Origin of the sequence: Bacillus sp. EKM501B (assembly GCF_011800505.1) — a bacterium.
Classification (GTDB): Bacteria; Bacillota; Bacilli; order Bacillales; family Bacillaceae_G; genus Bacillus_A; species Bacillus_A cereus.
In genome coordinates this window covers 115344-173014 of record NZ_JAALFZ010000007.1, presented here as the reverse complement: position 1 = coordinate 173014, position 57671 = coordinate 115344, and the positions used below count along the sequence as shown (strand labels likewise).

The following is a 57671-nucleotide window of genomic DNA, read 5'->3' as shown; positions in this document are numbered from 1 at the left end:
GAGACTCGGCGCGAGCTCACCTGTTCCTAACCGAATTACATGTGGGTAAAATTCAGCTTGATTAATCTCTTGAATAGCTGGGAGATTCGGATAATGAAGTCCTGTTTCTACATAAGACTGCCAATTAGGCGGGGGTGCGTAAGTTGAAACATTCTCATTATTATTTACAACAATTGTTCCTTTCCTGCCATTCCCTTCAATATATCCCTTCGCAACTAGTTCATCGAAAGCCATTACAATTGTGCTTCGATTCACACCAAATGTATGGGCCAAATCTCTTTGTGAAGGTAATTTCGTTCCAACGGTCCATTCTCCATTAACGATCCTTTCTTTTATATACGTTTCTATTTGTTTATACAGCGGCGTCGCTAGAGACATATCCGGTTTCCAAACGAATCTTTCCATCATATCACCTTATATTCTTTTTGGTTGGTAACCTCCCCAACCATATGGATGGATACAAATTTTCATTTCTTCTATACAATATACACTATCATAATGAATTAAAATAGGAGGTAATATGATGAGTGAAGCAATTATTCATGGTATCATTCTTGCATTTGGACTTATCATTCCATTAGGTGTACAAAATGTTTTTGTCTTTAACCAAGGTGCGAGCCAACCAAACATTTGGAGGGCAGCCCCTGTAGTATTAACTGCCTCTATATGTGATACGTTACTCATATTGATTGCAGTGCAAGGTGTCTCCCTTGTACTCCTTACTTTTTCTTGGCTAACTAACTCATTATATATAATTGGATTTTTCTTTCTCCTATACATGGGCTTTGTTATTTGGAGAAGTAGCCCTTCCAACGATGTAACACAAGAAAAAAGTATGCCCTTAAAAAAGCAAATCCTTTTCGCAGCATCAGTTTCGTTATTAAATCCACATGCTATTTTAGACACAATCGGTGTAATTGGAACAAATTCTATTCAATACATAGGAAGTGAAAAATGGGCTTTCACACTTGCAACTATTATCGTTTCTTGGATTTGGTTTATAAGCTTAGCTTTAGCGGGGAAATTTCTAAAAAGACTAGACTCAACCGGAAAGACAATTTTATTATTAAATAAATTTTCTGGTCTCATCATATGGGGTGTCGCACTTTATATGTTAAAACAAGTTATTTATTCTTAATGAACGAAAGAGAATTGCATGTTACTCAAAACATCATGCAATTCTCTTACAAATTATGAAGTAGGTTCCGGTTTCTGTTTTACCGCCTTTGCATCCTTTGCTGGTTTAATCCAAATGATTGCTATGACAGCACCAATGGCAGCGAAAATACTAGTCAAATAAAACACTTCATGGTCCGCCCCTTTCATGAAAAAAGAATATAAAGGTGGTCCAGCTGCTACACCGATAAATCGCATTGAACTGTAAAATGACGTAACTGTTCCCCTTTGCTCCTTTTCAATTCCTTGTGTAATGAGGGCATCTAAACATGGGAGTGCCATACCAATCCCTATCCCCATAATAACGAGACAAAGAAGTAGTAAATAAATCCCTTTTATAAATAAAGGAATGATGACTGATGCAGCTGCCATTAAAAAACCAATATAGATACACTTCTTCATAACATTTTGATTATCTCCAATTTTTTTACCGGCCATATATGAACTAAGTGACAGTACAAGTAACGGGATAGCAAGCACACACCCTTTCCATATACCATGAATGTCATACTTTGATTCCAGTATAGTCGACAAATAAAAGAGAATTCCGAATAAAATAAGCATAATAATTGCACCTAATGCAAAAATGGCAATTAACCATCTTCCTTTTTCTCGAAACGTAGACAGAATAGATTTTATAAACTCTTTAAGTGGTGGTACTTCTCCTTCTTGTTTCTTTGCCTTTACTAGAACAAGTAATAAAACAATTGATACTACGCATAAAATTGGAATCGCCCAAAATGGTAAGAACCATACAACGGCAGCAAGAGCAGACCCTAAAATAGGGCTCAGCACTTTCCCAAATGTATTGGATGTTTCTATGATTCCTAAACCTGTGCTAACTTGTTTTTCGTCTTTGTATAAATCACCAACACACGGTATAACAACTGGCATTGCACCAGCAGCACCAATACCTTGAATCGCTCTACCAATCAATATCCAATTGTAGGGATTATCAACTTTCCAAGATACCCAACCAGTTATCGCTCCTCCTATAGCTGCAATCAGCAAACTCGGAACCATTACCATCTTTCGTCCCCATCTATCTGATAAATAACCAGCAATCGGTATAAGTAGAATGGCTACGATAGAGTAAATTGTAATAATCATGGATACTTGAAACGATGAAATATGTAATTTCTTTTCAATAGTCGGCAGAATTGGGATGAGCATTGAATTCCCTAATGTCATAACAAGTGGAACTGATGCAAGCGCAATTAAACAACAGTTTTCTTTTTTTAACATGTTGGCTTCGAAACCTTTCATCATATATTTCTTACCATATAATAGCCCCGCTGGAACGTAACTTTTCATTCCACCAGGGCTATTACATCTTTACTACTTCCCATTCACAACAAAAGAAATTGGGGAAATTATAGTATTATTCCTATTCTTTGAATCCAGTTCACAATATATCCATACCAATTAATTGAAAAAAAAAGAAAGGAAGAATCCTTCCTTTCTCCTATAACCTTCTACAATTAGCGAGTATATCCGCCACCAAGTTGTTGTTCTGCCATCGCTACAAGGCGTTTTGTAATTTCACCGCCTACAGAACCGTTTGCACGTGAAGAAGTATCAGCGCCAAGTTGTACACCAAACTCTTGTGCAATTTCATATTTCATTTGATCTAAAGCTGCTTGTGCTCCATGTGATGCTAATTGATTAGAATTACGATTTCTAGCCATTACCAATCACCTCCTTATTTATATATAAATTGTGTTAAATTCAAATTAAAATACATGGAAATTTTTGGTTATTTTTTACCATAAAAAAAGAGCCTCTAAAACGAGACTCTCACATCATTTCACATTACGAAGTTACTACTTCTAATTTTCTATTTATTAATACTTTCATTTCTTCTTTTAATATCTCTTTTGCATTATGTCCAAACCATTCTAAGGAAGCAAAAAGATCCGTACCTCTCACTTCCTGAATAATCTCATCATAATTTACAATACCTTCAAATAACGGAACCATACCAATACGACTTCCTGCTGCAGCATATACATTGTTAGGTTCAAACACATGCAAATAATCCGCTGAAGATATATTCTTAAAATGGTAATGTAGTGTCCACGGCTTTAATCGATGGAAACTGTCTATTGGATCTGCGCCAGACTCCCATATATGAAGAAAATCAAGATTTATTTTTAAATTCGGATGATTTACTTCTTCTAATAGTTCTATAGTAGAAGGCAATGTGTCCGTTAGTGTATTGGGATGTGTTTCTAACAGCACATACATATTGTGCTGAGCAAACACATCACAAATCTTACGTATTCGCTTCACATACTCTTTTCTCTCTTGTTCCGAGAAGTCCTTGCTCCCTTTTTGCCCAGCAAACGTGCGAATTTTATTCGTATTAAACCAATTAGCTAGTACTACAAGTTGTTCACTTTTCTCTATCGTTTTTTCAAAATCTGCTGATAATGATATATCTAAGTAATCACTTATCATCGTAATTTCTAAGTTTTTATCCTTTAGAAAAGTCAATTCTCGTTCTGTCGTTTCGCGTTCTTGTATATACAAATTTTGTGCATGAGTCCCCCACAATTCAATTCCTTCAAAACCGTTTTCATATGCAAATTGAACAATATCAGTAAATGAAATTAATTGATGACGAAATGAAATGGTACATAGCGAATATTTCATAGCATTAAACTCCCCTATCTTAAATTCAGTTAGCTTATTAAAAAGTTGCGACAGACTGATTTGTTTTCATACCTTTCCATGATAGAAACTGTCTCTCTAATTCCTTCTTAATTTGCAGTTCAATCGCATTCATTTCATCCAGTTTTTCAATAATCGATACTAGCATACCTTTATTATTCGTCATTGCCATTTTAATTGCACGATACTGTACATTTGTAAATCCTTGTACAATATCCTCTACCCGATCACACCAATAATCAAATTCTTGCTCCGAATATTGCAACGTTTCACGGAAGTATGCAAAGGCATGCTCATAACTATATTTACGAATTGCAAGTACTGGTATTTGTTTTACTGCTGCTACAAGTCCAGAAAGCGCATATCCTTCTTCCTCATTTGCCATTTTTACAATTAAATTTTTCAGCTCCATAGTCAGTTCATTGTCGTTCTTTTTGAATGTTTCTGTGAAATAACTAGCTACTGTTTCTTGCGTTGGCTCCCCAATTCCTTCTATATCAATGAAATACCCTCCACCAAATGGGTTATCTTGAATAGAGTGAAGTACTTTTTCTCTTTCCATATTTCCTTCCCAACGAAAATCAGGATCTAGCATGAACCACTCTTCTTCTTTCTCTGTTTTTGATATCATTAAATAATGTGGAAACGGTTTTTGATGAAATTTATTTTCCCTCTCTGGTAATAGAGACATATCAACCATTACAATGACATAACGATTTCCCGGCTTGTTTTCTACTAATTCTAAAAACGTTTCTACATTGCTATCTTTATCTTTTGCATGATCATACCATTCGTTTACTTTAATACCGTACAATTTTTCAAACCAAAGTAAATAATGATCATGGTTAATGTTTTCAGAGTGATATGAAATAATTCCGCCTTCTGTTATATCAAAATCTCCATCCCATAGTCCAAAATAAAATGGACGAAAATCAATGTCGCTACGCCTTTTTATAATTTCACAAAAACAACTCACTAAACAGTGCACTTTTATTGAAGTCATACTCTCATCCACTTTCCTAAAGGTTAGTTATTCACATTTACTTCTTGTAACTCCTCCATAAAATCAAGCAAAGATCCTACAGTAAGAAATGCCTTTGGATCTACCTCATCCTCTGGAACGCATAGCTTTATATCCATTTCTATGTATACAATAAGCTGTAACATCATTACCGAATCTATATATAAATCTTGATTTAAGCGCATCGTTTCTTCTAAATGCGTTACATTTTTCAGTTCCATTTTTTCTATCATAATTTTTAACACGGCATTCTTTAACGCTTCCCGTCTCATGTTGTAACCTCTCCCATCTCTAGTAACTTTCTACTTACTTTTCCAGTTTTATTTTTAGGAATTTCATTTACACTTTCAATTTCATGGGGAACTTTATAAGAAGGTAAGTGCTGAATACACCATTCTCTTATTTGTACTGGATCAACATGAGAGATCACTTTCGCTTTAACTATTTCGCCCATGACAGGATGTTTCCCTCGATATACAATTGCCTCTTGAACACCTTCCAATCGAAGCATCGTTTCTTCTACCTCTATAGGAAAGACTTTTAATCCCGAAACATTAATTACATCGTCCATACGCCCCATAAAATGAATGCCACGCTCAGATTTATACCCTAAATCTTTCGTGAAGATTTCCTTATCATTCATTTTCACGACGATTTCTTCCGGTGCATTTTCATCTGAACCTATGCTTATACTCGCATGAGGTAAAGGGTTTCCTAAATCTAAATGGCTCTTCATATCATGACATATACTAATACAACCTGCTTCAGAACAACCGTATTGCTGCATCATATATGTTGTCATTTCTTTTAGTTTATAAAATAGTGCTTCTGGCAAAGGCGATCCTGATGTCATAATTTTATGAAACTGGAACGTTCCTAATGGAAAACTCCCCATAATGTGTAACATAAGTGGTACTGCATATATAATATGTTTCTCTGTATTGCGAACTATATTTAATGCGAATTTAGGATTTTTATTCGTAATGATTACAGGCTGGCTCCCCCTCTTAATTGCTGATAAAGTACCACATATTAGTCCGTATGAATGTGAAACAGGAGCCATAACGATTGGCACTTCATCTACTTCACAGTTTAAAGCTTCATTATAAGCGGTAATTTCCGTATCAACTTCCGTCCATGCTCTACGAATTAGTTTCGGTTCCCCTGTAGTTCCAGAACTATATTGCAATAAAGAAGGCTCTTCTAGTAAAAAGTTCCCTACTTCTAATTTTGTAAAATCGCCATATTCTCCATATAAAATTCCTACACAATTTGCACGCTTTGCCATTTCAATAACTGTTTCTTTTGGTGTATCTTCATGTATAAGTAATACTGATGATTTCTTTTCTTTTAAGAAAAACACAATCGTAATAATATCGAATGGATCTTTCAGACAAAGTGCAAATCTATTTCCTTCTGCTTCTTTAAATTGTTCCATTTCCTCATAAACTTGTAATCTCGATTCAAAATCACTTTTGCTATACTCTTGTTTATTAACGATTAGCATAATTTCCCCCTGTAACAGCTGATTTTTGTTTCATAAGTTGTCTTACTCTATACAATGGATTTGGAACTTCATGAACAAGCGATTCCAGATCCATATATAATCGACGTTTCGTTAATTGTTCAGCATAGAATGTAGGTGCATATAATTGAATATTTTCAAATCTACCTTTCAAATGTGGATATATTCTTAAATGATTTTCAATTTCTTCAACAACCATCATCCAAAAATGTTCTTCTTTCAATCCATATTCATCCGCAAGTACGAATGCTAATTCGCCTAAATTAAACAGGAATAGTGCATCTAACACCATCTCTTGCAAACATTCAATGCGATCCATTTCAAAGAAATCATTCATTTTTCCATTCGCATATGTTTTATGCATTTTAGTAAAGTCGGGACATTTGTCAACCGTTTTCAAATATGGACGATAAAACTCAAGCCCTTCATGAAAATCCTTTAACGCAATACGAACAGGCACCCCTTCTTTATGGACTAGAATCATATTTTGTCCATGTGATTCCAGTGCGATGCCATGCTCTACAACAAGATGTATAACTGGTATTATCGCTTTTTGAATAAGTAATTGTAGCCAATCCTTCATTCCATATTTATTCAACCACGCATCAATAATTGGTGTACCATTTTTCTCTTTAGCGTATAAACCATTAAAAGGAATTGCATCTTCTTGTGCATCTAAATACTTATGAATGCTTTCGCGCCAAATACATCCTAATGAACCATATATAGCTTTTTTATTCGTGTCATACGTTACACTTGAAAACTCACTTAACAAGATTAAACGTGCTTCATCCATTAAATAGGCGTCATTACTTACAACATCATTTAACCAATTTGATATTGCTGGTGCACTCACAACAGAGTATGGTTTCAGCGTACGAAGTGTTGAAGTGTTGAGTAAATTCATCGATAATTTAACGTACGGTTTCTTTGGACTCGTAATATTTCTTAATGTTCTCATTGACTGTTGCGCGCAATAATCGTCCTCAGATGTTCCTAAATAAATAATAAATTTCCCCTGTATATGATCCGCATAATTTGAAATGATGAAATTCACCCACTGCCATGGGTGAACAGGTATAAACACGTACTGTTTTGGATTACATCCCTTATTACGAATTCGTTCCATAAACTCTTCTAATTTACGATCGCCAATCTCCTCTTTTAAAAGGTTGTTATACATCACTTCATTCTCATAACCTACAGTCGCATAATTCTTATGCGCTGCAATCCATATGAGTTTTATTGGCTGCATAAATTCATAACCATATTGAAAATTGTCACGATATTGAAATCCAACACGTGCTTTATAACTAGGATGATATGGATGGCCGTCTATTAAATGGCTTTCAAACTCATCGTAAGATTTTTGAGTATATTCTCTCTTATTATTTCTTTTATATTGTGCAATCGTGTCTTTAAATATTGTTTGTTCTAATTCGTGTATAAAAGAATCTAATTTAGCTTGTTCTACACTAGTAACCCGAAAAACTTCTTCTAGAAATTGCGAGACAGATTGTATTTCTTGCTGTTCATCTTGAACTCTTACTATTAATGAGTCTAACGAAATACGTCCAAATGTCATCCGTTCCCTGCCATAGCATTTGTACGTGACACTTTTGCCTTCTTCATCAAGTCCTTGTATTAGAAAAAGAAGTTGTTCTTCTTTTTCTATGCGAACCGGTGTAATAATCCCCTCATAAATTAACGATTCTACTAATTGACGTAGCACTCTTCTTCGTACTGAAATGTAATCTTCTGATTCGAGCGCCTTCAATACTTTCGTATGATACATGTCCACTCTCATAAAACCCTCCACCTTATGACAAAATACCATTATTTGTATTACGTGAAATTTTAACGTTATTTATGAACGAACAGCCACTTCTCTAACGAGTGGATTATGTACTTGCACATAAATAGCTTGCTCCAATGGATTACTTAACTCATCGACATCGAAAAATCTCGTTAGTAAATTTGCTTTACACGCTAACTTATCTTCGTCCAATAATTCTCTTAAAAATGTAGAAGGTTCCCGGTTATATGGAAGGAATGATTCAAGTACAGACCTTAATTCCGAGAGAAGAATTTCCTCCTTAATTAATCCTGCTGTGCCAAAACCATTAATGAGGCCAAACATATGATTGAAAATTAAGTAGTAACGAAATCTCTCATCCACAATATAGTCGTCATATAAATTTCCAGTACGTTCTCCAATACCAGCTAATTCATTATTAAGCATCTCTTTCATTGAATTACAGAAATAAAATCCTTGATTATCACGGAAATAATATTTGACCGGATAACCATCTTTTAGCTGAACAACGCTATTTTGCTGATGAGCTTCTAATGCAACACCATACTGTAAATACATCCATACCATTGGCTTTAAAGAAATATTCATATATCGTCTAAACCACTCTAAGCTTACTTCTTCACAGCTTTTACTTTCTAAATCTGCTAGGCGATGAATAATATTCGATAACCGCGTACGCTCCCCAGGTATAGCGTCTTGAACTAGCCCAGCAATTAATGTTGCGTCGTTTGCATGTTCACTATAAAAAGGATTCTCACGAATAATCACTTCAAATCCAGATTCTTGTGTTCCATAATTTAATGTAATAAAGGCTGGATCACAAATAAAATCAAATCCTGGAAATCTTTCTCGTACTTCACCAATAGCCGTATTTAACATTTCCTTCCCTTCAAGACCACTCTCAAGTTCTTTCAGTTTATTAATACGCATTGAATTCGTTACTTTCACCGGAAATGAAAACTTAAGCATATACTTCGAATTGGGATGATATAGCGTCCTTAGTGATGATGTTGCCATATAATACTTACCTACAGGACCAATATACTCAAGCAATTCTTGAATTATCCAATCTTGTACGTAAGCTTGATGCAAGAGCCATTCTGCCTGAAGCGGATGAATTGGAATTAATGCATATTGATCTTCCTTACAGTACTTCGCTATAAATTCCTTACTAACCATCTCATCATTACTTAATTCTTCTTTTATAATCGTTGTTGTAGAATCTGATAATAATGATTTTTCATTTACTATACTTTTATGTGCCCGAAAATAATGAAGCTGACATTCCCCTTTTAATTCTGGAGAATACATTGCACTTTTCCAATCCAATATCCCCTGTCTACTCTTTGGTGTAGGATGAGTTAAATGCCCAAATAATAAAGACTGCTCCGCTTCTATAAAAGTTGTATGGAAACCGTATAATGCGGATGTATCTTCTATTCTCTCTTTTGTAAATTCCTCAATATTTTGACAACTGCGGATAACTCGAAGCATAAGTTCCGCAGGATTCGTTCCTTCTCCGTAGTTGATCGACATCTCTTTTATTAAAAACGTAATAACTGTAACGTAATCTGCTGTAATAACGGAATTACTATCTCCAATTTGATAATAAAATTGTTCTCCAAACAAATGGCGATCTGTTGATGATTTATATATAACTTCTCCATACAAAGTAACGTTCTGTGCCGATAGCCGACAACATAAATATGTGGGGACTGTATCTCTATTCAACGTATTACTGAAGATACTTTTCATTCTTTCATCCTCTGTAATCCATTCTCCACTCCCTGTTTCTCTTAAATAACAGTTTAAAAAGCTTTGTAATGTTGCATGTTCTGCGATTTGTTTCGCATGCTGCATGTTGGTCCTCCTCTTTATATTAAAGCTATCGAAATTTTATATAATAAACGATAATTGAATATCGTTATCAATTCTGATTCTAATTGATAATGATATTCAATTCAAGAGTATATTTCGGAATTTTTTATCAAATTAAATTTTTATTTTTTTCTTTCTTTTCTTTAATCTAGTTAAAAGTACACTAGAAAATTTCTTGCTTTCAAACTAATTACCTACTATTTTTTATTAATCCATTTTTTGATGGATTAATAAAAAGGTACACCAAATGAGGTATACCTTTCCCTATGATATGTTTACATAATATTATTATATGTATAAATCTATATAGCTGTTTGTTTTTGTAACAAATTTAAATCTCTCCAACAATACGCTGTTTCTTCTACCCTTACTCTCTCTAAAAATTTCGTATCAATTTTTTCAGGGTTAAATTTTTCATAAAACTTTTTAGAAGGATTATTCGTAACAACCCAAACTAAAAGTGATTGCATATCATTGTTTATACAATCCGATAATAAAGCTTGAAATAACTTTTGTCCTATTTTCATTCCTTGATACTGTTGTAAAAGGTAGATTGCATATAATTCTCCATCACAATTATATGTACCAGTTCTTTCTACTCCCCCATCGATGAATCCAACTATTTCTCCATTTAAATTCTCTGCTACAAATCTAAATTGATGATTACCTTCTTTTTGAAAAATATCTTCCCATTGTTTTTCTCGTTTCTCATATGCTATATTATCTAGAATTTCGTCAGCAAATATCCCTTTATACGCTGTCTTCCAACTATCAACATGCACCTTTGCTATACCTGGTATATCATCCTTTATTGCTCTTCTAATATGTATTCCCATCATTTCTCCCCCCTTATTACTCATCATTATATCAATTTCATTCCTTAAAAATCCAAATAAAAAAGAGTGAATTTGAACTTCACTCTTTTTTATCACAATTATCTACTTTCCACTTCAACTGAAACTACTCGATCAATCTCTTTCAGGGAACTATATAACTCTGTTGTATATAAATCTTCTGGAGCTAAAATAACCATCTCCAGTTGCTGAAATGCTCCACTATCTATATCTTTAATTTTCACGCGTTTCACATGCATGCCTAAATTTTTAATTTGCTTAAATATACCATCTAACTCATGATGCTCTTTAACAGTAATTTTTATAGATAAATCCTTTTGTCTTAATGAATACGGTCCTGCAATTTTCACAAGTTGCGGAAGTACATTAATCGCTAAAATAATTAAAACCATAGCAACTGTCGCTTGTAAATAAAATCCTGCACCAATTGCGATCCCTAAAGCTGAAGCAGCCCACACCATAGAAGCTGTTGTTAATCCAGAAATAACGTCATTACTTCTTCGTAAAATGACACCTGCGCCAAGAAAACCAATTCCACTAACAATTTGAGCGGCCAGTCGCATCGGATCCATATTTGTATGTCCTGGAACAGAATATACATGCACAGATTCAATTGAAACCATCGTAATTAAACAACTTGCTACAGAAATAACCATACTTGTTTTCACACCCAGTGGTTTATTCTTTAGCTGCCTATCTATCCCGATGAATAATCCTAAAAAGAGTGCTAAACCTAATTTGAGTAAAAATTCATATGACATATTCCCATTCTCCTTACTTTACAATGTTTCCCTTAGAATAACTCACTATAACTCTTTTATGATATCAATTCCAGTCTTTTCTATTCATTTAACGTAAAAAACCGAAAAAACATTTATAACGATGTTTCTCCGGCTTTTTATTACACTTTAGATTCTTCTTTATTTCTGATCTTTAATCTTAATTTCTGCATCTTTGTAGAATGCTAATTTACTGTCATTATACTCTTTTGTAAATTTGTTAAACTGCTCTTTCGACTTTTGTGCTTCCACATTTAATTCATTAACAGTTTTAACTTTTTCACCGATTTCTTTTAATTTCGTTTCTTTTACTTTTAATTTTTCATACAGTTCTTTTTCAGTCGCTAACACTTTCGTGTAATTTTCATTCATCTTTTGGAATGCATCATAACGATTCTTATACGACTCTTCTACTGCTTTTGCTTGTTTTTGTAACTTCTTATCTTCAATCTTCTCTATATTACTTTGAACAGATTTCGTTTCCTTCTGTGCTTTTTCTAGCATTTCTTTCTCACTTTTCAATACTTTTTCACGATCATCTACATTTGCAGTAGCTTGCTCTATTTTCTTCACAACTGCTTCATTATGATCTTTACCTTCTTGCAAAATTTGAGCATATAATTCTTGCCCTTGTTTCTCTAACTGCTCTAATTTTTTTGCTTCATCCACTAAAGATTTTTCTTGTGTTGCTGCTGTTTCAAAAGCTGTATATAGATTTTCTTCTGGCTTTTCACCGAAACAACCTGTTAAAAGTCCTACTGATAATGCTCCAACTACTGCTACTTTTCCATACTTCAACGTTCATTCCTCCATTACATACGGTTATCATGCCAGAAGTTCACTGGGAAGTGACTTTCTTCATGATAAGCTTCGAACTCATAACCTTTTTCTTTTAGCCCTTTTAAAATTGCTGGCACAGCAGCAACTGATTGCGGGTGAATATCATGCATTAAAATTACTTCTTGTGGTTTTGTTGCGTTTGTTAATACATTTTGAGCAATTTGTGCTGCAGCTGCATCAACTGGCATTTTATTGTATCTCCAATCTAATGAATCAATTGTCCAATCCCATACTTTAAATCCGCCTTCTACCACTTTATTTCGAAGACCTTCATTTAATCCAGGCATCGAACCATATGGAGGACGTGTTAATTTAGGTGATTTCCCAATAATATTAGCGATTAAACCTTGATCTTCTTTCATCTCATTTACATACTCGCCATTTTTATATAACTTTGCGAAATTATGTGTCATACTATGCATGCCTACATAATGACCCTCAGCATTTTCACGTTTCACTAAATCAGGAAATTCTTTTACATTCGCTCCAATTAAAAAGAACGTCGCCTTCGCATCATGTTGTTTTAGCGTATTTAATAATTCAGCCGTATATTTCCCTGGCCCATCGTCAAATGTAAGATAAGCAACTTTTCTTTCTTTTCCATTAAAACGACTTGGTGCCGTTTTATTCATTTCAACTTTCGGCTGTTCACTTGCAAGCTGCACTACATTTTCTTGTTTCGCAACAGCTTTTGCTGGTGAAGTAATTGATTGAAACATGTAATACCCAATAGCTACTGCGGCAATCGCTATTAAAACGACTACTATTTGTTTAATTTTTAAAGCTTTTTCCATTCTATCGAATTCCTCTCCCTATTAATCTTATATATAAATCGCCCAATATAATTATACATCTATTTATTTTTATTTCACCATATAAATAGATTTTATTTGTATTATAATGGGAGTTTTATCAAAATTGTTGTTCCTATTCCTTCTTTGCTTGTAACACTAAGCGCACCGCCATGAAGCTCTACCATTTTTTTAACGATAGCTAAACCAATACCTGCACCTGCAGCATGATTATTAATTTGGTAAAATGATTGCTCAATATATGGTAAATGTTCTTTAGCAATTCCAATCCCTTCGTCTCTTACCTTAATCACTGCTTGTCCTTCTATTTTAGTCGCTTCAATGTGTATTGTGCTTTTTTCATGTGAATACTTAATTGCATTTTGAACAATATTCAAGAAAACTTGCTTTAGCCTATTTCGATCTCCCATCAATTCAATTCGGTCTATAGTAGTAATAAATTGAATTTCCTTCTCTTCCGATTTAGGAGTTAATTGCCAAATCGTCTCCTCTAGTATATCGTACAATTGCACCTTTTGTTTATATAAATTAAAATGATTTGATTGTAATCTTGAAAAATCTAGCAATTCTTCTACTAAATGAATCAACCTATCTGTCTCACCTGAAATAATGCCCATACCTTGCTTTATTTCTTCTTCTGTTAAATGATCTACTGTTTTTAACGTCTCACTCCAACCTTTAATTCCTGTTAAAGGCGTTCGTATTTCGTGCGAAATAGAAGCAATGAATTCATTTTTCATCTGCTCAGCCTTATCTATTTTATAGGCCATATAATTTAAACTATGTGCCAAGTCACCTAATTCTCCAGGATAATCTTCTTTAATTTTTTGCTTTAATGTGCCTTCTGCAATTTGTGAAGAGGCTTGAATAATGGATTCAATTGGCTCAACAAATGAATTTGCCAAACGTCTACTAATTAAGAAGGCAACTCCTGAAATAACAATACCTACAGAAATAGTAAACGTAATAATTTCAATAATCTTTTTATTTACATTTGTTAAAACAGTCGTGTATTTTAAAACACCAATAGTTTGTCCTTGATGTATAAGTGGGCTTAGCACCTCTAGTTGTTTTTTATTACCTTTCGTAGTAACTTGATTATACATTTCACCTTCTAATAATGATTGTGGAATATTCACTTTACCTTCTACCTTTTCACCACTTGAAGATTGTATAACCGAGCCGTGACGATCAATTAACTGTAATTCTGTTCCTTCTAATTGAAAGCTACTAATTATGTCACCACTATATTCTTGTAATCGAATAAAGTATAGTGAATTGTATTCTGAAAAAAAACGTGTACTCGTTTTCGCATGAGACTCTATATATTGCACAATACCATTATAATAGTATCGATAAATTGAAACTGAAAATACAACTTCAAATAATACAAGCATAAGTGTAATGACCGTCATAAAATATAGAGTCACTTTCCGTTTCATCTTATACTTTCCTTCCACACATATCCTTTTCCCCACACCGTAAGAATAAATTCAGGTTCTGATGGATTACATTCTATTTTTTGACGTAACCGTCTCATATTTACATCTACTACTTTCGTTTCACCTACGTAATTGGTTCCCCAAATCATATTTAAAATTTCATCACGCGAAACTGGCTTTGAAGCCTGATTCATTAAATACTGTAATATCATATACTCTGTAGGTGTTAAATCGACTAATTGTCCATCTTTATACAATCTTTCTTCTATAATATTTAACGAAAATGGACCTGACGTAACAATATTCGTTTTTTCTTCATGTACTTCTATTCTTCTTAATAAAGACTGTATACGTGCAGTTAATACTACTGGACTAAACGGTTTTGCAATATAATCATCTGCCCCTATTCCTAGTCCTTGCACCTTATCTTCATCTTGTACACGTGCGGTTAACATAATAATACCCATTTTTTCATTTTCTTTCCTGATAGCCTTACAAACTTCTAAACCATCAATTCCCGGTAACATAACATCCAGCAGTGCTATATCAACAGTTTGTTCACTCAAAATCTGTAACGCTTCTTCTCCAGTAGTAGCTTCTATTACATAAAATCCAGCACGTTTTAAATTTAAAACAATAAAGCTACGGATTGTTAATTCATCTTCTAAAACTAAAATTTTTGACATAATTCCCACCTCCTACTCTTGTTGATAATCCGCTAGCGGTTTTATATATTCTTTCACTTTTTCAAATTTCGATTGCTTCGGTACTGCATATACGTGAGAAGCTGTTTTAATTGCTGCGCTGTAGCCTTTTATATTGAACCATTCTTTCCGCTTAAAAATATGAACTTCAAGCCATATTTCATTTGTTCTTGTATCCAAAAACTTTTGAGAATTTGATTCTTTTTGCTGATCTGGTATTGTAATTTTCCCTATTAACTCTTTAGGAATTTTCACATAATATCCTTTTTCTATATCTATATATCGTTCTTCAATTGGTTTAATTCCAGATTCACTCCACTGTATGTAACGTTCAAAAAGCGGACTATCGCCATGTGATTTATCCTCCCAACCTTTTGGACGTACAGTACGAACAAATTCAATAATGCCGTCTTCATTAACATCTTTACTTTCTACAACATATTCATTAAATAAATCTTCTTTCCCATCTATAGGTAATACTTCATAATGATCCTGATCAAATTTTGCTACATAAGTTATACCTGAATGAGCGCCAACTCCTGCATCAATTACTACCGCCTTTAGTGATTTAGATATACGACCCATTTGTATTCTTTGAATACTATTTATAAATGGATCGTATGACACTTCAGATAAAGTCTTAAATTGTTCCATGAACTCAACTGTCAGCTTCTCATCTTTTTCAAATGTAACAAGGCTTATATCTTTCAGTCCATTTTCATTTAGATCCTCTATGAATAACTTCGTATAACTTCGATTATATATTTCCTTCATCTCTTCATTTTCTTCCGAAAAAACATACATAACATGTTCTAACGATTCACGATTTACAGAGATTCCGATTAACAACTCTCTCTTCCCGTTCCCTGTAAAATCACCGACTTCAACGATATCTACATCTCCTCCATCAAATTTATGTGTGGACTTTATTCTCCAGCCATTTCCGATTTCTTCATATACGGCTAAATATACGCTATGATCTTCATTCGGCAATTTATAAAATAAGATGGCTTCTTTCTTATTATCTTGTTTAAAATTCATTGACCAAATCATCTGTTTATCTTTGTTAGACATTGGAGTAAGTAAGCGATAATTAACAGGTAAATCTTTATCAATTTGTTCCTTTAATTCATTAATCCATTTTTCATTTGTAGGAGCTTCCATTAGACTTGTTGGAGCCTCAGACATTTTACATCCAGTCAATATAAAGATAATTCCCATCATGCTTAACCATTTCTGCATATGATATCTTTCCTTACCACAAATTTTGAATATGTCCTTTTACTTTTTTACCTATCCATTATACTCATACATATGAGTATAATTTTTCTAAACTAAAAAATCGTTACAGAAAAGTTACAAATACATTCCCATAAAAAAAGATTGGCAAAAGCCAATCTTTTTTTATTATTCGTTTCGGACTGATTTTGGCGTTACACCTAAATGATCATTTAATTTTTTGGAAATGTCTTTTACATTTTTTTCATTTGGAATGTAATAATAAATACCACCGATACGTTTATCTGTACCTTCTATTTGCATTTTTTCCATTTCCAAATTAGATCCTGCCATATTTTTTGTAATGGCCAGCATATCGTCAAATGTTAAGTTCGTTTTCATATTTTTATCAACCGCATCCAGTAAAGAGCCCATTTTGCTAATTGATTGAACAGACATCGCTTTTTTAGCAATTGCTTCTATTACAAGTTGCTGTCTCTGTCCACGCATTGCGTCACTATCAATTTTACGCGTTCTTGCAAGTGCAAGTGCTTGTTCTCCATTTAAATGTTGGTAACCTTTTTCTAAATGGATCATACCAGCTTGGTCTTTACTATCTTGTTCAGTGAAAGTAACTGGTACATCAATATCAATACCACCAATTGAATCGACAATTTGTACGAATGATTCAAAGTTAAACTTCACATAATAATCAACAGGGACATTTAAAAATCTTTCCACCGTATCACGTGTGCTTTCTACGCCACCAAATACGTGAGCATGAGTAATTTTATCTAATTTTTTTCTAGTTGGAATGTAAACACGTGAATCACGTGGAATACTTACTAGCTTAACAGACTTATCATCTTTATTAATTGTTGCTAATAAAAGTGCATCTGTTCGAACTGCTTCGCCATATTGGCTTTTTCTCATTTCACTTCCATCTACACCCATGATTAATATTGAAATATTATCCTTTAAAGGTTCAACTTCTTTATCACGCTTTGATGACTTATCAATTTTTGCATACGCATCATTTACAACAGCTTTTGCTTTATTATATATAAACGAACCATATCCTACTCCTCCAAAAATAAGTAGGAAAAATGGAATTAATATGAACCATTTTATTGACTTTCTTTTAGAACGCTTTTTATTACTTCTCGTATTTTGTTCTAATTCAGAGCTCATACCCATTCGCCTCTCTTTCTCTTTACCAAGTATAATGTAAGTCTATTTATCTTCATATTGAATTTCCTTTCACTAACCTTACAATTTTGTAAGGTTACTACTTAAACCCAATACGTATTCCATTTCACATTATACTCTCGTACTTATTTTTGGCAAGTCACTATTTACCAATTTCAAAAATTTAACACTTCGCAACATACGGATTTACAAATTTATTAACTCTTTCATTTTAAATTAGAATGTCTTTTTCCTAACAAACGATATGAATAAAGAATCCAGCTAATTATAAAATCTCTATGAATACAGTATATTTAACTTTATTATTTCTCAAACGGCGTATACACACTTTTCTTCCCCTGATTATCAATGTAAGCCGACTTTGCTTTTATTTTCGTTTTTTCTACTTCCATGTCTTCATTTGAGAAGTTCACAATGATTTTAATATCTTTTCCATAAGAAACAGATTGTACTAGCTTATCTTCTGACAAATACGCAAAATTCGTCATCTCTTCTTTTACTGCTTTTTCATGAACTTCATTCCAAACTTTTAGATGCTCTGTAATTTCTTTTTTATGCTTATTCCACTCTACTTCATCTAAATGGTACAACGGAGGAACATTATACAATAATTCAGACAGCATTCGATTTCCAACTTCATCTTTTACCTTTAAACTTCCCCATTCCCAATGATGCGTTGTAATAACGGAATCATTGTATACTAATTTATATAATGGTACCGAATATACTGGGTTTAAATATACTTGTTTATATTCTTCTTTCAATGGTACTTGTTTTGCATATTTTTCAGGCACATTTTGATTTGGTGACCAATATCCACCGACATAATACGGACTTGTTTTATTTTTCCGCATATCTTCATCGTCCCATTTAATAACAGGTGTTTCAATTCCGTGTGCAAATGCAATCGTACTACTAGCAAAATCATTTCCGCCTTCAGAACCAACGACCATACCCTTTTCTTGCGCAATGTAGTCCATTCGTTTTAAACGTGCTTTTAAATCTTGCTCTTGCGTCGTTATATGTTTCGCTGAATAGTCATCGTAAATTTCACCTGTCGCATCACAATCAATAAACCATGAATTATATTTAGGACCATTTTGTAATATATCATTCATGCGTTCCTTTACACTAGGCAGCGATAAAGTCGGATTTAACTTGCGACCTCTTCCTAAAAAGCCTTGCACCTTTTCTCCGTTTTTCTTCGTTACAGTAGCCTCTTCGTATAATGACGGGTCATTAAAGGATGCTGTGTTCCAATTTTTATCACTTTTTTCGTGAATGGAATGATACGAATCATACGGACCAACTAAATACCCCATTTCCTTAGCTTTTGTCACGAAATTAGGTTGCATAAATCCTTGTTCCCAGTTCGGCAGACCAATCCACGCTTTTTCTATTCCTGCCTCTTTCATTTCCTTTAATATATCCGTTCCATCTGCATTACCCCATTTACTTACCTCTTCAACCGCATCACCAAGTAGCGACTTTAATAAATGCTTATTTAAGCTATACAATTCTGTATTCGTTAAGTGACCTACACCTTTCTTTAATAGCACACTAGCTTCCTGATTAACGTTTTGAAAAATATCCTCTTTATAAAATTCCTTCATCGATAATACTTCGTTTATATAACGTAAAATAACATTTTTTTGATACTTATCAATGAAATCTTGTTTACTTACTTGATCCAATACATTCAGTTCCCCAGGCTCGGAACTATTCTTTTGAATAAGTTCTTTTATATGACTAAACAGCGGGCTATTTATTTGCTCCCTTAGTTTTGGCCAATTTATATTATTTTCTAATAAACCATTTTGATTCCAAAAATAAAAATGCGCCGCTCCATATAACTTTTCGATTTCTTTATTTTTTCTAGCCTTTTCTTGTAATGTTTTAAATTCACCTTTTCGAACAATATCATCCTTATACAGTTTAGCAATGCTTACCGCATCATTATTTGTCACATATAATTGAAATCCATATGTTTTATTTTTATTTATGCTCGGAAATTCATGTGTAAAATCAAATCCTATTTTCGGATCCGAATGAAATTTCAATTCATTATTAAACATATTCGTTGCAATATATACAATTGAATATTTCGAACCATTTAATGCGAAAAACTTCATAGAAAATGATTCAGCAAATGAATATGCATCATCCTTTAAAAACTTCTTCCAATTCTCATCATTGCTCGGAATTTGCTTACCCTCCCATAACGGAAGTGTATAATTTTCAGCTTCTACTTTCGGCCATGTAAAGCTTTCTGCACCAGTCGATTCCACTTCAATGTTTAAGTGGTCTTTTTTCTTTTCTAATTTTATTTTTACTTTTTGATCTGGATATTCCCACGATGTACGATCCTTTTCTTTTTTTACATTCGATACCTTCATTTTCGGTAGGGGTTGTGATGCCTGTTCCTTTGCCCCCTCATGTTCTACAGTTAATGTGAATGTTTCTGGATTTACATCATAAGTAAAATCTTTATACGTCGCTTTCTTTATTTTAGACTCTTGTACAGCATTACTACCTTTTACGTCACAACCGACTAAAGTCGAAAACGACATAGTTGTAAGAAGACATATCGCTATCATTTTTTTCATCCTCTGCACCTCCACCAATGAATATACAGATGCTTTGTTACAGAAATGTGGCAAAAAATAATAGAGCTAGCATTTTGCTAGCTCTGTTTGGAGTATTAAAAGTTGATATGAACAACTATAATTCGCTTAGAAGATATGTAATACAGTAACTACATTTTTTCTCAACAATTATGAAACTAAACAAATCAAAATTTTAACAAGCATTCTTCAACTGAAAAAATAAGTGTATACAATGTATCCTAAAAGTAGTACTAAAATGATTATTCCTGTACCTTTCCAATTCATACCGCCTGCTATATCAACTGGACTACCCGTTTCCGCTCTATTGAGTCCGTCACGTAAAGAACCCGTAGGATTACTTTTTAATTCACTTTGTCTCATACGCTCTCTTTTTTCTTCTGGTGACTCTTTATTCATTTAATCACCTCCAAAATGAATGCACTCTTTACTTACATTATTCAAAATCAACATTTGTTTTATATTTTTCCGAAAAAACCTAATTTAAAATAGGTTTGCAACGTAAAGAAAGCTAGCCATGCCAGCTTTCTTTACGATCCAATATGCTCTTCCTTATTTACAATAATACCTTTATGGTCGATTTCAAGCTCACATACTTTCATATCTGTAAATACTCTCGCTAATTGCTCAGCGATTTCTTGACGCTTCTCATATGGCGTTAATATAAAAATAGATGGCCCCGCACCACTAAGTGCTGTGCCGTACGCACCAAATTCTTTTGCGCATTTACGAATAGATGGTAATAATGGTACGAGTTCTAAACGATATGGTTCGTGAAAATGGTCTCTCTCCATCATTTCACCTACAACTTCCCACCGCTTTTGACATAATGCAGCTACTAATACGTTACTTATCGCACTAGCTTTAACTGCCTCATGAAACGGAAACATCTTTGGTAATACAGATCGACTTTCATCTGTATTTAATTCTGCATTCGGAATGAGAGAAATTACACCCAATTCCTTGCTCTCAATTCTTACGACGGAAACATCCTTTCCATCAAGTGCTCCAATTACAGTTCCACCTAATATAGAAGCAGCAACATTATCAGGATGTCCTTCAAAATTTGTAGCAATTTGAACTTTTTGATCAGCAGTTAAGTTCAAATTGCCTAGTTGATTCGCAAGCTCTATCCCAGCTACAATCGCTGATGCACTACTTCCTAGCCCTCTCGTTAATGGGATATTACTAGTAACTTCTATTATATGGGGTGATATAGAAGGACATACTTTACATGCCGTGCTAACGATTAAATTTTTATCGTCTGTCGGAATTGATTCTTCAAAGGAATGGATTACTTGCCATTTATCAGCTTTTTCTTTAACCACCACACCTAAATACAATGACAAAGCTATTCCAACTGAATCAAATCCAGGACCAACATTCGCCGTACTAGCAGGGACACGAACGCTAAATGGTATCACGACATAATCACCCCTTTAATATGATCTTTAATTTGTTCTATATCATTTGACACACTTGCGATGTCTAGTTGATTTGAAGAAATAGCGATATCAGGATCCTTCAAACCATTTCCAGTTAATACCGCAACAACTGTTTCTCCCTTTTTGATTTTCCCAGATTGAACATGTTTAATTACGCCGGCTAATGAAGCATTTGATCCTGGTTCAGCGAAAACTCCTTCAGTTTTTGCTAATAACCTATACGCATGTAAAATTTCTTCATCTGATACCATATCTATTTCACCACGAGACTGCTCGGCAGCCTCTACTGCATACGACCAACTTGCTGGGTTACCGATGCGAATCGCTGTTGCAATTGTTTCAGGCTCTTCAATTACATGCCCTTTTACAATTGCAGCTGCTCCTTCCGCTTCAAAGCCATGAATTCTTGGCTTTTTATAACCTTTTTCTTTCTCATATTCACAGAAGCCTTTCCAATACGCTGTAATATTCCCTGCATTCCCAACAGGGATAGCTAGAACATCTGGTGCATTTTGCAATTGGTCACAAATTTCAAACGCTGCTGTTTTTTGCCCTTCAATTCGATAAGGATTTACTGAGTTTACTAACGTAATCGGCTCTTCTGCAGCAATATTTCTTACAGCCTTAAGCGCATCATCGAAATTCCCTTCTATTGAAATAATTTCAGCTCCATAAGCGACCGCTTGCGCTAATTTTCCATGTGCAATCTTTCCTTCTGGTATTACGATAATGCATTTCATCCCAAGACGTGCCGCATATGCTGCAGCTGACGCTGATGTATTACCTGTTGATGCACAAATGATTGCTTCTGAACCTTCTTCTTTCGCCTTAGCAACTGCCATAACCATACCACGATCTTTAAAAGAACCTGTCGGATTCGCTCCTTCGTACTTACCATATAGCTGAATCCCTAATTGTTTTGATATATTTAATAATGGAATAAGTGGTGTGTTTCCTTCCATTAAGCTGACATCAGGTGTATTTTCATTCACCGGTAAATAAGACGCATACTGTTTTAATAGTCCTTTATACATATTGTTTTTCCTCCTCAATAATGTAGTAACTGTTTATTTCACTTGCGACAGCTTCTATCGCTTCTAAAACTCGTTCAAATTGATACTTGGAAGTTCGATGTGTCACAACAACGACTTCTGCCAGTTCACGGTTTAAAGGTAATTGAATAACCTCTTTTAAACTTACAGAATAATTAACGAAACATTCTGTTATTTTTTGTAACATCCCAGGCTCATCTTGTAATGAAATACGTAAGAAATATTTCGAAACTACTTCTTCATCACCTTGTAATTCATAAGGAACTGGTTCTTTTAACGCACTTTTATTTTTCGGAACTTGATTCATATTTTTAACGATTGAAATAATATCACTTACTACAGCAGAACCAGTCGGTAACTTCCCAGCTCCGGGTCCATAAAACATCACTTCTCCTACCGCTTGGCCATGGACATACACCGCATTAAATTCATTATTCACATTTGATAATGGATGCTGGCTCGGTAAAAGCGTCGGTTCTACACTTAAATGAATGGCTGGTCCTTGTTTTTCAGCTTTACCAATTAACTTCATAGTAAATCCTAACTTTTCAGCCATTTGTAAATCTTCTTTTTCGACCTTTCGAATCCCTCTTACTTGCACATCATCTAATGAAACATTCATCGAAAAACCTAAGTTTGCAAGAATTGCTACTTTTCTCGCCGCATCTAGTCCATCTACATCTGCTGTCGGATCCGATTCTGCAAAGCCTAATTTTTGTGCTTCCTGTAAAGCCTCTTCATAAGACCATCCATTTTGACTCATTTTTGTTAACATATAATTTGTTGTACCATTTACAATTCCCATTATTTTTTCAATTTGATCTGATGCTAACCCATCAGTTAGTCCTCTTAACACTGGAATACCGCCCGCTACACTCGCTTCGTAACATAAATCACAATCATTATCGTTCGCCAGTTGAAGAAGCTCTGCACCATATACAGCCATTAAATCTTTATTTGCTGTTACGACATGTTTTTTATTTCGTAAAGCCTTAACAATATGCTGTTTTGCTTCTTCAATTCCGCCCATTACCTCTACTACAATATCAATATTTGAATCATTTAGAACTTCATCTGCATGACTTGTTACTGCAATTCCATCAATACAAACATCGCGTTCTTTTTCCAAATCACGTACAACGACTGTTTTCACTTTCACTTCGTATCCTGTATCAAGTGCGATTTTTTTATAATGTTCTTTCAAAATATGAACAACACCACTTCCGACCGTACCTAAACCTAATACCCCAACATTTATAACGTTATTCATCTTCTAATCTCCTCCTAAAAGTTTAATTGTTACATCTATAAATCACCTTACTCTGCTTTTTTGTCATGCAGGTGGTGGTTATTTCCGTACTTATAAATCGTTTCATATTACCGCACCTCCTTTCAAAGTAAAAAAACACACCCATCCCTAGGAAAGGGACGAATGTGTTTTCGTGGTTCCACCCTTGTTCCAATCTAGACGTATTTCCTCCTAGATTGCTCAAGTTCAGATAACGGCTGATACCGCCAATAATTACTAGATTACTCGTTCACTATTGAAGTTCAAAGGTGGTAAAATCATTTCTCGTGTTAGGAAGCTCACACCCTTGGCTTCCCTCTCTGTAAACCGTAAAAATGATTTCGTGTCCTTATCGTTACTTTTTCGTTCATGTTTATTTGTTAACTCATTATACTCGCATAAAAAACAAAATCAATACTATTTTTTAATTATTTTAAATTTTCAATCTCTTATACCATAAAAAACACACTCATCCCTAGGAAAGGGACGAATGTGTTTTCGTGGTTCCACCCTTGTTCCAATCTAGACGTATCTCCTTCTAGATTGCTCAAGTTCAGATAACGGCTGATACCGCCAATAATTACTAGATTACTCGTTCACTATTGAAGTTCAAAGGTGGTAAAATCATTTCTCGTGTTAGGAAGCTCACACCCTTGGCTTCCCTCTCTGTAAACCGTAAAAATGATTTCGTGTCCTTATCATTACTTTTTCGTTCATGTCTATTTGTTAACTTATTATAGTTATCAAATTTTTAAAAAGCAAGCCTATTTTTACTAACTATTTTCAAAATAATTTTTTATTATATTTCACAATAGCATTATGCAACTGCCACTCAATTTACCTATTTTGTCATTTCTCCAGTTTATAAATCAACGGTTCATATATAAAGTGAAACTTTAATCAGTGAGGATTTTGTTCATCCCCACTGATTATTAGCCTTCACCAATCGGGCTTTTACGGGCAGTTGATCCCCACCTAACTTCTTTGCTTTCGCTGAATTTTGAGGTAGGGGTGTTACTGCCCGTTAATGCGGGATAAATCCCCATTCTAAAACCCGTACATACTCACCTTACAAAATTATATCAATAAAATTTTTAATACAATCTTTTTGTATAACTTTCTTCTAAAGAACGTGCAACATCTTCTTCTGAAGCATTCACTTTCGCATGCTCTAACAACATTTTTGCTGCTGAAGGTAACTCTTTTTTATTTAACCAAGATTCTGGATCCCATATCTTCGAACGAATAAACGCTTTTGCACAATGAATGTAACACTCTTCTATTTCAACAACAATTCCAAGCAACGGATTACGTCCATTCGCCTGCATTTCTTTCAAAATTTCTTCGTCGTTTGTAATATACGCTCGGCCATTTATTCTAAGTGTCTCCCCAAGACCTGGAATAAAAAAGATTAGTCCTACACGTGGATTTGAAATAATATTCAAAATGGAGTCTATACGACGATTTCCTGGCCTTTCTGGAATGATAATTTTATTATTATTGAGTACGTATACAAATCCAGGTGCGTCTCCTCTCGGCGAGGCGTCACACTCCCCCAACTTATTTGCAGTAGATAATACTAGAAAAGGAGATTTAGAAAGGAAATCTACACCATGGTGGTCTAATGATGAAATAACTTTTTTCAATGCTCGCTCACTTGGTTTCCCCAATATTTTCCGTAACTCTTCCTCTGTTGAAATAATCGATTTTATTTCCATACGCTCTATCTCCACTTATAATCGCCTCTTTTTCTTTATTTTCCCAAAATTCAATACGAATATTGTATAATAAAATTTGCAGAAAGGGGAATTAAAATGACAGAGTGGTTAACAATATTTGATTCTGAAAGAAATACACTTGGGAAGAAATTACGCGATGAAGTGCATCGTGACGGTGATTGGCACGAAACATTTCATTGTTGGTTTGTAGAAAAAGATGCTAAAGATATATTCTTATATTTCCAATTACGCTCTAAAAATAAAAAAGAAGCTCCACTTATATGGGATATTACTTCAGCTGGACATATTATGCATGATGAAGATGTACAAATTGGTGGTCTTCGTGAAATCGAAGAAGAATTGGGGCTTTCCTTTCAAACTACTGATTTAGTATACAAAGGAATCTTTAAAATAGATTATGAAATTTCAAATCTTACTGATCGTGAATTTTGTCATATGTATTTTCACAATGTCATCAATCCACTTCCATTCGCACCAGGTGAAGAAGTAGACGATGTGATGAAAGTACATGCAACTTCTTTTCTACAACTATTAAATGGTGAAATTTCATCTTTTACAGCTACTTCTGTTTTGAGCAATAAACCGATAACGATAACTTTTGATGATATTTATCCATATGATCTTGCATACTATGAATTTGTTATAGAGAAAGGAAAAGAATTATTAAAAAATAATAGTTTATAAATAAAATAGGACTCTTAGCATAATATTGCGTAGAGTCCTATTTTTTATTATTGTTCAAGTATCTTTAATTTATTCTCTACTTGTATAAATAAAAGAATAATTAATAACAGCATAACCACCATAATCGCTATTATTGTATGTGGATATCTAAACAGTATACTAATAACACTTCCAATTAACATCATGATGAATCCGTTTTGCTTCATCACTTCTGCACTATACCTGTTACCCGCATCCCATAATTCCTTATTTTTCATAGATCGTTTCGTACGATAACCATATGCCGCATTAATATCGGTCGGTGGATTTTTTTGAAGAACAATTGCCGCAAGTATAAATATAGTACCTATTAAAATACTCATTCCTATGTTTATTAGTGCATACATCAATTATATCCCCTCCTAACTTACACCTTCATTATACGACATGACCCTTTTTTCAAATTTATAACACATTCAATTTCTTTCTTTTGATGTGTGGAACATACTTGGAAGTGTTACAAAACGTGCCCCTTTCGTTTTTAACTGCGGAATGATTTTGTCTAGTGCATCTACAGATCCTTGTAAATGCCCACCTGGTGTTGAATGCTGAAGGATGACACTTCCTGGAAATGAATTCCCTAATACATTATTTGTAATCGTATCAGCGCTTACACCTTTCCAATCAACTGTATCAACACTCCACTGTACAATCATAAAATTTTGCTCTGTTGCCCACTTCAATTGCTCTTCAAGTATTTCACCGTATGGCGGACGTATAAACTTCGGTGCATAACCAGCTAAACGATTTAATATTTCTTCCGTTTTTATTATTTGATTACGATACTCAGCATCATTTACTTTCGCTAAGTTCGGATGACTATACGTATGATTACCAATTACATGCCCTTCATTTGCAATACGCTTTACTACGTTCGGAAATTTTTCTGCGTTTTCACCAAGTAAGAAAAAAGTAGCTTTTACATTATGTTGTTTTAACTTATCTAATATTTTTGGCGTGAATTCTGAATCTGGTCCATCATCAAATGTAAGAGCTACTTCCGCTTTATTATACGGTCCTGAAAATGCGTACGCATATTTTTCAACCCATGAAAATGGTGTCCACGATCCACGATCATCTGCTTTCATTTGTACTTCATAGCTTTGAGGGATATATGCGTATGGCAATGCGCTTATATATTCTCCATAATAAAGTGAGTTATATGGCATATAAGCATACGAAACATCTCGTTCTAGTCCCCATTGATATGGAGTAAACATTTGTGGCGAATAAAAATAATACATGATAAAAAACCTCCCTAAATTTTCATATGTGATTCATCTGCACTTTGTTAGAGAAATTGTTATTCATAAACAAAAATAAGACTGTCCTTAATTAGGACAGTCTTACTGCTTTATATTATTAATAAATTGATGTACTATCTTTTGGCAAAGTTTTCACATGTTTTAAATAGTTCGTTACTTTATCATCATCTTCTTGCGGATATTGATATTCATACGTGTTAGCGACTTCGTTCGCCACTTCCCTAAATAAATCACTCATGACAAAGAATGACTCCCATATGTTTTCATATTCAGCATTAGAAAATGTCCTTTTAAATTGCTCCCACATATCTTCTTCAATATATTGCTCGAAATGCTTTCCAAACTTCCCTGTATTAACTGTAAAGTCTGTTTTCATACCAATATGCCATTCTAGCATTACGATGAACATATCTCGCACTGGTCCTTCAAGCATTCCTTTTGCATAAGAAAGTTCCTCTCTCCATAACCCTTTTGCCACATTTGTACTACACCACCAAAATTCATTACAGCAATCCAAAAACTCTTTTTCTGTAGGCTTTTTTATTAAGTAATCCTTATCGCTTGCTGGCGGGAATCCTTCCATACAATTATCTTTATCAAGAAGCAGTTTACTTAAACTATCTTGTCCAACGAACTTTTTTATTAACTCAACTGGAACTAGCGTTAAATCAATCCGATTCCCATCCATGAACTGCATTAAATATGGAAACTTCCCATCTTCATCTGGTTGAACTAACGACATTTCTTCTGGCATTTGTACTATCATTATTTCTCCAAATCTATGAACCCAATTATGATTAGACGTAAAAGATTGTATATCATTTACAACATACATAATATCATAGTCTTGAAAACAATCTCTTTTCACATTTGGATTTACACGCGATCCATTCATGATAACTGCTCGAATTCTTTCATCCTCTTTTGCTATATTTATAATTACGTCTAACATTTCTTTTTCAGTTCTCATCTACTTATATCCTCCAATTTTTTAATATATAATATAGTGTTATGTATATTGGAGGTCCACGAGCTAATCTCGTTATACACGATACATGTTATAATTTTTGAAACTTCTTTTTCATCCCTTTTTCCTCCTTACATCACTCTTTTACAACTGCCATCCCTTTCAATTTCCCAATGCTTTCTACCATTCACTTTTAATTATACCGAAAATTCTGTCTCGAATACAAAAAATAAAGAAAGGACATCTACCCCTTACAGAATAGATATCCCTTCTTTTAAAGTTAAATTTAATTCCTATGGATTAGTAGACCAAAGCCCAGCAGATTTAATAAATGTACGTTTATTTAATTTCAGCTGCGCTACGATAAATTCTGCAATATCTTCTGCTTGCATTACTTTATCAGGGTTTCCATCAGTTAATCCTAAATCTACAGCCATATCAGTTGCTACTGTACTTGGAGTTAAAGCTGTTACACGAATGTTATGTTTGCGAACTTCCATCGCTAACGATTCTGTTAAGCCAAGGACACCAAATTTAGAAGCACTATATGCACTTGTTACAGGTGCACCTTTTTGTCCTGCTGTAGATGAAATGTTAATGATATCACCAGATTGTTGTTCAATCATGCTCGGTAAAGCTGCACGAGTTGCATAGTATACACCCATTAAGTTTACTTGAATGATTTTTTCCCAATCAGCAACGTCTAGTTCTAAAAACTTACCGAATTTAGAAATACCAGCGTTATTAATTAAAATATCGATAGATCCTAAACCATTTTTTAACGTTTCAATCGCAGTCGTCACTTCTTCATATGAAGAAACATCAGCAGTTGCAATAACAGCTTTTACACCTTCTGCTTCTACTTCTTTTGCTACAGCTTTTAAGTTTTCTTCTGAACGAGCTAATAAGCCTACATTTACGCCTTCTTTCGCTAATGCGATTGCTACAGCGCGACCAATCCCTCTACCTGCTCCTGTAATTAAAGCATTTTTACCTTGTAATAATTCTGCCAAGTATAACACTCCTTAATCATCTCAGTTATGTATTATATTAAAATTGTATCTATGTTTATGTAAAAAGGCAATGATGCACTTTCATGTGCGTAGGTTACTTGTAGGTAACTATAGAAAGTTTTTATTTATAAGTTTCATTTTTTTACCATTATTCATGTAAAATAAAAACAAATCCAGCATAGGGGAGTGTATGAGTATGAAAAGCGAAGGAAAAGCTTTTCAATATAATTGCAGTAACGGTAAATGCATTTTTAAAGAGAAATAGTGTTAGAAGGTTCTCCTTCTAACACTATTTCTCTTCATGATTCGGCATACGCACAATAAATTCAGTACCTTTTCCTTCCTCACTCTCCACTTTTATCTCTCCTTGATGAAGGTCGAGTACTTTCTTTACAATAGCTAAACCTAAGCCACTTCCTCCATAGGCACGATTTCGTGAAGAATCCGCTTTATAAAAACGCTCAAAAATATGTTGTTTCTGTTCTTCTGATATACCAATTCCTGAATCACGGATACGCACTTCCACTACTGTCTCATGTTCCTTTAACTGAATAGTAATCGTACCACCGCTTGGAGTAAATTTAATACTATTATGAATTAAATTAATCCACACTTGACTCATACTTTCTTGGTCAGCAATAACATATACTTTTTCTAAATCTAGTTCTAACTCAATTTCTTTTTCAGCCCAGAGTGGTTCACTATTTAACACAATTTGCTTTAATTGTTGATCTAATCGATAGCTCACTCTTTCTGGTGTATACTCTTCTGATTCTAAAAGAGTTAGCTTTAGTAAATTTTGACTTAGTTTAGATAATCTCGTTGTTTCAGTTTCAATAATGGTAAGATAATGCTTTCTTTTTTCCTCAGAAAGATTATCGTCTTGTAGTGCTCTAGCAAATCCTTTTATAGAAGTTAACGGTGACTGTATTTCATGAGAAACATTCGATACAAACTCTTGTCTCATTTTCTCCATCGTATTCAGTTCATCTGTCATATCATTTATACTTTTTACGAGCACGCCAATTTCACCATCATACTTTTCTTCATTTCTTATTTTTACGGAGAAGTCTCCTTTTGCAATTTTTTGTATCGGTTCAATAATAGTCCAAATCATCGCCTCTCGTTTTGGTCTCATTAATATTCCAATCAATGTCCAAATAAGAATAATAAAGACAAAACCGACCGTATCACTAATTAGAAAAGCAACAAACGGCGATACGTTTACGTCAAAAGCATTCAATATACTAGTTGCTACATAAAATGCGATAGACCAAATTATAGTAAGAAAAGAAAAGAGCGCTAATACCGCTCCAAATACTTTCAGCATCTTCAACTTACTCATTCGTTTTCTTTTTCTCATTTACTTACCTCTAAGCGATACCCTAATCCTCTTATTGTTTTAATACTAAATTTCGACTGCTCTTCTTGAAACTTCTCACGTAACCGATTAATATGAACGTCTAGTGTACGTTCATTCCCTTCAAAATCATATCCCCATATTTCTTCAATTAATTGCTCTCTCGAACAAGTTCTTCCCGATTTAGACCCTAAAGTAAAGAGCAGCTCAAATTCTTTTAACGGTAATGTAACCGTTTGTTCTCCAGATGTAACTTCGAATGTTTTACGATTTAATAATACATTTCCAACTTGAATCGATTGGGAAACTGTAATTTGGTAACGTTTCAATAATGCCTTTACTCTCACTACTAATTCTATAGGGTCAAATGGTTTTACAAGATAATCATCTGTCCCAAGGTGAAATCCTTTTACTTTTTGTGATGTTTCCCCTTTGGCAGTTAGCATCAGAACCGGGATATCATAGTATTTTCTTAATTCAAAACATACATCAAATCCATCCATATTTGGCATCATGATATCAAGAATAACCATATCGACTTTTACGTCATCCATTTTCTGAAGTGCATCTACTCCATCAATTGCCTCATATGTTTGAAAACCTTCTCGTTCTAAAAATACCGAAACGAGTTCTCTAATGTGTGGATCGTCATCTACTATTAAAATTTTAGGTATCAAAGGAACCATTTCCTTTCTACTTAGCATCTAATATATTTTATAATGCACCCTCTTTAATTTTCAATTGTTGCGTTGCAAACTCACGATACATATCATGCGTCTGTAATAATTCATCATGCGTACCACTACCTGTAAGATTCCCTTTTTCAATAAAGACAATTTTATCTGCATCTACAACAGTAGAAAGTCTATGCGCAATCACTAACGTTGTTCTGCCTTTCATTAAGTTATTTAACGCTTTTTGAACGACAGACTCAGATTTACTATCTAAGCTTGAAGTCGCCTCATCTAGCATAAGAATTTGCGGATTTCGAAGTAACGCTCGGGCAATGGCAATTCGCTGTCTTTGTCCCCCAGAAAGCTTCACACCGCGTTCTCCAACTTCTGTTGCATAACCGTTTGGTAAGTCATGAATAAATGCATCAACATATGCCATTGCTGCTACTTTTTCAATTTCTTCATCCGTTACTTCGCCCTCGACGCCATAACAAATATTATCACGAATTGTTCCATCAATTAACGGACTATCTTGTGATACGTAACCGATTTGACGTCGCCATGACTGTAATGAATAACTCGTAATTGATTCTTCCCCTAATTTAATGGCGCCACTAGTTGGCTCATAAAAACGTTCCAGTAATGAGAATAACGTTGTTTTCCCACTACCACTTGGTCCTACAATCGCTGTCACTTTTCCAGATTCAATTGTGAAATCAATATTTTTCAAAACTTGCTCTTCTTCGTTATACTCAAAATGTACATTTTCAAGAACGATCGGTTGCTTAGCATTTGTCACTTTCACACCAGTTTCATGATCTTCTACTTCATATTCTAAAATCGTACTAATTCTTTCCGTTGCACCAATTGCCTTTTGGAATTGTGTAAAGAACATAGATAATTGACTCATTGGCATTACAATTTGAACTAAATACAAAATAAACGCTACAAGTTCACCGGTTGTTAATGCACCGCTAGAAACTCGCATCCCGCCATACCCTACGATAATAACAAGTAGTGCCATTAAAACAAACGACATAACTGGCGAAATTAATGCTTGCACTTTTCCTTCTTTCAAACCAAATTGTAATAACTTTTGTATACCTGTATTACCCGTTTCATATTCTCTCTTTTCTGTATTTGAAGATTTCACTAAACGAATTTCTGATAACACTTGCGTTAACACACTTGTAAAAGATGCAGTTTCATCTTGAAGCGCTTTTGAAATCTTATACATTTTTCGTCCAAGTGGAACTAAAATTAACACAGACAACGGAATAACCGTTAAAAGTAACGCAGTCATTTTCCAATCTAAAACAAATAATACAATTAACGATCCAACAATTGAAATACCACCTGTTAATAAGTTTGACAAATGCTCAGAAATTAACGTTTTCACAACACCTGTATCATTCGTCATACGGCTAATCGTATCACCTGTTCTATTTTGATCGTAATAAGATACCGGCAAGATAAGTACCTTTTTCCACAAACGTTCTCTTAGTCCCGCTACAATCTTCTGCCCAATATAATTTAGTAAATATATAGACAACCCTGCCGCAATAGTTTGCATTACAAAGAAAGCAATTAACCCAACAATTTGTCCTGCACTAATTGAAGAAAGCGAAAAATTATCTACTAATCCTTTTGTCAGCATAGGAATAAATAAACTCGCTCCCGTAGAAAGCAAACTCATTAACAACGCAAAAACTAAAATTCCTTTCGGAGGATTTGTATCTTGAATAAGGCGTAAAAACTGCCTCCAACTCCCTTTTTTCTTTATTTCATTTCTAACTTCCATTCCTGTTCATCTCCTCACGTTAAACAAAACTGTTCTTTCTAAAATTAGAATACGATACAAATGTAAACTGAATGTAAACACACTTTTTCTATTTTTACAAAATATACATAAAAACTCATCTTTACAACAGATATAAACATCTGATATTATTACCTGGTACTTAATATTATTCTATGTAAATTATAGATAAATAATTTAAAACACGATATAAATCTCCAGTTAGTGAAAGGAGTATCCTTTTTGCAAACAAATATACATTCTGAAAAGGAAACAATTATTTTTATTCATGGATTAGTTGGTAATCGTCGCGCCTTCAAAAAAGAGCAAAAACGATTTTCTGCCTCCTACAACATTATAACTTATGACTTATTAGGTCACGGTGATGATAAAGGAGAAGCAATCGACTTTTCATTACAGCGCCTCGTAGATCAATTATTAAACTTATATGAACAAGAAGGTATTAAAAAAGCACATATTTGTGCGCTAAGTTACGGCTGTTACATCTCTACAATTTTTGCACAAATGCATCCAGAAAAAGTATTAAGTATTTGTCATATTGGAGGACATTACAATAACCCTTCTCGTTTATATAATGTATTTCAAAATTTTTGGGAGAAGCGAGGAGATGAATACTCTAAATGGCTCTCTCAATACGCAAATACTATTTTTCCAAGCGGTATATTAAAAGCAAATCCGTTCGCAGTCATTTCAAGAAATATTTACTACCGTTTCGGATTACAATTACATTCATCCATAATTGCCCAGTCATTACGACATCGGTTAGAATTCGATTTAAAATCTAAATTAAAATCACTTCCTCACCCTATACTATGGGTAATGGGAGAGCATGATCATCTCTATAAATCTTGTCTATTTGATTTGAAATCTATTTTGCCTAACGTTCTATATAAGGAAATACCGTTAGCGGGACATGCAGCGAACTTATTTCGTCCTAACTATTTCCATGACTTATATGATCGATTTTTAAATGGAAAGTTAAAATAAAAACTATTAAACTTCCAATTTATTCAACTATAAAAAGGCTTCCCAAGTTTCCTTGGAAAGCCTTTTCTCTATACGAAAAGTATATAAAACTACTTTTTCTTAGTATGCTTTTGTGTAACCTAATAGGTGCTTGCTCCAGTAAGAGTTACTTACAGAACTAATACGTACACCAGTTGCATCTGTTTCTGCACTAATGAACTGACCGTTTCCTAAGTAAACACCCATGTGAGAAGGACCTGATTTATAAGTATTTTGGAAGTATACTAAATCACCTGGTTGTGGATTGCTAGTTTTTGTTTTAGAGCTCCAGTATCCAGCAACTGTTTGACGAGCGCCTTTATGACCAGTTTGATTTAATACGTAGTGAATGAATCCACTGCAGTCAAAACCAGCAGGTGTTGTACCAGCAGTTCTGTATGGTGAACCATTTAAAGATCTAGCGAATCCAGCGATTGAAGATGTATCTCCACCTGTTGTTGGTTTTTGTACGTCTTTACCTGGTTGTTGAACGTTATTTGTAACATTATTGTTATTTGTAACGTTGTTTACTCCGCCTTTTACAAACTTAACGAAGTCTGCACTTACGTAACCTGTGCGGCCGTTATGGTTAATTTTGTACCAACCATTTTCAGCACCAGTAACGTTTAATACTTTACCATTTGTTACTCCACCGATTACAGCGTTGTATGTAGCTGGGCCTGTACGTACTTTTAAAGCACCAGTGTTAACAACATAAGAACCACCAGTTTGAACTGTTGTAGTATTGTTGTTTGTAGTTGGTTGTTGTGTTTCGTTAGATACAGCAGAACCACCTTTTGTTACGAAGTCTTTGCTTACGTATCCAGTTCCACCATTGAAGTTGATTTTAAACCAATCTTGTACTTCACCTACAACTTGTACTGTTTTACCTTTGTTTACAGAACCTAATACTGTATGAGATGTACTTGGGCCTGTACGTACGTTAAGTGAAGAAACGTTTACTGTGTAAGTACCTGTTCCTTGTTGAACAGTCGTTCCTGTTTTGCCACCAGTCGTTACGAAGTCACCACTTACATAACCTGTTTGACCATTTACGTTTACTTTGAACCAACCATTTTCTTGTCCAACTACTTGTAGCACTTGGCCTGATTTTACTTTAGAAATAACGTTATGTCCTGTACCAGCACCTGAACGAACATTTAATACATCAGCAGTTACTGTGTATTTTAATTCAGAAGTTGTTTCTACAGTTTTTGTTTCAGTTACAGTCGTTTGAGTTTGAGTTTGAGTTTGAGTTTGTCCATTAATTTCTTTTAGCGCTTCATTTGAAACTTGTGCATGAGCAGAATCCATTCCTGGAACTGCAACGCCAGCTACAGAAGCTGCTGCTAAACCTGCAATTACTTTTTTCATAAGTTGTCTTTACTTCCTTTCCCTACTATCCTCTTAAAAAAAACTAAAACTTTAATACTTTACAATATTATCAAAGTAAAATATTCATCCAGTTCCATTTTTTAGCAAGAGTTTTATTTTTCACACAGAGTTCATTTTAAATGAACAAAGTGAAATCCGTGTGAACTTCATGTGAACTTTATCATTAAACACAGTGTTTTTGCAATGGTTTTTTCAAATTTCTTATATATCGCATGAAAATTCGACATTCTATTTAATATTTTAATATAAAATATCCCTTTTCTATCTATTATAAAAAACTCTATTAACCTAATACAAACTCAAGTATGTATTTCCTTATAAAGCTCCTTACATGACGTATACTTTCATCATGACAAAAATCACTCTATTTATCAATAGTATAATATTTTTAGAAAACTAAATTTCTATACTATCTACAATTTTGAAATAATTTGACGAATTGTAAGATTTATTTCACAAAAGCCATTTCTCCTTTAAAGAAAACACACACTATATCAACTGTTCTCTTTTTCCTATAATGGAATTTATAGGATATTTATAGTATTATATACATATCTTAATAAACAAGAATTTTAGCGAATTGATTAAAGTTTCATTCCCTTATAAAATGAAACTTTAATCAGGAAGGGTTTTATACATCCTCCGCTAATTATTAACCCTCACCACTCGGGCTGCCCATTAATGCGGAGTTTTATTGGAATAAAAAGAGGAGGCATATTTGTGAGAAATATAATAGATGATCCAATACAAAAAAACATAGAGCTATACTATGCTTTTATTCAATTCGTTTCAATGATAACATTACAAAAAGTATCAGCTATTGAAACACGTAAAAACGAATTAAAAAATCAGATGAAAAATGCAGGACAAAAAAACCCTTATTACGTATAAAAAAGGTGAACAGGTTATATTCCTGTTCACCTTTTTAAATTATTTATAAATTTTCACACGGTCCTCTAGCGGTTGGAATTCTTTTTCACCAGCATGTACTACCGGTTTACCAAATGGCATTTGCGCAATAAGTTTCCAATTCTCTGGAACATCCCACTCTTTTCTCACTTCTTCATCAATTAGCGGATTGTAATGCTGTAACGTAGCACCAAACCCTTCAATTTCTAAAGCTGTCCAAATTGCAAATTGTAACATTCCTGATGATTGCTGAGACCAAGTTGGGAAATTATCTTTATATAATGCAAAGTTAGCTTGAAGGCTTTCCACTACTTCACTGTCTTCAAAATATAAAACCGTTCCATAACCACTTTTAAATGCATTCATTTTTTCTTCAGTAGGTGCAAAGTTATTTTCAGGTACAATTTTTCGTAACGTTTCTTTCGTAATATCCCATAATTTATCATGTTGTTCTCCTAATAAAACAACAACGCGAGCACTTTGAGAATTAAAAGCTGAAGGTGTATGTTTTACAGCATGATAAATCACTTCTTGAATTTTCTCATCAGAAACTACTTGCTCTTTACTAATTGCATAAATAGATCTTCTGTCTTCAATTGCTGAGTAAAAATCTTTTGCCATCATAATTCCCTCCAATTTTCAATTGAGGCTATTTTATATGTATATATCATATTACGCCCCTCAAACTTATTATTAATAAGCTTATAACTTTATAATATCACAGCAACAAACAAACTCAAATAATAACACTTATATTTAGAAGCTTTTTCCTTTTTAAAATAAAAATAAAAAGACTGTTTGTTGTTATCTAAAATTAGTAACAACAAACAGTCTTACTTATGTAGCGATCTAGATTCGTATTTTACTTACTTAATTAACTAATCCAAATGCATACGACATTAACTTATTTGTCTCTGTAAAACGTTTTGTTTTACTTGATGTCCCCATGACCACTGTAATAATTCGATTATCACCTTGCTTTGCAGTCCCAGTAAAACAGTATCCTGCACTATCTGTAAATCCAGTCTTTAGTCCGTCCATTCCTTCTATATATAAACTTTTATTATTTTTGTTTAACATGTCGTTTGTGCTTATAACATTAATATTATTAAATGCTAGCTGACTTTGACGTAAGTGAGTCACTTCTAATATTTCCGGATAATCTTTTATAAGATGATACGCCAATTGTGCTACATCACCAGCCGTCATTTTTGTTTCACTTCCATCTGGCTCTTGTAATCCAGAAGCATTTTCAAATTTAGCATGTTCCGACATTTTTAACTGTTTCGCTTTTGCATCCATAAGCTGAACGAAATCTTTCTCCGATTTTGCCATATGTTCTGCTAAAGCCACAGCCGAATTATTAGCTGACTCAATCATTAATGCATGATATAAATCTTTAACAGTTAATGTGTCATTAACTTGTACTGGGATTCTCGCTCCTTCTGTTTGTGCCGCCTTCGCACTCATTTTTACTGGATCTTCCCAGCGAACTTTCCCGTTATGTATACTCTCTAGTAAGAGATACGCTGTCATCATCTTAGACATACTAGCCGGTGCAAAAGCTTCATTTTCATTATATTGATAAATAATATCTCCATCACTCGCATCGATAATCATAGCTGCTTTTGCGTTAATTTCTGGTGGGATGTACTTTGGCGGGACTACTTTTTCAGTAAATCCTGCTTTAGGTAGTTCTGCCACTTGCAAAGGTTGTCCCTCTACATTCGCTATGCTCTTTTGATTTCCTTGGAATAAGAACCAACATATCCCTAAAATAATAACTAATAGGACTGTCATCCTTCCCCATTTTAACCGATTCATTTCAAAACTCCTTTAGCAAACCTTTTATACACTCACATTTAACCTTAACAACAATTCCTTTATATAGTCAAGGTAAAAGGTATATTTATTCATAGTACAGCAATGATTATTTTAATTTATTTATGTTAAACTTACAATATTGAAACGTAAGAATATTCAATAATAAATTCTCGTAAATAAAGCGAAACTTTAATCAGCCCCCCCCCAATCGGGCTACCCGTCAAATAGCGAGATAAACTATTTAATAGAAGGGATTCATACAAATGCTACTTCCAAAATCATTAAAATACGGAGACACAATTGGGATCTACTCCCCTTCTTCACCAGTAACCTACACTTCTCCAAAAAGATTTGAACGAGCAAAATCTTACTTACAACAGAAAGGGTTTCATATATTAGAAGGTTCATTAACAGGTCGATATGATTTTTATCGTTCTGGTAGTATACAAGAGCGTGCTGAGGAACTAAATGTCTTGATAAGAAATCCTAATGTTTCTTGTATTATGTCAACAATTGGTGGGATGAATTCAAATTCAATATTACCTTATATTGATTATGATGCTTTTCTAAAGAACCCTAAAATAATGATTGGGTATTCAGATGCAACTGCTTTATTACTAGGAATTTACGCCAAAACAGGAATCCCTACATTTTATGGACCAGCTCTCGTCCCTTCCTTTGGCGAATTTGAACCTTTTGTTGATTGCACATACAAATATTTTGCTGAAACTTTACTACATGATCATTCTCTTCCTTATCATATAAAACAACCATTATTTTGGTCAGATGAATTTATTAATTGGGAAGAAAAGACGAAGGAGAAAGAACTTCGACCAAACGATTGGATTTCAGTAATTGATGGAAAAGCTACTGGGCGTATTATTGGCGGGAATTTAAACACGATACAAGGAATTTTGGGTAGCCCCTATATGCCACATATTCAAGAAGGCGACATTCTCTTTATTGAGGACAGTTCAAAAGATGCAGCTACTATTGAAAGAAGCTTTTCATTACTTAAAATTAACGGTGTATTCGATAAAATTTCAGGTATCATTCTTGGAAAACATGAGCAATTTGATGATTGTGGTACAAATCGAAAACCTTTTGAAATACTATTAGAAGTACTTCAAAATCAAAGAATTCCTTTTCTAGCTGACTTCGATTGTTGTCATACACATCCCATGATTACCATGCCTATCGGTATTCAAGTAAAGTTGGATGCAACAAATAAAACGATACATGTTGTAGAACCTTGGAAAAAATGAATGCATAGCTTCTATTGTTTTACAATAAAAGCCATGATACTATATAATTTGGAATGTGAAAGATTAAACAAAATACGTTCCAATATCTATTATTAGGAAAAGATAGATATAAATATATATTTATATGTAAAAGAGAGTGAATAAATGAAACCAACTATTAAAAATTACGTATTTTTACATGTAGCTTTTTTGATATATTCTATCATTGTGGTTTACATGAAATGGGCAGCTAAGTTTCCCATTGCTTCCATCTCATTTTTTATTGCTTATTTCGGACTAGTTGTACTTTTATTCGGATATGCAATTTTATGGCAACAAGTAATTAAGCATTTCGAAATATCGAAAGCATATTCACATCGCGGAATTATTATACTGTGGTCAATGCTTTGGTCAGTAGTTCTATTTGGAGATACGATACAGTGGAATCATTTACTTGGTGCGGCTATTATTATCGTCGGAATTGTGGTGGTGACAAAAGATGAATAGTTATATGTTGTTATTGATCTTTGGAATCGTATTGGCCAATTACTCACAAATTTTATTAAAAAAGGCTACTTTACAGCAATATGATTCTAAATTAAAAGAATATGTAAATCCATATGTAATCATCGGTTACTCTTTATTTGTACTTAACGCAGGATTCAATATTATCGCCTTAAAGGGACTGACAATAAATCAAGTCTCTGCATTAGAATCATTAAGTTATATCATCATATTAATTTTCGGTTGGTATTTTTTAGGTGAAAAAGTAACGAAAAGAAAAGTAATTGGGAATACTATCATTTTAATGGGTGTTGTGGTGTATTTTATTAAGTAATCACTTATACAAAAAGCTCCGTTTATCACAAACGGAGCTTTTTACTATTGACCTAAATTTTGCACTTTATCTTTCAAATCTCGAACTTGATCTACCGTCTGCATAAGCTCAGAGTTTTTAAATTGCTCTACATCCACTTTGCCTTCTTCTATCTTTGTCTTCGCCGTATCAATTAACGTATTTAACTTTTCGTTATATCCGACGATTTGTTGATGAAGATCCTTTGCTACATCAGGTGGCGTTAATTCATTGAATGCGGGTATATCTTGTTTAATTTCACTAAGCTTCGTTTCTAATTCTTTTCGAGCCTCGCTATCATTAACGGCCTTTTCTGCTAATGCTGGTGCATCATTTGCAAATGCACTTATTTCATTTACATAGTCTGTCGCCTTTTGAGCATAATCTATGGAGTTCTTTCCTTCTTCCACTATTGAACATCCCATTAAACCAATTGAAACTATGAATACTAATACAATTGATTTTATTTTCATTTTAGACCCCCTTCGTCCTTATAATTGTCTGTAATTTTCTCTATACATAACTTCTAGCTAAATTGTTTATAACCTTTTTCAAATAGCTATTTACCCTCTTACATGCCCTATTATCGTTACAACATCTATTTCTATATGTACGCTTATAATATCTTCAATTATATCCATATACCCTTGTCCTATAGCTGTTCCATAGTGTAATGTAAGCCCCTTCTTTTCATACACTGACTTTGGCACTGAAAAAATAAATCTCCTCAAGTTTCTTTCATCAGCTGGTTCCATAATTAAAACAATCCCATCCTCATCAAACATATACGCTCGCCCTCCAACTTTACATTCACTATGGCTCAGTATTGCCTTGGTCAGCAAAATTTAAAACATAATAAGTTAAGATACACTCTGCTCTATCATAAAGTGAAACTTTAATTAGCCCTCACAAGTCGACTCTTTATCGGCAAATAGCGGGATAAAAATAAAAAGCATTCATTCTTTTTTGTTAAGAATAAATGCTTTTTAAAAAATCAATTTCTAACTCTAGCATCTTTTTTTGACGAGGTTTTACTTTCCTTACGGGAACTCCAGCGTAAATATACCAATCATCTAAACTCTCTTTTACCATACTCATCGCGCCGACTGCCGTACCTTCTCCTACAATTACATTTGGAAAAATAATAGAATTAGCACCAATAATCACATGTTTTTTTAAAATAACTTTTTCTGCTTTCACATTCCTATATTGATTCGGGACGGTTGGCCCCATTAATGTATTTCCACTGAAATCATCAAGTACTGCATATACGATTGTTTTAGCTGAGATGTTTGCAAAATCATGCATTTCAATCCCAACTTCCCCTCCATATAACGCTGTATACGCTGATATGTGCGAATAACTTCCAATTGTGATTTTACCACTTAAAATGCAAAAATCATCAATTCTTACATGATTGCCAACTGATATAGCACTCGGATTATATATACTTGCTTTTTTACTAACCAATACATTTTTCCCAACAGATAAAAATCCAATTTCCTTTAGTTCTTCTTGACTATAAAAACTATTCATCTACCGACACCACCTTCTGCTCTAAACAGATTACAATTTGCTCTACTAGTTCTTTCGTCATTCCTTCCCATAAAGGTAAACTTACGATTCGTTTTGCTATTTTATTCGTTTTTGTTAAATCTGTCGACTTATAGTTTTTAAAAAGAACTTGTTGGTGGCAAGATGGTGAAAAGTATAATCTAGCTTCTATTTTCTGTTTTTTCAGTTCTTCAATTACTTGTATGTTGCGAACTTCTTCTGGACAAATGATAGGCATAAATTGGTGAATAACTGCTTCTGTCTTTTGGACTTTCCACCCTTTTTTCATTAACCCAGTATTTTGTAACAACTGTTTATACCATTCAGAAATACGGGTACGTTCTTTTAATTTTTGATCCCACTTTTTTATAGTCGCAATCCCAATAGCTGCTGCGTATTCAGACATTTTACAATTAAACCCCATCATCGTACATTCACGATTTTTATCAAATCCGAAATTCCCCATTCTTTTAATACGTTGTATATCTTCTTCGTTTTTACTATATATGAGCCCTCCTTCACCAATTCCGAATGGCTTTGTTGCATGAAAGCTATATACGATCATTCCACTAAAATCTTGACCGTAATGCATCCCTCCATTCATTAATCCAAATCCCGGCGCCGCATCTACGACAACCGGAATCCCCTTCTTCTCTAATTCTTCATATTCTTCTAAGTTCATCCATGATCCAAAAGTGGCGTACGGGACAACAATCGCAACCTCTTCTTTTAATTCTTCTATCTTATCCAAAAGTACGGTTTTATCCATATACCAATCATCTATTGAAATATCAATAAAGTAAGGTTCCAATCCACACCAAATAGCGGCTAAGGCAGTCGCAGGGAATGTAAAGCTAGGCATGAGAGCATACTTTCCCTTTCTTCTTTTCTTTAGTTGAATAGCCGCCATTAACCCTAACGTTGCGTTTGCTACTGTTGTAACAGCTCCCCTGTTTTGAAAAAATGACGACATAATTGTTTCCTCAAAACGTTGATTTATAGGTCCATAATTCGTATATATGTGAGATGTATCAATTTCCTTCAATTCGTCCAAATACTCACTTACAGGTACAGTTGAAGCACGTAAAAAAGGAATATTCTCCATATCTATCTATTCCTTCCTATCATTTTCGGACAATATAGAGCATATCTGTTTCAGATAATCCAAATTTCCTAGCACTTTTCATTCCTTGTTTTTCCGCTATGTTATATAATTCTACCTTAAATCCTGCATTCATTAATCGTTGAATAAATCCCGATTGATTGTAAATTCTCACATGATCTTCTTGACCAAAAGCTAATTTCCTCAATTGTGGTGTTACAATTAATTCATTCTCTATAATAAAATCTACATTCATTACGATTGGTACTTGAATAATTCCCCATCCATTTGGCTTTAACACTCTATATAACTCTCGCATTGCTTTGTCATCATCAGGAACGTGTTCTAACACATGGCTACATAATATTACATCAAAAGTATTACTATCATATGTAATTCTTGTAACATCAATTTCCTTCATTAATGGATCCTTTGGTTCTAAGTCACCACATACATACGTAATATTTTTATACTCGTTAAACCAATCTCTTAACTTTGCTTCAGGTGCAATATGAAGCATTGTATAGTTTCTATTTAACAAGTCCGTTTCCGTTTCAATGTACGCACGGTACAATCTTTCACGATCCATCGAATTACAAACTGGACATATCCCTGTATCTTTATTCCACATTTCAAATTTATATTTCGGAAAATCATAATGTGCTGGCCAAGGTGAAAATTTTTCAAATTGTTGATTGCAATATTGACAATAACAACATTCTTTCTCGAACATATGAGCAACTAACTTGTTTAAGCCTTTTTTTATCTTTTCATTATAAATTTGATCTAGTTCGCCATTTCTTACTGCATCCTTAACTATAAATCCCGCATTTTCTAAACAATAAGATAAACTCTCTTTATACTCACTTTCGGAGCTTAAAAACCCACTATTATATGCATCTATAATTAATTCAATCCACTCTTCAATTGTCATTAAAATAAAATGCATTTGTTTTTGATTTTGTCCACTATGCTGTCTAAAATAACTAAGAGGTTCATGTATATAAACTACTTTTCCTTTCCTCATCATATCTAGCCAAGTTGCAATGTCATTAATAGCAGAATAAGCCTTTCCTTTAAAATATCCAAACTTCCCGTCAAACAAATTCCGATTAAACAAAACAGTTGTCGGCTCACCAACTACATTTTTCAAGTTTTTTAACATATAATTCCCTAATTCTTTTCCTTCAAAAAGTGTAGTTTCTTTCGCGATTTTCATATTTAATGTTGAAGGTGGTAATATCTCTCCATTCTCATCAATCAGTTCACGATATGACGTCACAAATGAAATATTTTCTAACGCCAAAAAGTATTTCATCATTCTCTCGATCTTTTCATGATGAAATAAATCATCATCTAATAAAAAGTTTATATAGTCCCCATTCGCAAGTTCTACACACTTATTAAAGTTTTCGGCAACTAACGGCGTTTCATTTTTTACATATGTAATACACTCATATTCACGTAAGTACGGTTGAATCATAGCATTGACTTCATTATTTGTACTGTCGTCAGAAATAATAATTTCAATATTTTCATATGTTTGATTCAAAGCGCTGTTGAGTGCTAATTCCAAGTAATAAGGTCTATTGTATGCAGGAATAAGTATACTTACTTTCGGTAAAGAAGAATTATTATTTATATGTTGTTTTTTCTTTTCTATGTTTATTTTCTTCGCTCTAATTTTTTGGTAATAGTCTAATGTATATAATATTGATGATGGAACTATCCTTCTTGCATAATCTAGAAAATTAGTTATCGCTTTGTCTAACTCTTTTTCAGTGGATAAGAAACCATATTGTTCTCCTGCTATAATACTGTGTGAAAAATCTTCTAACCCATCCATCATTTTATTAGATTCATTTAACTGTTGATCTGGATGTAATCGAAAGTAACTAAGTGTCTCTGCTATATATACAGCTTTTCCTTTACTTAATAAAGATAACCATGAAGCTATATCTACGTTACATAAATACCGCCTCTTATCAAAAATCCCAAACGGTTCTTGTAAATCATTTTTACGAAATAAAACTGTTGTCGGTTCTCCAATATAATTTTTTTGATCCACAATTACCTTATTTCCTAATTCTGTTCCCGCTATAATGGTATCCTCTTCAAATAAACGGACAGTCGAATAAATATGTCGTAGCTCTTTCCCTTTATCATCAATGACTTGACGATGAGATGTTACAAGCTTAATTTCATTATCTAAATCCTCGAAAAAATACTTCATCATTTTTTCAATTTTATTCACATGAAATACATCATCATCCATTAAAAAATTTATATATTCACCGTTCGCTTCATTAAATAACATTAGCGCATTTTCAAATTGTCCGAGAGTTGATCTATTTTTTATATAAATAATATTTGAATGATCACATAAGTATTTTTGTAACACTTTTTCTGTTTCATCATTCGTGCTGTCATCTCCAACTATAATTTCTATATTAGGATACGTTTGTTCTAACACACTACATAGCGCCTTTTCAAAGTAACGAGGACGATTATACGTAGGAATTAATACACTTACCAACGGAAGTTGCTCTACCACCTCTTCAGTTCTTTCAATACGAGTTCTCATTTTAACTCTCTCACCTCTTCGCATATTATTTATATACGCGACACAAAAATCACATTACTTTAACTGTATGGAGCCTATATACTTTTATGCAAACATGAAACAAATTATCATACTTTTCGTTCCTGAATAAACATATTTAATAATGCGGACATTTTATTTGCACCTTTTTTATTCATATGATCACTATCATAAAAATCATCGTCACAAAATAATGGCGAATCAAATAGATCTATGATTTGAAAAGAATATTGAGTTTGAAAATCATTTATAACTTTATAAAAATCTTCTTTTAATTTCTTACTACTACAATTGAAATAATGTGAAGTAACAGGGAACACAACAATTAGTGGCTTTATATCATTTTTTAACAGTAAATCTAAATATTTTTTAAAAATCATTTTATTTTCAACTAAAGTATGAGGGTACGACAGTTTAGCATGTGAAGTTGCTCTTATTTTCCCGTGTTCTTCAAAAGGAATGTGAAGAGGAGTGGTATTCCACTCAGCATTTATCCAAGGCAGCGTCAATGATTCATCTTTTAGTTCGTCTAATAAAATATATTCAAAATGCAAATTAAAAATAGAAAGAAGTGGTTTCGGAGTATTTAGATGGGAGAATCCATCAGTGGGTAGAGGAGAGTGAACTACAGTATGATGACCATCTTGAAACAATGGATAATATACTTTGTGAATTCTATATGATTCAGATGATAACGACATATCAAAGTAAAACGAGAAATAGGCTATTCCTATTAAACAATATTGAAATGAATGATTGTTTGATAAAAGTTGTGACGCTATTAAATAATCATAGTATAGATCTTGCGATGGAAGTGTTAATTTTATTGATTTTTTTGAGAGAAGCTCCGTACTTATGCCACAATGCGGATAAGACAAACCGGTAGCAAACAATTCATACGTCGGATCACTCTTTGCTTTTTTCATAGAAATGTATAAAGACATAAGATCCGGATTTATTTGATAGATAGAAATTAATTTATCCTTCCATTCATACATGTATTTTGTTAAATTAATAATTTTTGAACTTTGCACGCCCCTATTTATCAAGTCATTTGTAAGTTTTTCTGCGTCCCCTCTCCAAATGACTATATATTGAAAAGAACTTTCTATACGAACAACATCTGAAACGTCCACAACATGAACTATTGTTTTACATTTATTTTTGTCTAACGTATTTCGAATCCTATCCCCTGATAATTCATCACTTAAAACAATGATTTTATATTGCTCCTTCATGTACATCCCCTCCATTATATGTATAATATGAAATTCATTTTTAATTCGTAACAATCATATACACCTGCAATCTAACAAAAAAAATAGCTCCACCATTAGGCGTAGCTATTTTTACAATTATTGCTTATTCAAATTATATTCCTTTATCTAACTCATAAAGTTTACGATACTTTTCATTTTCTTTCAGAAGTTGTTTATGACTACCTTGCATGACAATTTGGCCACGATCAAGGAATATAACTTCGTCTACATGTTCTATTCCTACAAGATGGTGCGTAATCCAAATAACCGTCTTTTCTTCCGTTGCAGAAAACATTGTTTCAATTAAAGACAATTCTGTTTTTGGATCTAAACCGATAGTCGGTTCATCAAGTACAATAATTGGTGTTTCTTGCATAAGAGTTCTAGCAAAAGCAACCCTTTGTCTTTCCCCACCAGAAAACCGCTTTCCCATTTCATGCATTTTTGTTTGTAATCCGGCTGGAAGAGAAGTAACATGTGAAGCTAATTGTGCTTTCTCTAAAGCTTTCCATATCTCTTCATCCGTCGCCTCTGGTTTGCCAATTCGTACATTATTTCCAATTGTCGTATCAAACAAATGCGGCTTTTGATTTAATACAGAAATATATTTAGATAAAAGATTCGTATGAGCTCGTTCACCATTTAGTACAACTTGGCCATTTACTGGGCTTAACGCCCCTGTTAACAATTTTAGTAAAGTAGATTTCCCTGTCCCACTTCTCCCTAAAATAGCAATTTTCTTTCCTGCTTTTATTTGTAATGATACATCTTTTAATACAATCTCATTACTATCTGGATAACTATACGATACGTGATTCAGTTCAATATCTACATGTTTTGGTTCAATATAATCTTTCTCTCCATGCAAATCCGTTTCATCATGTAAAACACTATCACTTTCTACGCCATTAAGACGATGGGTAGATTCTACATACGACGGTATTCGATCGATGGCATCTGCAATAGGAATAAGCGCGTTCGTTACAGATAAAGTCATTAATACGAAAGCTGCGATAACTGTAGGAGCAATTTGTTCACTTGCCGCTTCATTCCCAGTCCATATGATCATCGAAATAACTACAATACCTACTACTAATTGAATGATACTGTCCCGAATATGATACCAGCGTTTCACTCTCTTTTCGATTTTTAACAACTGATCATTTTGTTTTACATACTCATTAATAAATTCATCTTTACGACCACTTGCTTGCCAATCAGATAATCCAAAAACAGCATCTGTCAGTTGTTGATACAAACGGTTTCTTCCTTGCTTTAAAGTAACATGATGTTTCTTCATCAAAAGTAATGATACAAACGGAAGAAGAAAAACGATAATAGCTAACATACAACCTACAATAAGTGCAAAAACAAAATCAAATGCACCGATAACAAGTACGAAGATACTATAAACAACTAGCGCTAATATGCTAGGAAATATTGTACGTAAATATAGGTTTTGCAAATGCTCTATATCTTCGGATAACACTCCTAACATATCACCCGTTTGAAATCGAGAACGGAAAAATAACGCCTGTGGTTCTACTATTCTATATAGCCTCGTTCTCATTTTTTCTAATATACGTAGTACGACATCATGTCCGACTAAGCGCTCTATATAATGAAATACAGCTTGCCCTATACTAAACGCTCTTGTTGCAACAATAGGAACATATACAACCATTACATTTTCTGGTCTAAGGGCAGATTTTGAGATCAAATAACCTGAAATAAAAAGTAACATCGCTCCTGAACTAACTCCAAGAAGACCAAGGAAAATAGTTAAAGTCATTCTATCTTTATTTTGTTTTATATAAGGTTTAACCCAGTTACTCATTTCTCTCCCCTCTCTTCCCTATGAAAATGTAATGTCTCATTCTCTAAAAGTTCTTCATACGTCCCACTTTCTTTCATTTCCCCTTTATTTAAAATAAGAATATGGTCCATTTGTTTCATCCAATGTAGACGGTGGGTTGCTAAAAATACTAACTTTCCATTAAATAGACGTAACATCGCTTGCTTTATTTCAAATTCGGTTTCAATATCAAGATGTGCCGTAGGCTCATCTAATAAAATAATTGGTTTTTTACTTAAAAGCGCACGCGCCATAGCAACACGCTGTTCTTGTCCGCCACTTAGCATACGTCCACCTTCCCCAATTCTTTCGTGCATCCCATTTGGAAGTGATGTAACGAGTGAACGAAGGCCGACTTCATTAATAACTCTTTCAACTTCTTCATCTGTTGCATTTGTTTCATAAAAACGAATGTTATCCTTTAATGAAAGCGGAAAAATATAAGGTTGCTGCGGAATATAAGCGATATTTTTTTGCCAATCTTCACGAGTAGATCCATCAACTTCTACACCATTTACTAACATCTTTCCACTCGAAGGAGATAAAAAACCTGCTAATACGTCGATTAACGTCGATTTGCCTGCACCACTTTCACCAATAACACCAATAGCACCGTTACCTTCCCAAGTAAAATTAATTCCTTCTAATATAGCCTTTTCAGATTCAGTATTATTAACTTTGATGTCTTGTAATTTCAAGCTACTAGAGGCATTCCATACTATATCTTCATTTAAATCTTTCTTTTGTATTCCTTTTTGTTGTTGCAAAATCTCTTCTATTTGCTCCATCGCAATTTGTCCATCTAATGTTGCATGATAATTTGCTCCCACTTGTTTAATCGGCAGAAAATATTCCGGAGCTAAAATCAAAATTGTAAGGGCTGGTAATAGTATAATCGTTCCATCTATTAAACGTATCCCTAATCCAACTGCCACAAACGCGATTGATAAACTCGTAAAGAAATCTAATGCAAAAGAAGAAAGAAAAGCAACTCGCAAAGTACGCATCGTTGCTTTTCTATACCTTTTACTTACTTTTTCAATCTTTGCTTCGTGCTGTTCACTTTTCCCTAAATACTTTAATGTTTCTAAACCTTTTAACGTATCTACAAAATGGTTCGAAAGTACACGATATATCTCGTACTGACTATCTGCCATTTTTTGCGCTGCTAATCCGAGAAGAATCATAAATATGATCACGATAGGAATCGTTACAACTAAAATGATTCCAGACTCAATATCTAGCATAAAAACATATAGTACAATTAGACCTGGAACGATGCTACTTCTAATCATTTTAGGAATCGTTAATTCAATATATGTTTTAAATTTCTCAATCCCTTCAATTGATAAGGTAACCAGATGACCAGTTCCAACAGTTTGAACATACCTTGGACCTAATGTGAAATATGCCTCTATTAGTTGTTTTCTTAGTAACGACCCTGTTTTTTCAGCAAAACGTTCCACTAATATTTGTGATGTTCGAACTACTATGTGACGCGCTGCAAACGCGATACCAAAATAAACAATTTCACTTAATATTGTTTGTACTGTCTCTCCATGAAATAAAAACGTAATAGCTCGTGCTAAAAAGATTGTTTGCACAATAATACTAAAAGCTTCTAAAATACTAATAATCGTTAACGCTACATATAAAATACGGCTACCGGGATAAGACGGAAGTCCTCTTTTTCTTTTCATTAGTACTCCAAATCGTTGTCTGACTTAACAGGTTGTCTAAATACATAATAACTCCATATTTGACTTCCGATAACGAAAGGCAAAATAGCAATCGCAAAGTAAGTCATAAGTTTTAATGCATAAGCTCCTGATGCTGCGTTGTAAATTGTCAAATCATTCATTGCTCCTAAAGAGCTAATCATAACACGTGGGAACATACCGATAAATACACTCGCACTTAGTAAAATGATTGTTAAACTCGTCATAAAGAAAGCCCAACCATCTCTTCTTCTTTTATTTAATAAAGTGGACACTAATAGTGCTACAAAAGCTCCGATTGGCACCATAATCCATTCTGTTCCATGAGCAGTGAAAATGTCGGTTTTCCATAACCCCACACCAGCAAAAACAAGAAGTGTAATTAATGAAAATGGTGCAATTTTTATTGCAGCAATTCGTGCACGTTCTCTCAATTTACCAGTTGTACGTATCGTAAGAAATTGTAATCCGTGAACAATACATAGTAAGAGAAACATTACTCCTCCAAGTAACGCAAATGGATGAAGTAATTGCAGGAATCCACCTACAACATTTTTACTCTCATCAATAGGTACACCTACCATAAAGTTTGCAATCGCAACTCCCCAAAGGATAGGAGGTAACATACTTCCAATAAACATTCCCCAATCCCATGCACTCTTCCATTTATGATTATCTATTTTCGCACGAAATTTAAAGGAAACACCTCTTAAAATTAAAGCAAGAAGCATAAATACAAACGGAATATAAAAACCACTAAATAAAGTTGCATACCAGTGCGGAAATGCCGCAAACATCGCTCCGCCAGCACAAACAAGCCATACTTCATTCGCGTGCCAGAACGGTCCTATTGTATTTAAGTAAACTCGTTTTTCAAAATCATTCTTTCCTAAAAACCTCGAAACCATTCCTACCCCAAAGTCGAAACCTTCCAGTACGAAGAATCCAACAAACAAGATTGCAATAACTAAAAACCATAACTCATTAAGAGATAACATACTCTTCCTCCTTATCAAATGGATCATGGCTTTGATAATCCTTTTTCGTTTTCTTATTCGTGTGGCCCTTAATGGTACGAACAAATAAGTACACACAAATTCCACCCATAATTAAATACATTGATGTGAATGAAATAAGTGAGAATAATACTTCACCGAATGTTACATTTGGTGATACAGCATCTTCTGTTTTCATTACACCAAATACAACCCAAGGTTGACGACCCATTTCAGTCATAATCCACCCTACTGTATTACCGATGAATGGAAGAGAAATTGCATACACCATTAATTTTAAATACCACGTTTTTTCCGCTAAACGATCTTTTCTTGATAAGAACCATCCGTAAGCTCCTAGAAGAAGCATGAATGTTCCACTCATTACCATCGCTCTAAAACTCCAAAACATTGTATGCACTGGAGGAATATAATCTCCAGGTCCATATTTTTCCTCATATTGTTTTTGAATTTGATTCATCCCTTCAACTTGACCGCTAAACTTATCATACGATAATAGACTTAGCATATAAGGGATTTGAATTTCAAACGAATTTTCTTTCTTCTCTGTATCAATTTTCGAAAATACTGTAAATGGTGCTGGATCCTCACTTGTATTCCATAGCGCTTCAGCTGCCGCCATCTTCATTGGATGTGTCTTAATTAATTGTTGCGCTTGTGCATGACCGAAGAATAATACAAGCGCCGTTGTAATTGTTCCAACAATGATAGAAATTCGGAAAGATTTTTTAAATACTACAGTTTCTTGTCCTTTTGTAATTTTCCATGCACTTACACCAGCAATAAAGAATGCACCTGTTGCAATTGCCGCTGTAATTGTATGCGGGAATTGTACCCATAGTTGTGGGTTTTGAATAATGGCTAAGAAATCATTCATTTGCGCACGACCATCAGCTGCCATTTCATACCCGACAGGTGACTGCATAAATGCACTTGCAGTTAAAATCCAGAATGCTGATAACATCGTTCCAATTGAAAGGAGCCAAATACACATTAAGTGAATTCGCTTCGGTAATTTATCCTCACCGAATACCCATAAACCCAGGAATGTAGACTCAATGAAAAATGCCAGTAATCCTTCAATCGCAAGTGATGGACCAAATACATCACCTACAAAACGTGAATACGTTGACCAGTTCATACCAAACTGGAATTCTTGTAAAATACCTGTTACTACACCTACTGCAAAGTTAATAAGGAATAATTGCGTCCAAAACTTTGCCATCTTCTTATATACTTCTTGCCCTTTTACCACATACAACGTTTGCATGATCGCAATAATAAAAGCTAAACCAATTGACAGCGGAACAAAAAAGTAATGGAAAATCGTTGTTGATGCGAACTGTATTCGTGCCAATTCGAGCGTTTCCATACTAAAATCACTTCCTTCATAGTTTTTATAATAAAAGTTAATTGAGCAATCTTATCAAACTCAATTATTAAGAAATACGAAAAGACAAAAACATTTTGTATGTATTGTCGAAAAATATGAAGTTTCAGTTTTTCAAACTATTGTAATGCTATTTTTTACCTTTTCACTATTTCTGTAGTGTTTTATTCGTTAATCGAATTGTATAATATACCTGCATAGTAAATTCAGGTTATTTTTGACGTATTATTGACATCATTTTGTCTGAAATATGTCTTTTGTCATTTTTTTGAATCAGATTTTTCTCATTAGCAAAATGTGTTTTTTCAATATACTTCTTACTTTTATATCTATAAAACAATCGTTTTTCTCTTCATACACTTGACTTTTACCCGAAAAAATGTCCTCGAAACTACCCTCGATAAACGCTTGTTTTTTGTCAAGTGAAAAATGTATTTTTAAAATTCAAACTCGAAATAATGTTATTCAAAAATAGAAAATAACTTCCCTCTTCCTCGACTAAAAGTTCATTTTTTTGTCATTTTTCCAGAACAAATAAAAAAAACTGAAAGTCGATTAGACTCTCAGTTTTTTTATTTATTTTGCTGTATGTTTTCTAACGGCTGGTAAAATTTCAGTAGCAATTAATTCAATATTTTTCTCAATTTTATCAAATGGTACACCGCCAAAATCAATTTGTGCCATAAAGCGTTGTTGGCCAAATAATTCATATTGGTACAGCATTTTCTCAATGATTTGTTGTGGGCTACCAACCATTAAAGCATCACGGTAATCTATTGCATTTGTAAATTGCTGTTTCGGATACCCACCACCGCGCAGTGTAAGCATACCAGCATTAATGTGAGGGTAATATTCACTAAGTGCATCTTGTGAATTTTTTGCCGTATAAAATAAACTCGTTGTCGCAACTGGTAAACTAGCTGAATCAAATCCACTTTGTACAACCGCCTCGCGGTAAGCATCTACTGACACTTTAAAGTTAATTGCTGGACCACCAAGTGTTGTTATCATCATTGGTACACCCGCGCGTCCCGCTTTAATTGCACTAGCTGGTGGACCTCCAACCGCACGCCAAATTGGTAAGTTATTATTTTTCGCTCTCGGAATAACCGATGCATGTGCGAGCGGTGCTCTGAACTGTCCATTCCATGTTACATGTTCCTCGTTATTAATTTTTAATAAAAGATCCATCTTTTCTTCGAATAATTCTTCATAATCATTCACGTCATAACCAAGTAAACTATATCCCCCAATACGAGATCCACGACCAGCCACAATTTCTGCACGTCCATTAGAAATCAAGTCAATTGTAGCGAAATCCTCATATACTCGAACTGGGTCAGATGTACTTAATATCGTTGCTGAACTTGCAATTTTTATATTTTTCGTAGCTTGTGCAATAGCTCCTAAAATAACTGTATGAGCTTGTGTTGTAAAATGCGTTTGATGACTTTCACCGACAGCAAACACATCAAGCCCTGCCTCATCTGCTAACTTAGCTGTTTCAATTAGTTCGTGAATTCTTTTCTCTGGCGTAATTTTCTCCCCATTATGTGGATTTAAAACATGATCACCAATTGAATATAATCCAAACTCAATTCCTTTTCTTATATCTATACGGTATTTTTCCATAGTTACTCTCCCCTTTAATAAAGTAGTATTAGTTTTTTTCTAAAAACGTTGGTAAGTCAGGTATATCTCCGTATTACCTACGCCTTCACTTGATTAGTCAATTGATAGTGTAAAAAAAATTACTCTTGCGGTAATTCTTTTTTTTCACTATGCTTATGAACTTTCGTCATTAGCTCGTATAATATTTTCTGCTCTTCTTCATTTAATACATCATCAAAAAACGAAGATTGAAATGCAAGTTGCTCTGGCAATGCTTTCTCTAAGGCCGATTCCCCTTGCTCTGTAAGACTAATTGTTTTCGTTTTCCAATCTTGTTTTCGTACAATATATCCTTCTTTCTCAAGACGAGTTAACATTCGAGAAATACCACCTTGTGTAACAGTTACCTTTTCAGCTAACTCCATTTGTGTTAGTGGCTGATACGTACGTATTTGCAAAAGCACATCAAATTGAGCTGTCGTTAAATCAAAACGTTTTAAAAACTCATTTGACATTTGATTACTTTGGTTCGTAAATCGTATTAAACGTAACCATATTAATGATCCTATCGTATTATCACGCATGTTTTGTCACTTCCTAGCGTTCATCTTACTATCACTTTACTACGCAAGTGATAAAAAAGCAAGAAAAAATGTAATAAATATATCGATAGAGTATTGCATAAATAATGATAAGTAAGAATTCATATAAACATGAATTCTTACTTATCATTATTCTTAACTTTGCCTTTCATTCATTACTATATTTAAAGCTGCCATAGCTTTTGGCCAACCAACGTAAAAAGCCATATGTGTTATTAATGCAACCAATTCATTCTCCATAACCCCATTTTGTTTAGCTAGCTTCAGATGAAATTGTAATTGTTCTGTATTACCGAGACTGATTAGTGCTGACACAGTACACAAGCTTCTTTCTCTTAATGTTAAAGTGGCATCCCGCCACACTTCCTCAAATAATATCTTTTCACTATAATGAGCAAATGCAGGTGACATTTCTCTCATTTTCTTTTTAATATGTACTTCAATAAGTTCATTTTTTTCTCCCTTTATTTTCACCATTTGTGCTATTCCTTGACCAAATGACCAGTTTTCAGCAGCTGTCTCATTTAATGTAATAAAAATATCCGAAGTTTTAACATCGGAATATTCCGTAATTTTTAAGGATACCGATTGATACAAATCTTTTTTCTGTTGCACTGTTCTTCCCGGTCCACATGTAATAGAAACATAAATCATATTCTCTGTTCTCTTTTCTCCTCTTTCCAACAAATAATATGGATTATATAAAAATTTGTTTTCTTGGTAAGGTAAGAACATTTGAAAATAATCATTTTCAGGGATGTTAAAATGTTCAATTAATGAAAGATGGATACATTCACCCATTTTTTCCAACTCTTCTTCATTTAATATGTTTTCAGGATAATAAATCTTCACAAAAGGCATAGACTTTCATTCCTTTTCTTATTTTTAATATGCAACAAAATTTCATCGTGAAATGTGTAAAATCTCATATACTGTAACACCTTTATTCACTGCAATTTCAGGCTTCTCCTCATAAAAATTAAACCTACTATACCCCCATTTATCCGGATTATAAACGATTACATTCCCTAAACACTTTTCGTTGTTTTGTACATCTTCATTCATAGTGCTTAATTGAGTCCCAATCAGTGTTTTACTTTGAGAAATACTTCCTGCATATTCAACAACATATCTACTTTTCTTAAATCCATCACTTAGATTAACCACTAATGGAACACCTATATGTATTTGTTGCCATCCAAAAGATTGTAAAATGTTATCGTAATACCCTTCAAAGATAAATTTATTCATCCCTTCATGACCATTCCAAATATATAAAGGTGCATAGCAGTTATAAAAATTCCCGTCTTTCTCCGTTTCCGTAATTAAATAAGCTTTAAAATTTAGTGCTTGGAAACCATCAGTTTTATAACCATTATCCTTTACCCTTTTCTTAATAATTTCCATGTCATAATCCTTTGGCAAAATGACCTTATATTGCATTCCAATCATGTTTATCACTCGCTTTCAATCTTATATACATTATGATAAATCGATAAGTAGCTAACGTAAAATAGGTATAAATTATGTTTGGTATCATTTATAATGATAGTGCATAAGGGGCTGAGATATATGGAAATAAATGATCTTATTATATTCAAAACTGTAGCCAGTGAGGGTTCTATTAGTAAAGCTGCTAAAGAGTTAGGTTATGTTCAACCGAACGTAACTGAGCGAATCAAAAAATTAGAACAAGAATTAGAAACGCCTTTACTACATAGAGATAACAAAGGCGTTTCCTTATTACCTTCTGGTGACATTTTATTAGATTACACGAATCAAATATTAACTCTATTAGAAGAAGCGAAAGATA

Annotated in this window: 54 protein-coding genes, 3 pseudogenes and 2 other annotated features (2 of these 59 cut by a window edge); of the genes and pseudogenes, 9 read left to right on the top strand and 48 right to left on the bottom strand. The window is 33.8% G+C overall.

Annotated elements, in window-relative coordinates; genetic code table 11:
* Positions 1–405 (bottom strand): annotated as a pseudogene (locus HFD78_RS15920) (aminotransferase-like domain-containing protein) (it extends 1034 nt beyond the left edge of the window).
* A 118-nt stretch (positions 406–523) separates the two neighbouring features.
* Between HFD78_RS15920 and HFD78_RS15915 the strand changes: the two are divergent.
* A complete protein-coding gene (locus HFD78_RS15915; RefSeq protein ID WP_001287305.1) occupies positions 524–1138 on the top strand; it encodes a LysE/ArgO family amino acid transporter in 615 nt (204 codons plus the stop codon).
* A gap of 53 nt (positions 1139–1191) precedes the next feature.
* Here the strand turns inward: HFD78_RS15915 and bcbE are convergent, their stop codons facing one another.
* The 22 genes from bcbE to HFD78_RS15805 all read right to left on the bottom strand — a co-directional run bounded on the left by bcbE (position 1192) and on the right by HFD78_RS15805 (position 26089).
* The gene (gene bcbE, locus HFD78_RS15910; protein ID WP_033667350.1) at positions 1192–2421 is read right to left on the bottom strand and encodes a bacillibactin exporter BcbE; all 1230 of its coding nucleotides are present in this window, start codon (positions 2419–2421) and stop codon (positions 1192–1194) included.
* 236 nt (positions 2422–2657) lie between these two features.
* Positions 2658–2864 (bottom strand): alpha/beta-type small acid-soluble spore protein, encoded by a 207-nt coding sequence (locus HFD78_RS15905; RefSeq protein ID WP_000113545.1) that lies wholly within the window; start codon positions 2862–2864, stop codon positions 2658–2660.
* 124 nt (positions 2865–2988) lie between these two features.
* Complete coding sequence (locus tag HFD78_RS15900) at positions 2989–3831, bottom strand: sugar phosphate isomerase/epimerase family protein (RefSeq protein ID WP_000877670.1); 843 nt, start codon at positions 3829–3831, stop codon at positions 2989–2991.
* 37 nt (positions 3832–3868) lie between these two features.
* The gene (locus tag HFD78_RS15895; RefSeq protein WP_000200708.1) at positions 3869–4852 is read right to left on the bottom strand and encodes a DUF6005 family protein; all 984 of its coding nucleotides are present in this window, start codon (positions 4850–4852) and stop codon (positions 3869–3871) included.
* Between the two features lie 23 nt (positions 4853–4875).
* Positions 4876–5142 carry a petrobactin biosynthesis protein AsbD gene (gene asbD / locus HFD78_RS15890; protein WP_001250558.1) on the bottom strand — a complete coding sequence of 89 codons (267 nt, stop codon included), beginning with the start codon at positions 5140–5142 and terminating at the stop codon, positions 4876–4878.
* Positions 5139–6377: an AMP-binding protein gene (locus HFD78_RS15885; protein WP_191968089.1), complete on the bottom strand. Its 1239-nt coding sequence runs from the start codon at positions 6375–6377 to the stop codon at positions 5139–5141. The genes asbD and HFD78_RS15885 overlap by 4 nt, the downstream gene beginning before the upstream one ends.
* Complete coding sequence (locus tag HFD78_RS15880; protein WP_001261838.1) at positions 6364–8202, bottom strand: IucA/IucC family protein; 1839 nt, start codon at positions 8200–8202, stop codon at positions 6364–6366. Before HFD78_RS15880 ends, HFD78_RS15885 begins: the two co-directional genes overlap by 14 nt.
* Positions 8203–8262: 60 nt before the next feature.
* The gene (locus tag HFD78_RS15875) at positions 8263–10071 is read right to left on the bottom strand and encodes an IucA/IucC family protein (protein WP_001163356.1); all 1809 of its coding nucleotides are present in this window, start codon (positions 10069–10071) and stop codon (positions 8263–8265) included.
* Positions 10072–10391: 320 nt separating this feature from the next.
* Positions 10392–10928 (bottom strand): GNAT family N-acetyltransferase, encoded by a 537-nt coding sequence (locus HFD78_RS15870; protein ID WP_033667347.1) that lies wholly within the window; start codon positions 10926–10928, stop codon positions 10392–10394.
* Between the two features lie 95 nt (positions 10929–11023).
* Complete coding sequence (locus tag HFD78_RS15865) at positions 11024–11704, bottom strand: MgtC/SapB family protein (RefSeq protein WP_000119510.1); 681 nt, start codon at positions 11702–11704, stop codon at positions 11024–11026.
* Positions 11705–11863: 159 nt separating this feature from the next.
* Positions 11864–12520 carry a YkyA family protein gene (locus HFD78_RS15860; protein ID WP_000873565.1) on the bottom strand — a complete coding sequence of 219 codons (657 nt, stop codon included), beginning with the start codon at positions 12518–12520 and terminating at the stop codon, positions 11864–11866.
* Positions 12521–12534: 14 nt separating this feature from the next.
* Positions 12535–13356, bottom strand: coding sequence for a peptidoglycan-N-acetylglucosamine deacetylase (locus HFD78_RS15855; protein ID WP_000409484.1), 822 nt, complete (start codon positions 13354–13356; stop codon positions 12535–12537).
* Between the two features lie 101 nt (positions 13357–13457).
* A complete protein-coding gene (locus HFD78_RS15850; RefSeq protein WP_000824531.1) occupies positions 13458–14816 on the bottom strand; it encodes a sensor histidine kinase in 1359 nt (452 codons plus the stop codon).
* Positions 14813–15502: a response regulator transcription factor gene (locus HFD78_RS15845; protein WP_000036068.1), complete on the bottom strand. Its 690-nt coding sequence runs from the start codon at positions 15500–15502 to the stop codon at positions 14813–14815. The genes HFD78_RS15850 and HFD78_RS15845 overlap by 4 nt, the downstream gene beginning before the upstream one ends.
* 12 nt (positions 15503–15514) lie before the next feature.
* Entirely contained in the window at positions 15515–16762 is a 1248-nt protein-coding gene (locus HFD78_RS15840) for a hypothetical protein (protein WP_001174863.1), read from the bottom strand.
* A gap of 165 nt (positions 16763–16927) precedes the next feature.
* The gene (locus HFD78_RS15835; protein ID WP_001987131.1) at positions 16928–17929 is read right to left on the bottom strand and encodes an LCP family protein; all 1002 of its coding nucleotides are present in this window, start codon (positions 17927–17929) and stop codon (positions 16928–16930) included.
* Positions 17930–18249: 320 nt separating this feature from the next.
* Positions 18250–20553, bottom strand: a complete 2304-nt coding sequence (locus HFD78_RS15830) for a glycoside hydrolase (RefSeq protein WP_000738150.1) — start codon at positions 20551–20553, stop codon at positions 18250–18252.
* A gap of 207 nt (positions 20554–20760) precedes the next feature.
* Positions 20761–20970: a DUF6366 family protein gene (locus tag HFD78_RS15825; RefSeq protein ID WP_001031483.1), complete on the bottom strand. Its 210-nt coding sequence runs from the start codon at positions 20968–20970 to the stop codon at positions 20761–20763.
* 131 nt (positions 20971–21101) lie between these two features.
* Entirely contained in the window at positions 21102–21995 is an 894-nt protein-coding gene (gene thrB, locus HFD78_RS15820) for a homoserine kinase (RefSeq protein WP_000612105.1), read from the bottom strand.
* Positions 21992–23050, bottom strand: coding sequence for a threonine synthase (thrC, locus tag HFD78_RS15815; RefSeq protein ID WP_000276439.1), 1059 nt, complete (start codon positions 23048–23050; stop codon positions 21992–21994). Before thrC ends, thrB begins: the two co-directional genes overlap by 4 nt.
* Positions 23043–24338 carry a homoserine dehydrogenase gene (locus tag HFD78_RS15810; RefSeq protein WP_001066899.1) on the bottom strand — a complete coding sequence of 432 codons (1296 nt, stop codon included), beginning with the start codon at positions 24336–24338 and terminating at the stop codon, positions 23043–23045. The genes thrC and HFD78_RS15810 overlap by 8 nt, the downstream gene beginning before the upstream one ends.
* A 151-nt stretch (positions 24339–24489) precedes the next feature.
* Positions 24490–24721: a binding site (T-box leader), on the bottom strand.
* Positions 24722–24835: 114 nt separating this feature from the next.
* Positions 24836–25067, bottom strand: a binding site (T-box leader).
* 383 nt (positions 25068–25450) lie between these two features.
* Positions 25451–26089, bottom strand: coding sequence for a pyridoxamine 5'-phosphate oxidase family protein (locus HFD78_RS15805; RefSeq protein WP_000402139.1), 639 nt, complete (start codon positions 26087–26089; stop codon positions 25451–25453).
* An 81-nt stretch (positions 26090–26170) separates the two neighbouring features.
* Between HFD78_RS15805 and HFD78_RS15800 the strand changes: the two genes are divergently transcribed.
* Complete coding sequence (locus HFD78_RS15800; RefSeq protein ID WP_000141382.1) at positions 26171–26779, top strand: NUDIX hydrolase; 609 nt, start codon at positions 26171–26173, stop codon at positions 26777–26779.
* A gap of 47 nt (positions 26780–26826) precedes the next feature.
* Here HFD78_RS15800 and HFD78_RS15795 read toward each other — a convergent pair whose 3' ends face one another.
* The 4 genes from HFD78_RS15795 to HFD78_RS15780 all read right to left on the bottom strand — a co-directional run bounded on the left by HFD78_RS15795 (position 26827) and on the right by HFD78_RS15780 (position 30063).
* A complete protein-coding gene (locus HFD78_RS15795; protein WP_000271092.1) occupies positions 26827–27165 on the bottom strand; it encodes an SdpI family protein in 339 nt (112 codons plus the stop codon).
* Between the two features lie 69 nt (positions 27166–27234).
* Positions 27235–28062, bottom strand: a complete 828-nt coding sequence (locus HFD78_RS15790) for a peptidoglycan-N-acetylglucosamine deacetylase (RefSeq protein WP_000291225.1) — start codon at positions 28060–28062, stop codon at positions 27235–27237.
* A gap of 118 nt (positions 28063–28180) precedes the next feature.
* Entirely contained in the window at positions 28181–29053 is an 873-nt protein-coding gene (locus HFD78_RS15785) for an aminoglycoside 6-adenylyltransferase (protein ID WP_001258542.1), read from the bottom strand.
* 290 nt (positions 29054–29343) lie between these two features.
* The gene (locus HFD78_RS15780; protein ID WP_000818985.1) at positions 29344–30063 is read right to left on the bottom strand and encodes a 3-ketoacyl-ACP reductase; all 720 of its coding nucleotides are present in this window, start codon (positions 30061–30063) and stop codon (positions 29344–29346) included.
* Between the two features lie 196 nt (positions 30064–30259).
* Between HFD78_RS15780 and HFD78_RS30095 the strand changes: the two are divergent.
* Positions 30260–30328, top strand: a pseudogene (locus HFD78_RS30095) (DUF3139 domain-containing protein); the annotation flags it as partial.
* Positions 30329–30352: 24 nt separating this feature from the next.
* Here HFD78_RS30095 and hitS read toward each other — a convergent pair.
* Genes hitS through HFD78_RS15765 form a run of 3 tightly spaced genes read right to left on the bottom strand, consistent with a single transcriptional unit; the run spans position 30353 to position 33898 of the window.
* The gene (hitS, locus tag HFD78_RS15775) at positions 30353–31426 is read right to left on the bottom strand and encodes an envelope stress sensor histidine kinase HitS (protein ID WP_001231624.1); all 1074 of its coding nucleotides are present in this window, start codon (positions 31424–31426) and stop codon (positions 30353–30355) included.
* Positions 31423–32100 carry an envelope stress response regulator transcription factor HitR gene (hitR, locus tag HFD78_RS15770; RefSeq protein WP_000612414.1) on the bottom strand — a complete coding sequence of 226 codons (678 nt, stop codon included), beginning with the start codon at positions 32098–32100 and terminating at the stop codon, positions 31423–31425. The genes hitS and hitR overlap by 4 nt, the downstream gene beginning before the upstream one ends.
* A gap of 37 nt (positions 32101–32137) precedes the next feature.
* Entirely contained in the window at positions 32138–33898 is a 1761-nt protein-coding gene (locus tag HFD78_RS15765; RefSeq protein WP_000453861.1) for an ABC transporter ATP-binding protein, read from the bottom strand.
* A gap of 240 nt (positions 33899–34138) precedes the next feature.
* Here HFD78_RS15765 and HFD78_RS15760 point away from each other — a divergent pair, with 240 nt between their 5' ends.
* Positions 34139–34903 carry an alpha/beta fold hydrolase gene (locus HFD78_RS15760; RefSeq protein WP_001194306.1) on the top strand — a complete coding sequence of 255 codons (765 nt, stop codon included), beginning with the start codon at positions 34139–34141 and terminating at the stop codon, positions 34901–34903.
* Positions 34904–35002: 99 nt separating this feature from the next.
* On the opposite strand, the gene entFM is transcribed toward HFD78_RS15760, so the two are convergent.
* Complete coding sequence (gene entFM / locus HFD78_RS15755) at positions 35003–36295, bottom strand: enterotoxin EntFM (RefSeq protein WP_000755498.1); 1293 nt, start codon at positions 36293–36295, stop codon at positions 35003–35005.
* 741 nt (positions 36296–37036) lie between these two features.
* On the opposite strand from entFM, the gene HFD78_RS15750 reads away from it, so the two are divergent.
* Entirely contained in the window at positions 37037–37207 is a 171-nt protein-coding gene (locus HFD78_RS15750; protein ID WP_001244279.1) for a hypothetical protein, read from the top strand.
* A gap of 39 nt (positions 37208–37246) precedes the next feature.
* Here HFD78_RS15750 and HFD78_RS15745 read toward each other — a convergent pair whose 3' ends face one another.
* The gene (locus tag HFD78_RS15745) at positions 37247–37849 is read right to left on the bottom strand and encodes a nitroreductase family protein (protein ID WP_001987122.1); all 603 of its coding nucleotides are present in this window, start codon (positions 37847–37849) and stop codon (positions 37247–37249) included.
* A gap of 246 nt (positions 37850–38095) precedes the next feature.
* Positions 38096–39049, bottom strand: coding sequence for a D-alanyl-D-alanine carboxypeptidase family protein (locus HFD78_RS15740; protein ID WP_001080872.1), 954 nt, complete (start codon positions 39047–39049; stop codon positions 38096–38098).
* Positions 39050–39312: 263 nt separating this feature from the next.
* Here HFD78_RS15740 and HFD78_RS15735 point away from each other — a divergent pair, with 263 nt between their 5' ends.
* The 3 genes from HFD78_RS15735 (at position 39313) to HFD78_RS15725 (ending at position 41131) form a co-directional block, all read left to right on the top strand.
* Positions 39313–40314, top strand: a complete 1002-nt coding sequence (locus tag HFD78_RS15735; RefSeq protein ID WP_000926325.1) for a S66 family peptidase — start codon at positions 39313–39315, stop codon at positions 40312–40314.
* A gap of 144 nt (positions 40315–40458) precedes the next feature.
* Positions 40459–40800 (top strand): EamA family transporter, encoded by a 342-nt coding sequence (locus HFD78_RS15730; RefSeq protein ID WP_000805132.1) that lies wholly within the window; start codon positions 40459–40461, stop codon positions 40798–40800.
* Positions 40793–41131, top strand: coding sequence for an EamA family transporter (locus tag HFD78_RS15725; RefSeq protein WP_001089876.1), 339 nt, complete (start codon positions 40793–40795; stop codon positions 41129–41131). Before HFD78_RS15730 ends, HFD78_RS15725 begins: the two co-directional genes overlap by 8 nt.
* Before the next feature lie 44 nt (positions 41132–41175).
* On the opposite strand, the gene HFD78_RS15720 is transcribed toward HFD78_RS15725, so the two are convergent.
* The 15 genes and pseudogenes from HFD78_RS15720 to HFD78_RS15655 all read right to left on the bottom strand — a co-directional run bounded on the left by HFD78_RS15720 (position 41176) and on the right by HFD78_RS15655 (position 57310).
* Positions 41176–41622 carry a DUF6376 family protein gene (locus tag HFD78_RS15720; protein ID WP_000695229.1) on the bottom strand — a complete coding sequence of 149 codons (447 nt, stop codon included), beginning with the start codon at positions 41620–41622 and terminating at the stop codon, positions 41176–41178.
* Positions 41623–41712: 90 nt separating this feature from the next.
* Entirely contained in the window at positions 41713–41934 is a 222-nt protein-coding gene (locus tag HFD78_RS15715; RefSeq protein ID WP_000459099.1) for a hypothetical protein, read from the bottom strand.
* Positions 41935–42118: 184 nt separating this feature from the next.
* Positions 42119–42685 carry an acyltransferase gene (locus tag HFD78_RS15710; protein WP_001084165.1) on the bottom strand — a complete coding sequence of 189 codons (567 nt, stop codon included), beginning with the start codon at positions 42683–42685 and terminating at the stop codon, positions 42119–42121.
* Positions 42678–43808, bottom strand: coding sequence for a DegT/DnrJ/EryC1/StrS aminotransferase family protein (locus HFD78_RS15705; RefSeq protein WP_000427968.1), 1131 nt, complete (start codon positions 43806–43808; stop codon positions 42678–42680). The genes HFD78_RS15710 and HFD78_RS15705 overlap by 8 nt, the downstream gene beginning before the upstream one ends.
* Positions 43809–43827: 19 nt before the next feature.
* Positions 43828–46389: a glycosyltransferase gene (locus HFD78_RS15700; protein WP_001260429.1), complete on the bottom strand. Its 2562-nt coding sequence runs from the start codon at positions 46387–46389 to the stop codon at positions 43828–43830.
* A 107-nt stretch (positions 46390–46496) separates the two neighbouring features.
* Positions 46497–47645 carry a hypothetical protein gene (locus tag HFD78_RS15695; protein ID WP_000664252.1) on the bottom strand — a complete coding sequence of 383 codons (1149 nt, stop codon included), beginning with the start codon at positions 47643–47645 and terminating at the stop codon, positions 46497–46499.
* Positions 47646–47778: 133 nt separating this feature from the next.
* Positions 47779–49503: a thiol reductant ABC exporter subunit CydC gene (gene cydC / locus HFD78_RS15690; protein WP_000073635.1), complete on the bottom strand. Its 1725-nt coding sequence runs from the start codon at positions 49501–49503 to the stop codon at positions 47779–47781.
* Positions 49500–51221 carry a thiol reductant ABC exporter subunit CydD gene (gene cydD, locus HFD78_RS15685; RefSeq protein ID WP_000824043.1) on the bottom strand — a complete coding sequence of 574 codons (1722 nt, stop codon included), beginning with the start codon at positions 51219–51221 and terminating at the stop codon, positions 49500–49502. The genes cydC and cydD overlap by 4 nt, the downstream gene beginning before the upstream one ends.
* The gene (gene cydB / locus HFD78_RS15680) at positions 51221–52237 is read right to left on the bottom strand and encodes a cytochrome d ubiquinol oxidase subunit II (protein WP_000950083.1); all 1017 of its coding nucleotides are present in this window, start codon (positions 52235–52237) and stop codon (positions 51221–51223) included. Before cydB ends, cydD begins: the two co-directional genes overlap by 1 nt.
* Positions 52224–53627: a cytochrome ubiquinol oxidase subunit I gene (gene cydA / locus HFD78_RS15675; protein ID WP_000448870.1), complete on the bottom strand. Its 1404-nt coding sequence runs from the start codon at positions 53625–53627 to the stop codon at positions 52224–52226. The genes cydB and cydA overlap by 14 nt, the downstream gene beginning before the upstream one ends.
* A gap of 594 nt (positions 53628–54221) precedes the next feature.
* Positions 54222–55277: an LLM class flavin-dependent oxidoreductase gene (locus tag HFD78_RS15670; RefSeq protein ID WP_000417539.1), complete on the bottom strand. Its 1056-nt coding sequence runs from the start codon at positions 55275–55277 to the stop codon at positions 54222–54224.
* 119 nt (positions 55278–55396) lie between these two features.
* Positions 55397–55840, bottom strand: a complete 444-nt coding sequence (locus tag HFD78_RS15665; protein ID WP_001205528.1) for a MarR family winged helix-turn-helix transcriptional regulator — start codon at positions 55838–55840, stop codon at positions 55397–55399.
* A gap of 153 nt (positions 55841–55993) precedes the next feature.
* Entirely contained in the window at positions 55994–56278 is a 285-nt protein-coding gene (locus HFD78_RS29500) for a carboxymuconolactone decarboxylase family protein (protein ID WP_223272771.1), read from the bottom strand.
* A gap of 27 nt (positions 56279–56305) precedes the next feature.
* A pseudogene (locus HFD78_RS29495) lies at positions 56306–56719 on the bottom strand (tautomerase family protein); the annotation flags it as partial.
* Positions 56720–56761: 42 nt separating this feature from the next.
* Complete coding sequence (locus HFD78_RS15655; protein ID WP_000579894.1) at positions 56762–57310, bottom strand: DUF4865 family protein; 549 nt, start codon at positions 57308–57310, stop codon at positions 56762–56764.
* A gap of 120 nt (positions 57311–57430) precedes the next feature.
* Between HFD78_RS15655 and HFD78_RS15650 the strand changes: the two genes are divergently transcribed.
* A protein-coding gene (locus tag HFD78_RS15650) for a LysR family transcriptional regulator (protein ID WP_000405005.1) crosses the window boundary here: on the top strand, positions 57431–57671 show its 5' portion. It continues 548 nt past the right edge of the window; 241 of the gene's 789 nt are visible here — the first part of the coding sequence; it begins with the start codon at positions 57431–57433; its stop codon lies beyond the right edge, outside the window.

Coding starts and splice junctions, on each gene's coding strand:
- HFD78_RS15845 (WP_000036068.1), bottom strand. CDS start 15,502: ATGTCAAAAATTTTAGTTTTAGAAGATGAATTAACAATCCGTAGCTTT.
- HFD78_RS15795 (WP_000271092.1), bottom strand. CDS start 27,165: ATGTATGCACTAATAAACATAGGAATGAGTATTTTAATAGGTACTATA.
- HFD78_RS15745 (WP_001987122.1), bottom strand. CDS start 37,849: ATGATGGCAAAAGATTTTTACTCAGCAATTGAAGACAGAAGATCTATT.
- hitS (WP_001231624.1), bottom strand. CDS start 31,426: ATGAGAAAAAGAAAACGAATGAGTAAGTTGAAGATGCTGAAAGTATTT.
- HFD78_RS15855 (WP_000409484.1), bottom strand. CDS start 13,356: ATGGAAAAAGCTTTAAAAATTAAACAAATAGTAGTCGTTTTAATAGCG.
- HFD78_RS15700 (WP_001260429.1), bottom strand. CDS start 46,389: ATGAGAACTCGTATTGAAAGAACTGAAGAGGTGGTAGAGCAACTTCCG.
- HFD78_RS15865 (WP_000119510.1), bottom strand. CDS start 11,704: ATGTCATATGAATTTTTACTCAAATTAGGTTTAGCACTCTTTTTAGGA.
- HFD78_RS15835 (WP_001987131.1), bottom strand. CDS start 17,929: ATGAGCTCTGAATTAGAACAAAATACGAGAAGTAATAAAAAGCGTTCT.
- HFD78_RS15800 (WP_000141382.1), top strand. CDS start 26,171: ATGACAGAGTGGTTAACAATATTTGATTCTGAAAGAAATACACTTGGG.
- HFD78_RS15655 (WP_000579894.1), bottom strand. CDS start 57,310: ATGATTGGAATGCAATATAAGGTCATTTTGCCAAAGGATTATGACATG.
- HFD78_RS15880 (WP_001261838.1), bottom strand. CDS start 8,202: ATGAGAGTGGACATGTATCATACGAAAGTATTGAAGGCGCTCGAATCA.
- entFM (WP_000755498.1), bottom strand. CDS start 36,295: ATGAAAAAAGTAATTGCAGGTTTAGCAGCAGCTTCTGTAGCTGGCGTT.
- HFD78_RS15790 (WP_000291225.1), bottom strand. CDS start 28,062: ATGTATTATTTTTATTCGCCACAAATGTTTACTCCATATCAATGGGGA.
- HFD78_RS15870 (WP_033667347.1), bottom strand. CDS start 10,928: ATGATGGGAATACATATTAGAAGAGCAATAAAGGATGATATACCAGGT.
- HFD78_RS15725 (WP_001089876.1), top strand. CDS start 40,793: ATGAATAGTTATATGTTGTTATTGATCTTTGGAATCGTATTGGCCAAT.
- asbD (WP_001250558.1), bottom strand. CDS start 5,142: ATGAGACGGGAAGCGTTAAAGAATGCCGTGTTAAAAATTATGATAGAA.
- HFD78_RS15705 (WP_000427968.1), bottom strand. CDS start 43,808: ATGGAGAATATTCCTTTTTTACGTGCTTCAACTGTACCTGTAAGTGAG.
- HFD78_RS15715 (WP_000459099.1), bottom strand. CDS start 41,934: ATGTTTGATGAGGATGGGATTGTTTTAATTATGGAACCAGCTGATGAA.
- bcbE (WP_033667350.1), bottom strand. CDS start 2,421: ATGTTAAAAAAAGAAAACTGTTGTTTAATTGCGCTTGCATCAGTTCCA.
- HFD78_RS15900 (WP_000877670.1), bottom strand. CDS start 3,831: ATGAAATATTCGCTATGTACCATTTCATTTCGTCATCAATTAATTTCA.
- HFD78_RS15785 (WP_001258542.1), bottom strand. CDS start 29,053: ATGAGAACTGAAAAAGAAATGTTAGACGTAATTATAAATATAGCAAAA.
- HFD78_RS15765 (WP_000453861.1), bottom strand. CDS start 33,898: ATGGAAGTTAGAAATGAAATAAAGAAAAAAGGGAGTTGGAGGCAGTTT.
- HFD78_RS15885 (WP_191968089.1), bottom strand. CDS start 6,377: ATGCTAATCGTTAATAAACAAGAGTATAGCAAAAGTGATTTTGAATCG.
- cydC (WP_000073635.1), bottom strand. CDS start 49,503: ATGAGTAACTGGGTTAAACCTTATATAAAACAAAATAAAGATAGAATG.
- cydA (WP_000448870.1), bottom strand. CDS start 53,627: ATGGAAACGCTCGAATTGGCACGAATACAGTTCGCATCAACAACGATT.
- HFD78_RS15810 (WP_001066899.1), bottom strand. CDS start 24,338: ATGAATAACGTTATAAATGTTGGGGTATTAGGTTTAGGTACGGTCGGA.
- HFD78_RS15670 (WP_000417539.1), bottom strand. CDS start 55,277: ATGGAAAAATACCGTATAGATATAAGAAAAGGAATTGAGTTTGGATTA.
- HFD78_RS15730 (WP_000805132.1), top strand. CDS start 40,459: ATGAAACCAACTATTAAAAATTACGTATTTTTACATGTAGCTTTTTTG.
- HFD78_RS15895 (WP_000200708.1), bottom strand. CDS start 4,852: ATGACTTCAATAAAAGTGCACTGTTTAGTGAGTTGTTTTTGTGAAATT.
- HFD78_RS15740 (WP_001080872.1), bottom strand. CDS start 39,049: ATGAATCGGTTAAAATGGGGAAGGATGACAGTCCTATTAGTTATTATT.
- HFD78_RS15735 (WP_000926325.1), top strand. CDS start 39,313: ATGCTACTTCCAAAATCATTAAAATACGGAGACACAATTGGGATCTAC.
- cydD (WP_000824043.1), bottom strand. CDS start 51,221: ATGAAAAGAAAAAGAGGACTTCCGTCTTATCCCGGTAGCCGTATTTTA.
- HFD78_RS15905 (WP_000113545.1), bottom strand. CDS start 2,864: ATGGCTAGAAATCGTAATTCTAATCAATTAGCATCACATGGAGCACAA.
- HFD78_RS15720 (WP_000695229.1), bottom strand. CDS start 41,622: ATGAAAATAAAATCAATTGTATTAGTATTCATAGTTTCAATTGGTTTA.
- HFD78_RS15825 (WP_001031483.1), bottom strand. CDS start 20,970: ATGAATAAAGAGTCACCAGAAGAAAAAAGAGAGCGTATGAGACAAAGT.
- thrC (WP_000276439.1), bottom strand. CDS start 23,050: ATGTATAAAGGACTATTAAAACAGTATGCGTCTTATTTACCGGTGAAT.
- cydB (WP_000950083.1), bottom strand. CDS start 52,237: ATGTTATCTCTTAATGAGTTATGGTTTTTAGTTATTGCAATCTTGTTT.
- HFD78_RS15665 (WP_001205528.1), bottom strand. CDS start 55,840: ATGCGTGATAATACGATAGGATCATTAATATGGTTACGTTTAATACGA.
- HFD78_RS15915 (WP_001287305.1), top strand. CDS start 524: ATGAGTGAAGCAATTATTCATGGTATCATTCTTGCATTTGGACTTATC.
- HFD78_RS29500 (WP_223272771.1), bottom strand. CDS start 56,278: ATGAGAGAAATGTCACCTGCATTTGCTCATTATAGTGAAAAGATATTA.
- HFD78_RS15840 (WP_001174863.1), bottom strand. CDS start 16,762: ATGCAGAAATGGTTAAGCATGATGGGAATTATCTTTATATTGACTGGA.
- HFD78_RS15875 (WP_001163356.1), bottom strand. CDS start 10,071: ATGCAGCATGCGAAACAAATCGCAGAACATGCAACATTACAAAGCTTT.
- HFD78_RS15830 (WP_000738150.1), bottom strand. CDS start 20,553: ATGAAAAAAATGATAGCGATATGTCTTCTTACAACTATGTCGTTTTCG.
- HFD78_RS15850 (WP_000824531.1), bottom strand. CDS start 14,816: ATGAAACGGAAAGTGACTCTATATTTTATGACGGTCATTACACTTATG.
- HFD78_RS15695 (WP_000664252.1), bottom strand. CDS start 47,645: ATGAAGGAGCAATATAAAATCATTGTTTTAAGTGATGAATTATCAGGG.
- HFD78_RS15710 (WP_001084165.1), bottom strand. CDS start 42,685: ATGAATAGTTTTTATAGTCAAGAAGAACTAAAGGAAATTGGATTTTTA.